This is a genomic window from Flavobacterium sp. 22659 (genome assembly GCF_052044235.1).
In the GTDB taxonomy this organism is placed as follows: Bacteria; Bacteroidota; Bacteroidia; order Flavobacteriales; family Flavobacteriaceae; genus Flavobacterium; species Flavobacterium johnsoniae.
Map to the genome: position 1 here is coordinate 57,672 of NZ_JBQEMU010000019.1, position 57,671 is coordinate 115,342.

At 33.5% G+C, this 57,671-nt stretch carries 49 protein-coding genes, 1 tRNA gene and 1 pseudogene (2 of these 51 cut by a window edge); 28 read left to right on the forward strand and 23 right to left on the reverse strand.

Annotated features, from left to right (window positions below):
• From ACTJIW_RS17700 to ACTJIW_RS17720, 5 genes are all read left to right on the forward strand, one after another.
• A protein-coding gene (locus tag ACTJIW_RS17700) for a DUF3883 domain-containing protein (RefSeq protein WP_440715745.1) crosses the window boundary here: on the forward strand, nucleotides 1-3,477 show its 3' portion. It extends 1,338 nt beyond the left edge of the window; 3,477 of the gene's 4,815 nt are visible here — the last part of the coding sequence; the start codon falls outside the window, past its left edge; the stop codon is at nucleotides 3,475-3,477.
• A gap of 570 nt (nucleotides 3,478-4,047) precedes the next feature.
• Complete coding sequence (locus ACTJIW_RS17705) at nucleotides 4,048-5,424, forward strand: N-6 DNA methylase (protein WP_440715744.1); 1,377 nt, start codon at nucleotides 4,048-4,050, stop codon at nucleotides 5,422-5,424.
• A complete protein-coding gene (locus tag ACTJIW_RS17710; RefSeq protein WP_440715743.1) occupies nucleotides 5,425-7,107 on the forward strand; it encodes a restriction endonuclease subunit S in 1,683 nt (560 codons plus the stop codon).
• Nucleotide 7,108: 1 nt separating this feature from the next.
• Nucleotides 7,109-8,767 carry a restriction system-associated AAA family ATPase gene (locus ACTJIW_RS17715; RefSeq protein WP_440715742.1) on the forward strand — a complete coding sequence of 553 codons (1,659 nt, stop codon included), beginning with the start codon at nucleotides 7,109-7,111 and terminating at the stop codon, nucleotides 8,765-8,767.
• 20 nt (nucleotides 8,768-8,787) lie between these two features.
• Nucleotides 8,788-9,945 carry a hypothetical protein gene (locus tag ACTJIW_RS17720; protein WP_440715741.1) on the forward strand — a complete coding sequence of 386 codons (1,158 nt, stop codon included), beginning with the start codon at nucleotides 8,788-8,790 and terminating at the stop codon, nucleotides 9,943-9,945.
• A 323-nt stretch (nucleotides 9,946-10,268) separates the two neighbouring features.
• Here the strand turns inward: ACTJIW_RS17720 and ACTJIW_RS17725 are convergent, their stop codons facing one another.
• A complete protein-coding gene (locus ACTJIW_RS17725; RefSeq protein WP_440715740.1) occupies nucleotides 10,269-11,159 on the reverse strand; it encodes a type IV secretory system conjugative DNA transfer family protein in 891 nt (296 codons plus the stop codon).
• Here ACTJIW_RS17725 and ACTJIW_RS17730 point away from each other — a divergent pair.
• From ACTJIW_RS17730 to ACTJIW_RS17745, 4 genes are all read left to right on the forward strand, one after another.
• On the forward strand, nucleotides 11,149-11,556 hold the full coding sequence (locus ACTJIW_RS17730; RefSeq protein ID WP_440715739.1) for a hypothetical protein: 408 nt from the start codon (nucleotides 11,149-11,151) through the stop codon (nucleotides 11,554-11,556). The genes ACTJIW_RS17725 and ACTJIW_RS17730 overlap by 11 nt on opposite strands.
• Before the next feature lie 27 nt (nucleotides 11,557-11,583).
• Entirely contained in the window at nucleotides 11,584-12,615 is a 1,032-nt protein-coding gene (locus tag ACTJIW_RS17735) for a hypothetical protein (protein ID WP_440715738.1), read from the forward strand.
• Between the two features lie 22 nt (nucleotides 12,616-12,637).
• Nucleotides 12,638-12,922: a hypothetical protein gene (locus ACTJIW_RS17740; protein ID WP_440715737.1), complete on the forward strand. Its 285-nt coding sequence runs from the start codon at nucleotides 12,638-12,640 to the stop codon at nucleotides 12,920-12,922.
• A gap of 93 nt (nucleotides 12,923-13,015) precedes the next feature.
• Nucleotides 13,016-13,291, forward strand: a complete 276-nt coding sequence (locus ACTJIW_RS17745; protein WP_440715736.1) for a helix-turn-helix domain-containing protein — start codon at nucleotides 13,016-13,018, stop codon at nucleotides 13,289-13,291.
• Between the two features lie 348 nt (nucleotides 13,292-13,639).
• Here ACTJIW_RS17745 and ACTJIW_RS17750 read toward each other — a convergent pair whose 3' ends face one another.
• From ACTJIW_RS17750 to ACTJIW_RS17775, 6 genes and pseudogenes are all read right to left on the reverse strand, one after another.
• The gene (locus ACTJIW_RS17750) at nucleotides 13,640-14,947 is read right to left on the reverse strand and encodes a site-specific integrase (RefSeq protein WP_440715735.1); all 1,308 of its coding nucleotides are present in this window, start codon (nucleotides 14,945-14,947) and stop codon (nucleotides 13,640-13,642) included.
• A 292-nt stretch (nucleotides 14,948-15,239) separates the two neighbouring features.
• Nucleotides 15,240-15,320, reverse strand: a tRNA-Tyr gene (locus tag ACTJIW_RS17755).
• Nucleotides 15,321-15,805: 485 nt separating this feature from the next.
• Nucleotides 15,806-16,192, reverse strand: a pseudogene (locus ACTJIW_RS17760) (peroxiredoxin family protein); the annotation flags it as partial.
• Nucleotides 16,193-16,210: 18 nt separating this feature from the next.
• On the reverse strand, nucleotides 16,211-16,972 hold the full coding sequence (locus tag ACTJIW_RS17765; RefSeq protein WP_012026317.1) for a DUF4369 domain-containing protein: 762 nt from the start codon (nucleotides 16,970-16,972) through the stop codon (nucleotides 16,211-16,213).
• 259 nt (nucleotides 16,973-17,231) lie between these two features.
• A complete protein-coding gene (locus tag ACTJIW_RS17770; protein ID WP_012026316.1) occupies nucleotides 17,232-17,672 on the reverse strand; it encodes a KTSC domain-containing protein in 441 nt (146 codons plus the stop codon).
• 210 nt (nucleotides 17,673-17,882) lie between these two features.
• On the reverse strand, nucleotides 17,883-18,131 hold the full coding sequence (locus ACTJIW_RS17775; RefSeq protein ID WP_012026315.1) for a hypothetical protein: 249 nt from the start codon (nucleotides 18,129-18,131) through the stop codon (nucleotides 17,883-17,885).
• Between the two features lie 84 nt (nucleotides 18,132-18,215).
• On the opposite strand from ACTJIW_RS17775, the gene ACTJIW_RS17780 reads away from it, so the two are divergent.
• The 9 genes from ACTJIW_RS17780 to ACTJIW_RS17820 all read left to right on the forward strand — a co-directional run bounded on the left by ACTJIW_RS17780 (nucleotide 18,216) and on the right by ACTJIW_RS17820 (nucleotide 26,476).
• Nucleotides 18,216-18,770: a hypothetical protein gene (locus ACTJIW_RS17780; RefSeq protein ID WP_440715734.1), complete on the forward strand. Its 555-nt coding sequence runs from the start codon at nucleotides 18,216-18,218 to the stop codon at nucleotides 18,768-18,770.
• The gene (locus ACTJIW_RS17785) at nucleotides 18,757-18,897 is read left to right on the forward strand and encodes a hypothetical protein (protein WP_085950295.1); all 141 of its coding nucleotides are present in this window, start codon (nucleotides 18,757-18,759) and stop codon (nucleotides 18,895-18,897) included. Before ACTJIW_RS17780 ends, ACTJIW_RS17785 begins: the two co-directional genes overlap by 14 nt.
• Nucleotides 18,898-18,985: 88 nt before the next feature.
• On the forward strand, nucleotides 18,986-19,219 hold the full coding sequence (locus tag ACTJIW_RS17790) for a hypothetical protein (protein WP_044048528.1): 234 nt from the start codon (nucleotides 18,986-18,988) through the stop codon (nucleotides 19,217-19,219).
• Nucleotides 19,191-19,589, forward strand: coding sequence for a YchJ family protein (locus tag ACTJIW_RS17795; protein ID WP_235023052.1), 399 nt, complete (start codon nucleotides 19,191-19,193; stop codon nucleotides 19,587-19,589). Before ACTJIW_RS17790 ends, ACTJIW_RS17795 begins: the two co-directional genes overlap by 29 nt.
• A 106-nt stretch (nucleotides 19,590-19,695) precedes the next feature.
• Nucleotides 19,696-20,814 (forward strand): vWA domain-containing protein, encoded by a 1,119-nt coding sequence (locus ACTJIW_RS17800; protein WP_012026311.1) that lies wholly within the window; start codon nucleotides 19,696-19,698, stop codon nucleotides 20,812-20,814.
• Nucleotides 20,815-20,963: 149 nt separating this feature from the next.
• On the forward strand, nucleotides 20,964-22,427 hold the full coding sequence (locus tag ACTJIW_RS17805; protein ID WP_012026310.1) for an AAA family ATPase: 1,464 nt from the start codon (nucleotides 20,964-20,966) through the stop codon (nucleotides 22,425-22,427).
• Between the two features lie 105 nt (nucleotides 22,428-22,532).
• The gene (locus ACTJIW_RS17810) at nucleotides 22,533-23,387 is read left to right on the forward strand and encodes an EamA family transporter (RefSeq protein WP_440715733.1); all 855 of its coding nucleotides are present in this window, start codon (nucleotides 22,533-22,535) and stop codon (nucleotides 23,385-23,387) included.
• A gap of 437 nt (nucleotides 23,388-23,824) precedes the next feature.
• Nucleotides 23,825-25,111 (forward strand): Glu/Leu/Phe/Val family dehydrogenase, encoded by a 1,287-nt coding sequence (locus tag ACTJIW_RS17815; protein WP_183044566.1) that lies wholly within the window; start codon nucleotides 23,825-23,827, stop codon nucleotides 25,109-25,111.
• A 141-nt stretch (nucleotides 25,112-25,252) separates the two neighbouring features.
• Nucleotides 25,253-26,476 carry a sterol desaturase family protein gene (locus ACTJIW_RS17820; RefSeq protein ID WP_440715732.1) on the forward strand — a complete coding sequence of 408 codons (1,224 nt, stop codon included), beginning with the start codon at nucleotides 25,253-25,255 and terminating at the stop codon, nucleotides 26,474-26,476.
• Nucleotides 26,477-26,713: 237 nt separating this feature from the next.
• On the opposite strand, the gene ACTJIW_RS17825 is transcribed toward ACTJIW_RS17820, so the two are convergent.
• Nucleotides 26,714-28,279 (reverse strand): DUF6377 domain-containing protein, encoded by a 1,566-nt coding sequence (locus tag ACTJIW_RS17825; protein ID WP_262410785.1) that lies wholly within the window; start codon nucleotides 28,277-28,279, stop codon nucleotides 26,714-26,716.
• A gap of 507 nt (nucleotides 28,280-28,786) precedes the next feature.
• Between ACTJIW_RS17825 and ACTJIW_RS17830 the strand changes: the two genes are divergently transcribed.
• The 6 genes from ACTJIW_RS17830 (at nucleotide 28,787) to ACTJIW_RS17855 (ending at nucleotide 38,491) form a co-directional block, all read left to right on the forward strand.
• Nucleotides 28,787-29,308, forward strand: coding sequence for a DUF5004 domain-containing protein (locus ACTJIW_RS17830; RefSeq protein ID WP_073410042.1), 522 nt, complete (start codon nucleotides 28,787-28,789; stop codon nucleotides 29,306-29,308).
• 8 nt (nucleotides 29,309-29,316) lie between these two features.
• Entirely contained in the window at nucleotides 29,317-30,399 is a 1,083-nt protein-coding gene (locus ACTJIW_RS17835) for a hypothetical protein (protein ID WP_121360674.1), read from the forward strand.
• A 28-nt stretch (nucleotides 30,400-30,427) separates the two neighbouring features.
• On the forward strand, nucleotides 30,428-33,445 hold the full coding sequence (locus ACTJIW_RS17840) for a SusC/RagA family TonB-linked outer membrane protein (protein ID WP_440715731.1): 3,018 nt from the start codon (nucleotides 30,428-30,430) through the stop codon (nucleotides 33,443-33,445).
• A gap of 24 nt (nucleotides 33,446-33,469) precedes the next feature.
• The gene (locus tag ACTJIW_RS17845; protein WP_440715730.1) at nucleotides 33,470-34,984 is read left to right on the forward strand and encodes a RagB/SusD family nutrient uptake outer membrane protein; all 1,515 of its coding nucleotides are present in this window, start codon (nucleotides 33,470-33,472) and stop codon (nucleotides 34,982-34,984) included.
• Nucleotides 34,985-35,202: 218 nt separating this feature from the next.
• Complete coding sequence (locus tag ACTJIW_RS17850) at nucleotides 35,203-36,447, forward strand: glycoside hydrolase family 71/99-like protein (RefSeq protein WP_440715729.1); 1,245 nt, start codon at nucleotides 35,203-35,205, stop codon at nucleotides 36,445-36,447.
• 25 nt (nucleotides 36,448-36,472) lie between these two features.
• Nucleotides 36,473-38,491 carry a glycoside hydrolase family 97 protein gene (locus tag ACTJIW_RS17855; protein ID WP_440715728.1) on the forward strand — a complete coding sequence of 673 codons (2,019 nt, stop codon included), beginning with the start codon at nucleotides 36,473-36,475 and terminating at the stop codon, nucleotides 38,489-38,491.
• A 385-nt stretch (nucleotides 38,492-38,876) separates the two neighbouring features.
• On the opposite strand, the gene ACTJIW_RS17860 is transcribed toward ACTJIW_RS17855, so the two are convergent.
• Nucleotides 38,877-39,791 (reverse strand): hypothetical protein, encoded by a 915-nt coding sequence (locus tag ACTJIW_RS17860; RefSeq protein ID WP_440715727.1) that lies wholly within the window; start codon nucleotides 39,789-39,791, stop codon nucleotides 38,877-38,879.
• Nucleotides 39,792-40,003: 212 nt separating this feature from the next.
• On the opposite strand from ACTJIW_RS17860, the gene ACTJIW_RS17865 reads away from it, so the two are divergent.
• Nucleotides 40,004-41,188: a hypothetical protein gene (locus tag ACTJIW_RS17865; RefSeq protein WP_440715726.1), complete on the forward strand. Its 1,185-nt coding sequence runs from the start codon at nucleotides 40,004-40,006 to the stop codon at nucleotides 41,186-41,188.
• A 49-nt stretch (nucleotides 41,189-41,237) separates the two neighbouring features.
• On the opposite strand, the gene ACTJIW_RS17870 is transcribed toward ACTJIW_RS17865, so the two are convergent.
• Complete coding sequence (locus ACTJIW_RS17870) at nucleotides 41,238-41,672, reverse strand: DUF6526 family protein (RefSeq protein ID WP_012026297.1); 435 nt, start codon at nucleotides 41,670-41,672, stop codon at nucleotides 41,238-41,240.
• A gap of 324 nt (nucleotides 41,673-41,996) precedes the next feature.
• Nucleotides 41,997-42,479 (reverse strand): DNA-deoxyinosine glycosylase, encoded by a 483-nt coding sequence (locus tag ACTJIW_RS17875; RefSeq protein WP_012026296.1) that lies wholly within the window; start codon nucleotides 42,477-42,479, stop codon nucleotides 41,997-41,999.
• Between the two features lie 184 nt (nucleotides 42,480-42,663).
• Here ACTJIW_RS17875 and ACTJIW_RS17880 point away from each other — a divergent pair, with 184 nt between their 5' ends.
• Nucleotides 42,664-43,686 (forward strand): helix-turn-helix domain-containing protein, encoded by a 1,023-nt coding sequence (locus ACTJIW_RS17880; RefSeq protein ID WP_440715725.1) that lies wholly within the window; start codon nucleotides 42,664-42,666, stop codon nucleotides 43,684-43,686.
• Between the two features lie 463 nt (nucleotides 43,687-44,149).
• Nucleotides 44,150-45,097: a bifunctional helix-turn-helix transcriptional regulator/GNAT family N-acetyltransferase gene (locus tag ACTJIW_RS17885; protein ID WP_440715724.1), complete on the forward strand. Its 948-nt coding sequence runs from the start codon at nucleotides 44,150-44,152 to the stop codon at nucleotides 45,095-45,097.
• 96 nt (nucleotides 45,098-45,193) lie between these two features.
• Here the strand turns inward: ACTJIW_RS17885 and ACTJIW_RS17890 are convergent, their stop codons facing one another.
• From ACTJIW_RS17890 to ACTJIW_RS17925, 8 genes are all read right to left on the reverse strand, one after another.
• Entirely contained in the window at nucleotides 45,194-46,393 is a 1,200-nt protein-coding gene (locus tag ACTJIW_RS17890; RefSeq protein ID WP_121360684.1) for an FAD-dependent oxidoreductase, read from the reverse strand.
• On the reverse strand, nucleotides 46,390-46,881 hold the full coding sequence (locus ACTJIW_RS17895; RefSeq protein WP_012026292.1) for a low affinity iron permease family protein: 492 nt from the start codon (nucleotides 46,879-46,881) through the stop codon (nucleotides 46,390-46,392). Before ACTJIW_RS17895 ends, ACTJIW_RS17890 begins: the two co-directional genes overlap by 4 nt.
• A 10-nt stretch (nucleotides 46,882-46,891) precedes the next feature.
• Entirely contained in the window at nucleotides 46,892-49,711 is a 2,820-nt protein-coding gene (locus ACTJIW_RS17900; RefSeq protein WP_440715723.1) for an AsmA family protein, read from the reverse strand.
• A gap of 15 nt (nucleotides 49,712-49,726) precedes the next feature.
• Nucleotides 49,727-50,566, reverse strand: a complete 840-nt coding sequence (locus ACTJIW_RS17905) for an MlaD family protein (RefSeq protein ID WP_012026290.1) — start codon at nucleotides 50,564-50,566, stop codon at nucleotides 49,727-49,729.
• 27 nt (nucleotides 50,567-50,593) lie between these two features.
• Nucleotides 50,594-51,373: an ABC transporter ATP-binding protein gene (locus ACTJIW_RS17910; RefSeq protein ID WP_440715722.1), complete on the reverse strand. Its 780-nt coding sequence runs from the start codon at nucleotides 51,371-51,373 to the stop codon at nucleotides 50,594-50,596.
• 1 nt (nucleotide 51,374) lies between these two features.
• Nucleotides 51,375-52,133: an MlaE family ABC transporter permease gene (locus tag ACTJIW_RS17915; RefSeq protein ID WP_012026288.1), complete on the reverse strand. Its 759-nt coding sequence runs from the start codon at nucleotides 52,131-52,133 to the stop codon at nucleotides 51,375-51,377.
• A gap of 311 nt (nucleotides 52,134-52,444) precedes the next feature.
• The gene (locus ACTJIW_RS17920) at nucleotides 52,445-54,715 is read right to left on the reverse strand and encodes a glycosyltransferase (RefSeq protein WP_440715721.1); all 2,271 of its coding nucleotides are present in this window, start codon (nucleotides 54,713-54,715) and stop codon (nucleotides 52,445-52,447) included.
• Nucleotides 54,696-55,775, reverse strand: a complete 1,080-nt coding sequence (locus ACTJIW_RS17925; RefSeq protein ID WP_440715720.1) for a pesticidal protein Cry7Aa — start codon at nucleotides 55,773-55,775, stop codon at nucleotides 54,696-54,698. The genes ACTJIW_RS17920 and ACTJIW_RS17925 overlap by 20 nt, the downstream gene beginning before the upstream one ends.
• A gap of 269 nt (nucleotides 55,776-56,044) precedes the next feature.
• Between ACTJIW_RS17925 and ACTJIW_RS17930 the strand changes: the two genes are divergently transcribed.
• Nucleotides 56,045-56,206 carry a DUF1328 domain-containing protein gene (locus ACTJIW_RS17930; protein ID WP_012026284.1) on the forward strand — a complete coding sequence of 54 codons (162 nt, stop codon included), beginning with the start codon at nucleotides 56,045-56,047 and terminating at the stop codon, nucleotides 56,204-56,206.
• A gap of 144 nt (nucleotides 56,207-56,350) precedes the next feature.
• On the opposite strand, the gene ACTJIW_RS17935 is transcribed toward ACTJIW_RS17930, so the two are convergent.
• From ACTJIW_RS17935 to ACTJIW_RS17950, 4 genes are all read right to left on the reverse strand, one after another.
• Entirely contained in the window at nucleotides 56,351-56,770 is a 420-nt protein-coding gene (locus ACTJIW_RS17935; protein ID WP_440715888.1) for a DinB family protein, read from the reverse strand.
• 108 nt (nucleotides 56,771-56,878) lie between these two features.
• A complete protein-coding gene (locus ACTJIW_RS17940) occupies nucleotides 56,879-57,253 on the reverse strand; it encodes a VOC family protein (RefSeq protein WP_121360691.1) in 375 nt (124 codons plus the stop codon).
• A 77-nt stretch (nucleotides 57,254-57,330) separates the two neighbouring features.
• The gene (locus tag ACTJIW_RS17945; RefSeq protein ID WP_440715719.1) at nucleotides 57,331-57,540 is read right to left on the reverse strand and encodes a hypothetical protein; all 210 of its coding nucleotides are present in this window, start codon (nucleotides 57,538-57,540) and stop codon (nucleotides 57,331-57,333) included.
• 12 nt (nucleotides 57,541-57,552) lie between these two features.
• A protein-coding gene (locus tag ACTJIW_RS17950) for a DoxX family protein (RefSeq protein ID WP_440715718.1) crosses the window boundary here: on the reverse strand, nucleotides 57,553-57,671 show its 3' portion. It continues 262 nt past the right edge of the window; the window shows 119 of its 381 coding nt (coding positions 263-381); the start codon falls outside the window, past its right edge; its stop codon occupies nucleotides 57,553-57,555.

The following is a 57,671-nucleotide window of genomic DNA, read 5'->3' on the forward strand; positions in this document are numbered from 1 at the left end:
TTGGATTTTTTGAGCAAATTGGGATACGAATACTATAATGCGGAAGGGGTGATTTCCAGTATTTCCTCCCAAAAAAACAGTATAGGACTTCGCGATTATTCCTGCTTGATAAAATCCATAAGCAATTATATTTACCAAGATACTGATCTGCTCAAAACTGATGGTTTGTTCTTTGATAATGAAAAAAAATTGCTGTCTTTTGGCGAACCGCTATTTCTGCCCAACCAAGGAATAAAATACACTCTTCCGCCGGATCTGGGAATTCAGATAATCAGTAATGATCTTGCAGAAGAACTGATGAAAGTCTGCGAATGCCAAGATTTCGAGAATCTTGCGGCAGCTCTCTCGAAATACAAGCTTAAGGAATTTAGTTTTAACGAAGTTGTCGAAGCAGTAATATTACATTACTCACAGGGTGAGAACACCTCGGCGCAAGATATAAAAAGTCTGCATAAAACACTTTTCAGCATGTACAAACTCGAACCAAGGAGAGACTCGAACTGGGAAGGCACCGCTGTGAATCTTATCAATAAAAAAAATAAAATAAGAGTGGCTGACGAGCTATATTTCGGAAGGGAATACGGTAATCCGCTGGCCGAGGAGATCTACAGTTATGATAAAACAAAATTAATAGCCTCCCAACAGAAATTTGACATAAGCAGCAATGATGCCGCCCTATGGAAAAACTATTTGGAATGGCTGGGTGCGGCACACTGGCCCAGAAAAATTAAAGTCAGGGCTAACGTGGAATACGCAGACTATGTAATGAAAAATTTCAATTACAGAAACCTTGCCGGCGGCTACAATTTTAAAAATGGCTATGAAGGTTTTAAGAACGAACTGACAGGAGGCTACGGAGCAATAAGCGTTTTGTCTATTGATGATTTTGATAATATCCTGAAGCATAACAGTTCTGAATCCATCATAAATCTACTTGACAAAGATGATGAAATTTATAATTCCATCGAAAAAAATAGAGAACCTGATTCCAGTTCTATCAGCCTTAAGTTTTATAAGCAAGTCAAATTGCGATATATAAAATCAAATTTAATGCCCTCATATATCAAGTGGAAACTGGAAAATTCCAGCTGGCTGCAGACAGAAAGCAATATTAAATGCGAGCCTTCAAAATGTTCTTCAGCCGCTTACATCAATGAAGATTTCAGTGGTTTGATTGAAAGGCCTAAAGTAGATTATGACGTCCTTAAGTCAAAGCAGGTTCAAAGGGAAAAGGTGGATTATATATTAAGTTTAGCAGGAGTGCACAAAGTCATAAGCTCGCTTTCTGCTGAGATGATTTATACGATACTGCAAAAACTGCCAGAAATCGACCCGTCAGGGAAAAAGGCAAAAACGATCTATAATCAGATTGCCATTAACTATGATGAAAAATCTCTTTTAAAAGTAAGCCGTTATGATGAAGCGCATAGAACATATATGTCTTCGGGAAGGGTTTTCTGCAAAGACGGTAAGCATTATCCGTTAAATGAGGTTTACTATGTCAATGACAAAAGATATGGCGAGTCTGTAATAAGACAATTCAATACCATTGAAATCGAGAGACGAAGAAGCAAGGATAAAATAAGGAAAATATTTGGTGTCAAACCATTAGATGATTTTGAACTTAACGTCGACGGGATACCGCAGGTACATGACTTAAATCCAAAATTTGAGCAGGAGATTGAAAACTTCAAACCTTACGTTTATGTACTTAGGAAAGAGCAGGACAGCGGGAATGAAAAGAATATAATCAAAAACACGAAGTTCCAATTAGTAACTGATCTAAAAGCGGAATTAACTGTCTCAGGCCAGCAGAAATTATTTGAGCTTGATGATTTTGAGTATTTATACATCAAGAAAAGAAATGTAATTTTCATTAAAGCACCAGTGTTTTTTAGCGAAATCATTGATCTGAAAGAGAGCATTTTTTTCTGTTCAACAGTTGCTGAAGTCTTCTCGGCGATATTGGATGTTGATGCCCAAAGGCTTCAGATCAGAGAATTATTCTCCAAAAGCGCTTCGGTAAGGGATGAATTATTGCGATCAGAAACCGATGATATCAATTTGGAAAAACTCAGCGATGCAAGAAAAAAATTAGGGATAATCAGCAATCCAAAAATTGACTTTTGGAAAGCTTTTGTGAAGTGTTTTAAAAGCAAGACATTGAAGTTGAAGACCGATACAGATCAGGGGATATTGGAAGCATTACTAATGCTTTTTCCAAAAAAAACAGAACTAATAGTAAACAGCATAGATTCTATCAATTATCAGGACCTTAACGAAGAAGTAAGTTCTGATCTTATTATTAATTTATTTAAAAGCACCGGCATTACAATTTCCCAGTTCAATATGTTCCATTATCCATCCATCAATATTTCACAACTTTATGAAATCAGCTTTAAAGATGCGGTCAATGCTAATTTAGAAAATTTTAAAAGCATCTTATATGCCCAATGTCTGGCCGGCAGGTTTCCCAGGGAAAAGTTTTTGGAAATCAGCAGCGCATACTTAAGACTGGTTCCCGAGCCATATAATGAAGTCGATTTTGATGTAATTACAGATTTGCATAAGGCTGTCATTACATTATTTGAAATTGATTTAAGCGCTGAGAGCAAGGAAATTGACTGGAGCGCTTTATATGCTGAAAATATCGAAAAGTTATGGGAGGCAGTAAAGACATCTGAACTTGACAAAAAGCTTTTCAATCAATTCATACAAGAGAGCAACCTCATGCAGTCTCTGCTGTTTTTTGAAAATGAATTTGATCACATTGAAGAATCTTTTGCGGCGTGGCTTGGAAAAAATATTGCTGCAGGTCAAGATTCAAATCCAAGCACATCAAAATCCAAAAGAATTATTTTTGGAAGCGAACCTATTTTTTATGACGACCTGTCAGATTTAAAGAGCCAGATAGACAGTTTGTTATCGGATGAAGAAATAAAAAAAATAGGCTTTGCTAATGTAAAAATTGCTAGAAAAGACTTCACCGATGGAAAAAGCAGTTCCTCATCAAAGACAGGGACGAGGGGAATGAGTCCTAAAAAGCCTAAAGAAGAGATTGGTTTTCTGGGAGAATATCTTGTTTACAAGCACCTTTTAGAGATCAGCGAAAAGAAATCCGATGTGAAATGGGTTTCGGGCTATGCCAAGGACTGCGGTGTAAATCTGGATGGTGTGGACGGTTTGGGATATGATATGATATATCTGCCGAAAGGCGCAAAACATTCAAGAAACGTGGAAGTAAAAGTGGTCGGATGGGAAGATGCATTTCATATAACATCCAATGAAGTTAAGACCGGAGAAAGGTTAAAAAAGAGCTATGAGGTATTTCTGGTCAGAAATATTGAAAACATATCAGAAATGAAAATCGAGAGAATACAGGGCTTGTTTGATTATAAAGGAAAATCGTTTAACGATAATGAGCTCTTTACAGTGGTAAATGACAATTTTATTCTCAAATTTAAAAAGCTGAAGTAATAAATAAGGGGTAAAAATACAAGTTTATTGAAAGAATGCGATCAGTTTTAATTGTAGAGAAAAAAAAAGAAAAAACAAATTGAGTCTCACGATAAATAAGCCTGAGTACTATGTATCTCGAAGGATAACATACGATGTAATAACGCTAGAAGAAGGAGGTGTGATCGAAGTCTATTTTGACTGAAAATATTCAATATTTGTTCTTAAAACAGTCCTTAAAAAAAATCGCAAAGACACTATACAACTATTAATAAGAGTATTGCTTGAGAAATGTTTTGAAAACCTAAATCTTTACTCTATATTAAATGTGTCTGCTAATAAAAATCAGAGAAGAAGTCAAGCAAGAAAAAATGTAACCCTATTTTTTAATCTTTTTTTTTAGAAGGTGAATGATTTAAAAATTTTTAGATGCTTTTTTTTTGCAGAAAAAAGGTTAACGAATTACTTTACCATGACTACGAGTTTTTTGAATAATGTGATGTATTAATAAAATTGCGTTATCTTCGCCTATAGTAACGATTTTTACTTTACTTTGGACTTTATTATAATATTTTTATTATCACTATTTTAATGGATATAACAGCGAAACTTTGGTCTTTTTGTCACATACTTAGGCATGATGGGGTTGATAATGCTGACTATATAGAACAACTTACATACTTGCTGTTTTTAAAAATGGCAGATGAAAGCGGAGTCTCTGTACCTGATGACTGTCAATGGAGAAATTTACTTGCAAGAGAGGGGGAAGAATTAAAAGATTTTTATGAACAAGTTCTACTTAGACTAAAAAATGAAGAAGGTATTTTAGGGTTAATTTTTCAAGAACCAATAGCCAAAATTAAGAACCCATCGAGCTTAAAAAAAATTATTGAAGGCATTGAATCAATAGGTTGGACTGAATTAGGAAAAGATGTCCAAGGAGAGGCATTTGAAGGATTACTTGAAAAAATTGCAAATGAAGGCAAAAAGGGAGCAGGACAATTTTTTACTCCTAGACCGTTAATTGAAGCTATTGTTAATGTAGTAAAACCAAATCCGCTAGAGAAAAGAGATTATAAGATTTCAGATGTAGCATGTGGAACTGCAGGTTTTTTAACAATGGCAATAGATTGGGCAAAAAAAAATATTGATAAAGAAAAATGGGAAAGAATTAAAGATAAGTCTTATTACGGACAAGAACTAGTTGTAAGACCTTATCGATTGGCTTTGATGAATCTATTTTTACATGGTGTCAGTCCAAAATTAGATTTGGGAGATTCTATTTATGAAACGGTTAAACATGATTATAAATTTGACTGTATAATTACGAATCCTCCATTCGGAACAAGGGGGGTAAGCGGTGCTCCAAAAAACAGAAAGTTTAAAGTACATACTAGCAATATCCAAATTAATTTTATTCAACACATTTATGAGGTCTTATCGAAAGATGGGAGAGCTGCAATTGTTTTACCCGACAGTAGTTTAACCGATAGTAAAGCAAAGGAGGTGTGGAAAAATATTATTGAAAGCGGATCATGTAATTTACACACTATATTGAAGTTGCCGAAAGGTACCTTTAATCCTTATGCTGCAGGTGTTAAAGCTTGTGTTGTGTTTTTAAATAAAGGTACATCTATGAGGGATTTATGGATTTACGATGCGAGAACAAATGTTGATGATGTAAATAAGTCTTCACGCCAATTGGATTATACTAAACATTTTGGTGATTTTGTAAATTCGTATGGTGCTAACCATGATGGTAGTAGTAAAAGGATTGAAACAGAAAGATTTAAAAAGTATACTCTTGAGCAAATAATAAATAGAGGATTTGATTTGTCCTTTAATAATATTTATAAACCGGAGGAATTAGAGAATCCCATGTTTTATGTAGATAGATTAATATTAAGTTATGAAGATCAATTACAATCTCTAAATGCGTTAAAAGAGCTTTTAAAATCTCCAAAATAAATGATAAAACAATTAGGAAGAGTTAGTCTGAAGCAAATTATAATAACCCAAAAAGGTATTAAACCTTCTGTATTAAGTAAAGACATATTTGAGGGAAGTGTCCCATATTTAGATATTAATGCTTTAGAAACAGGTATGATTAGGGAATATACCTATAAAGAATTAGGTAATATTGGTGATGAACAAGACATATTTGTTGTATGGGACGGATCTCGTTCCGGACTTTGTTTTAATGGTGTATTTGGTGCTATAGGATCTACTATAATGCGTATTACTCCGATTGGATTTTTACAAAAATATTTGTACTATTTTATTAAAAGTAATTTCGTATACATAAATGGAAATACAAAAGGAAATAGCATTCCACATGTTGATCCAGAAATTTTCTTTGAATTAAAAGTACCTTATTTAAAAATAAGTGATCAAGAAAAAATCGTTTTAGATATAGAGAATAAAATTGAAAAAGGTCTGTCGATTTTAAATTTGCATCAATCGAATATATTGAATTCACTAAGTGAAACAGATATTAGCTTTCAAAAAGATATTGATGTGCGTAAATCTTTTGAAAATTTTAAGCTATCGACTTTACAGAAAGCTTTTTCAGGTGAATTATCTACTCAGTTCAGGAAAATTTCGTCCAAGAATAAAAAAATAGATCAAGAGGATTATATTGATTACTTAACCGAATTTAAAATTCCGAGTGATTGGATTTGGACTAATCTTAAATATATTTCTAAAATTGGCGTAGGAGCAACTCCTAAAAGAGGAGTTAAGGCGTATTGGGGAGGAAAAATTCCTTGGGTAAGTAGTGGAGAATTAAATGATACTGTAATAACCAAAACGAAAGAAAGAATAACAGAACTAGGACTACGAGATACTAATTTAAAAATTTTGCCTAAAGGTACTATCTTGATGGCAATGATTGGTGAGGGAAAAACAAGAGGTAAAGTTGCAATATTAGATTTGGATGCGTGCACAAATCAAAATATATGTTCTATAGCTCTTAATGATAATATCGATCCTAAATTTGTTTTTTATTATTTGCAATTTCGATACAAGGAGATTAGAAATGGATCAGTTAATAGTCGTTCTAGTAGTAGTCAGTCAGCATTAAATAGTTTAATTGTAAGCAAATTTAATATTTGCCTTCCTAGCTATGAGGAACAATGCTTTATATCTAGTAAAATTGATCAAATATTCGATCTTGTTAATAATCTTTCAGAAGAATTTATGAATGGCTTGGAAGAACTTGAAAAATTGGAAAGATCAATTTTAACTGACGCATATAATATTCATGATCTAAATTTAGATGATGAAAGTGAACAATTAAATAATTTATTGGATTATGTGAATTCGGAAAGAAAAAATATTGAGGAAATTCGGAAAGAAGCGAAGAAAGCCCAAGTCCAATTTAAAAAAAAGCATTTTATGAAGAACACAAAAGAAAATATTATATCAGAATTAAAAAAATATGCAATTGAAAAATTTAGCGATAAGAATATTTCGAATGATGATAAAATAGCTTTATTTGAGGAAATTCAATCTATTATTCCAGGTATGGATTTTGATGATTTTTCAGGTGCTTTTCAACAATTAGCTCAAAAAAAGCTTCATGAAGATGAACCAGAACCTTTTTTTGTTTCAAAAAGTGTTGCTGGAAAACTATATCATAAAATTAATTGATATGAAAATTCAATATTTAAAATTATTCAATAAGTATAGAAGCTTAGAAACCTTTGAATATAAGTTTTTAAAACATCCTCTACTTAAAGATAAAATTGATCCAATCTGTTTAGTTGGATTAAATGGAAGCGGAAAGTCAAATTTTTTAGAGCTAATTTCTGATATTTTTCATGAAGTTGAAGTATTTTTTCTATTTGACAATAAATTGTATGAAAAGGATAGTCCAAAATATTTTGCATATTCAAACAATAAAAATAAAGAAAGAATAATTTTCCATATCGAATATGAGATAATTGTAAAGAAACAGGCATTTATAATTAAAATAGTTCGTCTTTCCGCTAATGAAAATATTAAGTTTTATATAAAAGATTCAAATAAAAAAAGCGAATTTTCGGTACTAAAGAATTCAGAGGCTAGAAATTATATCCCACTTCTAATTGCCTATACTTCTGGATTAAATGATCTTTTAACACTTCCTTACATTGATTTGCAAGATTATTATGCGGAGCAAGTTGCTTTTGAAGCTCTTTCTAATTCTACTTCTCAAAAATCAATATTATCACCAAATTTACTCCTTTTAAATTATGATTCCAATGCCGCAATTGTAGTTTCGAATTTTCTTCTTGCAGACTCAAATAAAAAGGACATTTTTAAAAAAAACTTACGTGTTGAATCAATGAACAGTTTTAGAATTGTGATTAGATTAAACAAATTGTATGGAAATAAAAAAGTTGAGGTTACTGAAGAATTAAAAATATTTATTTCGCAATTAGAAGATTGTGCTTCACTGGCCAACGTAATAGTAGATAATAAGAAAGGCAACGATTACATTTTTGATTTTATAGTGGATGAGAATACAGTTGAGCTATTTCGAGATAAATTTGGAAGCGTTCAAAAATTGTTTGAAGCCCTAACAAAATTAAATTTATTAAATACCTTATGTGTACAATCAAAGTATAAAGATTTGCTGAGAAAAAAGCGAGAAAAAGGTCAGCTTATTAAATTTCCACAAATTGCTTCTCTAGATAAAATCTTTAGTATTGAAAATATTGAATTGGTTCTAAATCATCCAACACTGAGGACCGAATATGAAAAAATAAGTGATGGAGAGCATCAATTTATACATATTTTAGGTGGGATTTTGTTATTTGACAGTGACAATTCAGAACGAGATATCTTGTATCTTTTAGATGAGCCAGATACTCACTTTAATCCTTTATGGAGAAGTGATTTTTTTTATCAAATGCAGAAAGTTTTAATAAATAAAAATGTAGAATTTATAGTTACAACACATTCTCCATTTATATTATCGGACTGTCATGGTTATAATGTATTCAAGTTTAAAAGGAATGAAGATAAAGTTACTTTTGACAGGGTTGACAAAGAAACCTATGGAGCTACGTACGATAATGTCACCGAAAGTCTATTTGATCCTAATAATGATGAATATATTCACTTTGACAGTAGAATTGCAAAGTTAGCTTTTATAGACATTCAAAAATTACATAGCGAAATTAGTAGTATCAATACGAAAAAGGATTGGAATGAAAAAAGTGAAAATTTTATGAGTCGAATTAGAATGCTTGGAGAATCCGTTGATAGACTTTATTTACTTAAACAATATTCAGATTGTGAAGCAAAGTTTAACAAAATAGATTGATTTTAACTATGTTATTTTATTTGAAATTCATAAAGCATGATATTGAAAAATTACACGAGCTATTGGTGTTTTTTTTTAATAAAATTGATACCCTAGATCCAAAGGATTTTGATAGTAATACTCTTTTTCCAGATTGGTATAGCAATTTACCAATTTCAAAAATGGATAAATTAGAAAAATTGTTAACTGAATTTATACACTTTGAAAAATCTTTAAAGCAAAAAATTATTAAGAGTTTTACCAATAGCAACAACATTCAGGAGTTATTTCAAAATGATAAATTAGAAATTAATACAGCTAGGGATTTTAGTACTGATTTTTGGAAAAAGAAAATAGGTAAAAAAAATAAAGAAATTGATTTAAAAATATCAGACTTTTTATCGGATTTATTTACTTATTTATATAGCACACAATTAGGAAATAAAAACAGTACTTTTTGTAAAAAAACTGGAGTTGATTTGAAGAGTTTTTATAATTCCTTTGTTGAAGCAAACTCGGTTAATTACATAGAAAATTTAGTATGTCCATATTGTGGTCTAGAAAAGATGAGAGATGTCCGCAAGCCCGATCATGACCATCTATTACCAAAAGGAAATGATTTATTTGTTTTTTCATCTGTTAATTCAAAAAATCTTTTTCCTTCAGGTGCAGATTGCAACATAGAAAAGGATACAAAATTACTATTATACTCAGATTATTTAGTAACCAGAACTACAGCATTCTATCCTTACTCACCTGTTCCGCATCCTTTTCAGTTAATGTCATTTAATTTATTATGTAATGAGATTCCTAATTATAGCAATTCTTTTAAAGGACAATGGGAAGTTGAAATTACACCTATGGATACGACTGATTTAAAGACAAGACAAAATATAAATTCATGGAATAGGGTTTTTAATATTAAGGAAAGATATGAAAGAGTTATTAGTAATTCGAATAAATCTTACATAGACAAAGAATTACAGTTTACCAAAATAAAAAATATAAATGAATTAACAGAAAAGCTTAACGATCAGAGAGATCGATTACCGTTAAATTACTTTATGCTAAGCACAGAAATTGATGTTATACCAAAAAAAATTTTTTTTAATTGGGCTATCTCTGAAATTGCTTATCTTCAAACATTGATAGATTTAAATACAAGTACTACAGGTGTGAATGTAGACATTAATTTTTAAAAATAAAATGTTCTATATAATAAAAAAAATTAAAAGTTTCCTTTCTTAAGGCATATAAAAAGCATCCAAAGCGGTGCTGGTGACTTTATTAAATTTACTGAAGTGTCAGAATTATTCTGGGACTGGTTCTCCGCTGGTCTGCTGTTTTCTTCTTAAGCTTGTAAAAATCTTTCAGATGCCGTCATTCTGGACATATTGCGATATTTGAATAATATTACAATGGAGAGCAGGATGAAAACACAGAGTAGCTTATAGAAGAATCCGGTAGCAAAAAAAATATTTTTCTTCTCTCTGCTTGATTAGTAATTGGAAGTATGCAATTATTATTTTTTCTTTTTGATAACTAAATGTGACAAAGCAGGGTCATGTATAAGACGCTCCATTTTTGAATTTACAATTTCTGATATGTCTTCTTTTATCTGAAAATAATTGCGTTCAATCATTGTATTGTTTACAATGCGCACGGGGCTGATTCCCTGGTATGAGTTTTCTTCTTTTTTAAGTTGCTCATGATCATTGATTATTTCCGAATGGAATGTTTTCAGCTCAATTTTGCAATCCGGATTATCGGCTGTAATGCCGACAAATTCACCCGAACTCAAACATGAAATCTTCGAGGCAGGAACGGCAGCTTCCAACTGTTTTGATCTGCTGATGGAGGTGTCCGAGCTGTTTATGGAAATACTCTCGCGGTCCTGCATTATTTTTCCAAAACGTTCGGAAAGCTGTTTTGCAGTGTCGCCGTTTACCTGGCCGCTGATTATATTTCCGGTGATATTGAGTATGACATCCGCCTGCTCGCGGCCATAATCCTTTCGCAGCTGGCTGAAGTCCTGAATCCCCAGACAGGTGCTCACCTTATTGCTTCTGGCCGTAGCTATGAGACTGTCCATATTATTGAGATAAATAGTAGGGAATTCGTCAAATATGAGACTGCTTTTAAGTCTGCTTTTCTGGTTCACCTGCTTGATGAGCCTGCTGACATAAAGGGAAAGAACGGCGCCATAGGTCTGTATTTTGAGAGGGTTGTTGCCCATGCACACAATCTTTGGATCTTCGGGATTATTAATATCAAGCGTGAAGTCATTTCCAGACAGCACATAGTAAAGCTGAGCACTGGAAAGCCGTGCCATTGATATCTTGGCAGAGGCTATCTGCCCCTCCAGCTGCTCTACAACATTCTGGAGGTAGGCACGGATTCGTATGGACTTCAAAGAAAGTGACGACCGTGGAAATTTCAAACTTCAGCATTATCATCAGAACTATGGATATGATCTGGAAGCTTCGCTGGAAAAGCATTCGATAAAAGAACTTCTGACACCTCAGTACAAGGAAGATCTGATGAACTCTCTGAAAAAAGGCAATCTGCAGTCCGTAACTTTTGTGGTGGGAGGAGAGGAGAGAAAACAGTTTGTGGAAGCTAATCCCCAGTTTAAGACTATTAAGGTTTATGATTCTTCTCTACAGAGAATAAATGACCGTGAAAGCAAGAACGAGAAGCAGTCGCAGTCCAAAGGAAAGAGCGCAGACCTGGCTGACAATTCCGATGAGACCTCTCAGAAAGAAAAAAAAAGTAATTCCCGTTCAAAAAATGCGGGCAGATCGGTTTAAGGTGCTTAAACAAATTAAAACTGAGTTATGTCTTCTGAAAACAATCGAGTAGAAAATGAGATAAAAGTCTGGCAGTCCAAGGAAGAAAAATTAAAATTTTTATTTCAGAACAGCCCGCAGATAGAACGCTCTTTTGGCATAGAGAAACTGAAATTTTTTAAGATGCTCCTTTTTAAATATAAAAAGACGAAAGCCGTAGATGAAAAAATAACTCTAAGGTTTCTTAAGCATGAATTTAATAAATTGAAGCATCAAGTCTATCCTAATATCATTGTCCGGCTTTTAAATGAAGTGCTTAGTTCTGTTGTTTTTGAAAGGATAGATAAACAGGATTATCTTAAAGATCTGGAATTAAACAAGAAAACTTTAGAGGAACAGCTTATAAAAAGCGGTTTTCATGTGGCTTATGGCAAAGTATTGGAGCATATGCAGGAGCAGCAGTTAAATTTTTCTATTCCTGTTTCTTATCACATCTCAGAGAATGAAAGACTTGAACATTCACTTCAATTTGTAAAAGATGCGCAGGGGGATTACCAATTTGATGGATTCAGATCAATTCTTTATACAGATTCGTCGCCATCCAGACGCAGTACACATTACTTTAAGAATGAGAAAACTGAGGGCTTCAGCGCTGCAGAGGCATATGAAATGCTGGCAGGAAGAGCAGTGCTTAAAAGCGGGACTTGGAAACAATTTAACTTTAATGATAAAGACCTTAATGAAAATTATCGGATGCATGAATTTCCGCAGGCATATGGCTACAATGTCAGCAATGCTTTAAGAACAGTTCCTCTTAAAAATGATGATTACGAAACATTCGAATCCCTGGCCGATTCTTTGAAAAAGGGGAGGAGGGAAGAAGTTCTTCTTATGATACAACGGAGAGAAATGAAGGTTTTTTTGGAAGCAAATCCACGCTTTAAAACCTTGAATTTTTATAACGACAGGATGCAGAAACTTAGTCTGGCGGAAATTAAAAACGGTTGTAAAATTAGTCCGCTGCTAAAGCCGCAGCAAAATATTGAGTTGCAGACCGCAAAAAAATCTCATCATATGTGATGTTTATTTATCTTATACAGTTATGGAAAATCTTAATCTTTTATCGGGATTTTTTCAGGCAATCGAAAATGACTTCAGAATCAGCACAACTCACATTGCTATTTTTGCCGCCCTGCTTCAATTTCGCGCAAACAGGGATTTTATAAACCCAATACAGGCTTACAGTATCGAAATTCAGAATATTGCAAAAGTAGTATCTCCAAAGACTTATCATAAATGTATGCGAGAATTAGATGATTACGGTTATCTTATTTATGTTCCGACAAAGAATAAGAACAAAAGAAGTAGTGTTTATTTTCATATCTAATAGGCTCTGCACCGGTTATTTATGAAATGAGGGTATTTTTTTGCTATTAAAGCAGATTATGCAGCCTTTTATAACGAATTAAAATTATGTTTTATGGAAGAGTTCATAACAAAAGACGATTTAAGGCAGTTTGGACTATTGATGGCTGATACGGTCCGTAATGCAGTAGCTGAGGCATTCAATACAAAAAATATTGAAATGGAATCTGAGTGGCTGAAAAGCAAGGCCGTGAGAAAACTTCTTGATATCTCAGCAGGCTCAATACAAAATTTAAGGACAACGCAAAAAATCCGTTTTAAAAAAGTACTTGGTTCTTATTATTATAATCGAGAAGACATTCAAAAACTTTTTAGTGATGAAAAAGACTAGGAGATTAAAAGAAAGCAATATCATGGAGTATCTATCAATGTATTTTGCAGATCCCAAACTTAATGCCTGGCATTTATCAATTTTGACTGCGATAATAGGACTGGGTTATAAGCAAGGACAGAGGAGAAGGATAACGGTGAGCCGCAGCAAAATTATGAAGCTGTCTCATGTGAACACGCTGCCTACCTATCATAAGTATTTTAAACAGCTTCAGGATTTAGGGTATATTAAGTACACGCCATCTTATCATCCGGGCTATAAAAGCGAAGTTGAACTATGTAAAAAGCGGTTATCTCAAAATACTTGAGATAACCGCTTTTAAGTTTGAATACTTTTCGAAATTATTTATCAGGAAGAAATGTTGTACTTCTTTTTAATAGCCTGTATTTCTTTTTCCAGTCTGCTGAGAACAGCTAAGTCTGGTTTAGATATTTTCTTCTCAGTTTTGTTGAGTTTTCTATTCAGAAGTGACATTTCGCGTCCAATTGTAGCTTGTTCGGTTATAGCATACGCTTCGGTCTGCTTTACTGAGGCGTGGCCAAGCAGTTCTTTTACAACATTTATAGGGACATTATTATTTAATGTTACAGTGCTTCCAAAAGTACGGCGTGCTATGTGCGTATTTAATGTAAATGGAAACCCGCAAAGAATTGCAATCTCTTTAAGGTATTCATTCATCTTCTGGTTGGATGAAACTGGAAGCACCGTTCCGCGTTGAATGCACAGTTTATGATCTTTATATTTCTCAATGATTTTTAGCGCCTGAGGGAGCAGCGGAACATTGGTCGTAGAATTAGTTTTCTGTCTTTCAGACATAATCCAGAGGTTTCCATCAATCCCTTTTTTGATATCAGTTTTCTTTAATTGGTAGGCATCTATGTAAGCCAGACCTGTATAGCATTGGAATACAAATACGTCCCTGACAACATTGAGCCTGTCAGTTGTAAAATAATGTCTTTCAAGTTCGTACAATTCCTGCGTGGTAAGCGGTTTCTTTACTATTCTTGTTTTTCGACCCTTAAAGTTTTTAAAAGGGTCTTTATTGATAATTTCTTTATCAATTGCACGTATTACAATCTTTTTAAAATTTGCAATGTATTTAAGCGTGGTGTTGTTGCTGCAGTCGCGGACTGTTCTCAAATAAAATTCAAAGTCTTTCACAAACTCAAGAGATAAATCTGCAAATTCGATGTCATCTTTATTAAACTTAAATTTAATAAATGCAGTCAAATGATTTTTAGTGATTGTAAATCGCTGAAGAGTGCCTCTTGCGTAGCCTTTTCCCAGCAGAGATTTCATTTCGTCATTGTGTTTTTGAAATTCTTCCAGTACTTTAACTCTTTGTGATACTCTTCCCAATATGTGATCCATAACTTTTTCGGTAGTTAGTGGTTTACCGCTGTAAATTATCTCCGTTTTGATTTCATGGATTTTTAAAGTTAATGAATCCAAAAAGAAGTTTAAAGATTTTGCATCTTCTCTAGTGCCGATTGCTCTTTCTGTCTTTTGGTCCCATCGGCTAAAGTCCCATTTTCTCTTGGTTGATGTTTCCTTAGTAATTCCGTCTACGGTTATTCTAAGATGAACTGCTCTAATTTTACTTCCTTTGTGGGCGGTTTTTAAAAAAAATGCCATCCCAAAACTGTTCTCTAACATAATTCAGTTTTTTAGATTAATAAATGTAGAATTATAGCGTCAAAAAAACAAGTCGTTAACCTCGTTAACCCCTTTGTTTACAAGGGATTTAATCAATTTCTGTGGCAAAATTTTCATCGTGTATTTTTTGCCACGATTTTGCCACAGAGATTTTGTTAGGTTTTAAAAAATTTGAAAAGCAGCATAAATGAAAAAAGCCTGCGAATCTTACGATTTGCAGGCTTTACCACGTTTTTTGCGGGTTTTTGAAAAGATTGAAAAACTTTCGTTTCGGCTTCTTTTACCCTTTTTGTGGGGAGAGCAGGATTCGAACCTGCGAAGTTTTCACAGCAGATTTACAGTCTGCCCTCGTTGGCCGCTTGAGTATCTCCCCGAATCTCTAGCGTTGTGCTTTGTTGTTCTAAGCGGTTGCAAAGATAGGAACTCTTTCTACATTTCCAAACAAAAAAGCGACTTAATTTTAAGTTATTTTAAAGTTATTTTTTAATTCATTGGAAGTGAATAAAATAAAAAATCTCTAATTTGTATTTTTTTTAATTTATTTTTAAAAGTAGGAATATTTTTATAGTAAATTTTTGGTTTTACATTTAGATTTTTTCTTAAATCAAGTCGCCAGCCATTACTTTTGCTGGTATATTTAAATAAAGATTTATGAAAAAAAAAATATTGATGTTGTTTTATAATTGGCTTCTGCTGAATTTAAAAATAGCACTACAGTTTTAAATTACTCTTCAAATGAGCTTTTTTAAGCCAGGTTTTTGTTTTTTGTTGATAGACTCCATTTCTGAATTTATGATACAGTATAAAACAAAAAATCTCCCTAAGGAGATTTTTTTTTGACTTATTTTAAAAGGAGAATTATTTTGCTAATAATTCTAATATTTTAGCTTTCAATTCTGGACCTCTTAAATCCTGAGCAACCACTTTTCCTGATGCGTCAAGAATAAAAGTTGCCGGAATTGATTCAACATTATATTGTTTTGCAATTGGTTCATCCCAGAATTTTAAGTTTGAAACATGAGTCCATGTTAAACCGTCAGCTGCAATAGCTTCTTTCCAGTGTTCAGCATCTTTATCTAAAGACACACCAATAATATTTAATCCTTTTGAATGCAGCTCTTTGTAAATAGCCACAACATTTGGGTTTTCTTTTCTGCATGGTCCGCACCATGAAGCCCAGAAATCAACAATAGTTACTTTGCCTAAGCTTTCTTTAAGCGAAACTACTTTTCCTTGTGGGTTAGGAGCCGAAAAATCTGCTCTTCATTTAGCGCTGCCAACTGGAGGAGCTGTTGCACCAACCGCAGGCATTTTTGCTTGACCTAGTCTAGATTTAATTTCTTTACCAGGAGTTGTATTTTTTACAGACTCGTCTAAAGCGTTGTATAAACTTTCAGCTTTTTTCATATCTGTACTTGGATCATTGATCATTCCTTGTAAAATCAATACAGAAATAAAAGATTTTGGGTGGCCTTCAGCATAAGCTAAGTATTTCTTTTTGCTGTTAGCTTGTACTTCTGTTTGAATTTCCATGTATTGTTTCATCAAGCTGTTGATAGTTGCTGTATCTTGAGCTTGTTGAGCTTGCTGCATTTTCTGAGTATTCTTTTTCTGAAAATCAATTAAGCTTTTTTGAGTTTTGTTTAATTCTTCGTTGAATTTTACGTACTCATCATTATTGTAAGTTCCAGAAACTTTAGATTTATGGATACTGTCTTTATCAATTTCAATATTAATTTCTCCAGTCTCTAATATAAATGGATATGGCTGGTTAGCACCTTGAATGATTAGAGTATGGAAAGCAGGCTCAGTAACTTTTCCTTTAATTTCAAATTTTCCATTTTCAACTTTTACTGTATCCAGCGCAACTGACATTCTTGTAGCAGGATCTAAACCTTGAAGAATGATTGTTTTTCCGTTTTCAATTCCTTTTGCAGTACCTGTAATAAGGTATTCTCCATCTTTAACTTTACTGCATGAAATTATAGCTGCAGAAGCTGTAAGTAAAAAAAGTATTTTTTTCATTATAAAAAATTAATTAGTTAATTGATTTGTGCAACAAAAGTATCTAAAATTATAAAACATATAGAATTTTGTAACCTAAAATTTTGTTATAGTTTTTTTTGCTCTAATTGTCCTAAAATCAGGGGTTTTGTTGCTTTTATTTGATTTAAAACTCCTATTTGATTTTTGTTTCTAACGTGAAGATAGGATTTTTATAATAATAAAGTATAAAAAAAGCACTCTGTAAAAAGAGTGCTTTCTGAAATATTTTTGAATAAAATTATTCTTGATTTGTTTTCTTTCTCCAGGTAAAAGCATTTAAGATATGTCTTTTTGCAAACCTTGCAGGAGAATCAGCATTTACCATTTTCACGTAAGTTGCTTTAGGAACACTAATGTATTCGTAAACACTTCCATTAGAAAAATCAATAATCAAACGTCCTTCTACAAATTTAAAATCAGTAATAGAACAAGTTGAAATTGTTTCTGTGTACTCAGGTAAATTAAGTTTGATAGTATCAGGGTGAATACTTACTAAAAAGTGGTAAGCTTCAATAATCGTTTTACTTTTTTCTTCTGCAGCTTTAAGACCAGCTTCATCTCCAACAAATTTATCAGGATGAGATTCTTTCATCGCATTACGATAAATTGTTTTTAAATCTTTTAATTCTGCAGTTTTCTCTACGTTTAGTAACTTGCGGTATTCAACTATTTTTTTCATAAATAAAAGGTAACTACTTGTCTATTAGTTTGAAATTGATCTTTTTTAGTTCAAATCGACAAATTTTTTGCAAAGGTACACTTTTTTTTAACTTTTCAGTTTTCATGTAAAAAATATTCTTTTCGAATTATGAATTGTGAATTATGAATTATGAATTATGAATTGTGAATTAGTAGATTAAAACTCATAATTCATAACTTATAACTAACTTTAGTTTCCCGGTTTATGATTTGCTTTATCGAAGTTTCTTGACTTTTTAGGATACTTATCGTAGCTTATATCGCTTGGGTTCTCAATAACAGATTTTATGGTAACCCAGTCGCCAACTTTAAAATTAGACTCAACCGTTTTATAATCTAAAAGATATTCTCCACAGAAATAATTGTTGTTTTCATCTTTTTCGATTACGCCGGTGTAAACTCCTTTTTGCGGCAATTTTTCATGTGAATCTTTAGACATGTTTTTATATTTTAAATTGAAGAAGCAAAGTTAATCAATTTAGTTTGTTTTGGGGAGTTCGCTGTAATCTGAGTATATTTGCACATGCAGAAAAATTTTAAACCCCATCCTAATTCATTCAAAAATACGTTTTGTGTTTTTAATGAAGTACTTCCAAATGAAATTGAAGGTTTAAAGAAACAATTCGAAAGCAAAGCAGGAAGCTCTTATTATTATACCCAAGCAGGTATGTATCGAGTATCAAACCATTGGGGAAGATTAGCCAATAGTAAATGGCGTTTACTGGCTCGTGAGCCCGAAACGGAATCAAAAACAAAAATAGGATTTGCTCTTTGGGAAGAGTTTTATCCGGATAATGCCGATGAAAAACTATATTATATAGAAGCCGATTTTGAAAAAAATCTAGCAAATTATCAGCATAAAAAAAATCCAAAATACGACGGAAAAGCAATTTTAAGAACAAGTTTTGAAACAACAAAACGTTTAAAACAAGTTAGAAATCTGCAGCAATTAACTTCATGGGCAAAACATTTTGAATATGAAGATATAAACGATTTGAGAAAAGAGATAATTACCGAACTGATTTTTACCGAAAAAAGTTTAGAAGAAATTAAAAGAGCAATATATGGGACGCAATAATGAACGAAATATCAAAATTCACAATGACAAATTGCACAAAGCCCAGGCTAAGAAAAAACAAGCCGAAGTTTCCCGCAAAGAAAAACTGAAAGAAATTGTGAAAAAATTCAACGAAAGTAAAGAGTAATAAATTATAGTTTCAAGTTTGAGGTTTCAAGTTTCACATTATGCGGCAACTTGAAACCTGCAGCTTGAAGCCTCAAACAAAAATAACCATGAGTAATAAATTCGAAACCTTAAAAGCCAGCGTTCAGGAAATCATTGATTTAATTGCTGCAGGAGATTCCAGAGAAGCCAATAATAAACTTCTTGAAGTAAGTGATACACTAGATGAAATGATTGATTTTGCAGAAGAAGATGAAGAAGTGCGAGAAATCAGCCGTTATCAGGTTTTATTAAATCAGCTTCACGTTAAAATTAATGGAGAAGAACCAGTCGATGGAGAATAAAATCTGCTTTTGTGACACAGGATTACTTTTTGAAAATTGTTGCGGATTATATCTCCAAAAGAATCAAAAAGCACCAGCAGCTTTGGCTTTAATGCGTTCCAGATATTCTGCTTATGCTAGCCATAATGCTGATTATCTTATAGAAACGACCTATATTTCTGAAAGAAAATATTATTCTAAAACAGAAATTTTAAGATGGGCACAAGAAAATAAATGGCAGAAACTGGAAATTTTGAGTTTTACCGAAAATACAGTTGAGTTTAAAGCTTATTTTTTAGATTCTGATCAAAAACCTCAAATACATTACGAATTTTCTACTTTTAAATTCGAAAATGGCGCTTGGTTTTATGTTGATGGAAAGTTTGAATAATTATTATATCTAACACTGTTAGCAGTAGATTTTGGTTAAATATTTTAACTAAAAATTAATAAACGTTTCGTTTTTCATAATTCTAAAAAAACGTAATTTTAAAATTATGAAAAACGAATTTAAAAAAGGTTTTTATTTTAAGTCGTACGAAGCCCCTTTTCAGTCTCCGTTTGAAAAACTTTTTGGCATTTTCAAAGAGCTGATCACCCATACTTCGGGTGATTTTGATGAAGCAATCAGCTGGCTTCGTGAGTTAGATATAGAATATAAACTGACCGACGAGAACTACACAATCGATGATTTTATCGAAGATTTAAAAAAGAAAGGTTATATAAAAGACGAAGTCAAAGAAGATGGAACGAACGGTTTTGGAATTACGGCTAAAACAGAACGTGCGATTCGACAGCAGGCTTTAGATCAGATTTTTGGAAATCTGAAACGTTCCGGAAACGGAAATCATAAAACAAAACATGCCGGAAATGGTGATGAACATACCGGAGAATTTCGTGAATTTAATTTTGGCGACGGTTTAGAACGTATTTCGTTAACCGAAAGTCTGCGAAATGCCCAAATCAATAACGGTGTCGAAAGTTTCATGCTGACCGAAAATGACTTGGTTGTAGAAGAAACACAGCACAAAGCACAAATGAGCACCGTTTTAATGATCGACATAAGCCACAGTATGATTTTGTATGGCGAAGATAGAATCACGCCTGCTAAAAAAGTAGCAATGGCTTTGGCAGAATTAATCACAACACGTTATCCAAAAGATACACTTGATATTTTGGTTTTTGGAAATGATGCCTGGACAATCCCAATTAAAGATTTACCTTATTTACAAGTTGGACCTTATCATACTAATACAGTTGCAGGACTTCAGTTGGCAATGGATATTTTACGCCGAAAACGAAATACCAACAAACAGATTTTCATGATTACCGATGGAAAGCCAAGCTGCGTGCGTGAACGTGACGGTTCATATTATATGAACAGTAACGGCCTCGACGAATATATCGTAGACAAATGCTATACGCAGGCACAGCAGGCCAGAAAATTACATATTCCAATTACGACTTTCATGATTGCTAATGATCCGTATCTACAGCGTTTTGTAAATCATTTTACAGAAGCCAACCAAGGAAAAGCATTTTATACAGGATTAAAAGGTCTGGGCGAAATGATTTTTGAAGATTATGAAACGAATAGGAAAAAGAGAGTTAGGTAAAGTGTTCAGTCACAGTAATCAGTCTCTGCCGCAGTTGTCACACTGAGCGAAGTCGAAGCGCTGCTTTTGCCGGCTGGTGTTTAAATTAAATTCAAGGCTTATAATCTGTTGAAGATAAAAACAATAACAAAATCGATATTTCAATAAAAATGGAAATAAACAATATAAAAACATTAGGGCAGTTAAAAGCTGCAGGATATAAAAGCACAGGTATAAAGGACGAATTACGAAATAATCTTCGTGAGAAAATCAAAACCGGAAAACCAGTTTTTGAAGGTGTTCACGGATTTGAAAATACGGTAATCCCAGAATTAGAACGTGCAATTCTTTCTCGCCATAATATCAATTTACTTGGACTTCGCGGACAGGCAAAAACACGTTTGGCACGTAAAATGGTCGAATTGTTAGATGAATACATTCCGTTTGTAACAGGTTCAGAAATCAATGATGATCCGCTGAATCCAATTTCGCGTTTTGCAAAAGATCTAATTGAAGAAAAAGGAGACGAAACTCCAATTTCGTGGCTGCACAGAAGCGAACGTTTCTTCGAAAAATTAGCAACTCCAGACGTTACTGTTGCCGATTTAATTGGTGATGTTGATCCAATTAAAGCAGCAAATTTAAAATTATCATACGCAGATGACCGCGTAATTCATTTCGGAATGATTCCGAGAGCAAACCGCTGTATTTTTGTAATCAACGAATTACCTGATTTACAAGCCAGAATTCAGGTGGCACTATTCAATATTCTGCAGGAAGGAGATATTCAAATTCGTGGTTTTAAATTGAGAATGCCTCTTGATATGCAGTTTATTTTTACCGCAAATCCGGAAGATTATACCAATAGAGGAAGTATTGTAACACCTTTAAAAGACAGAATAGGTTCGCAGATTTTAACGCATTATCCTGAAACCGTAGAAATTGCAAGAACCATTACACAGCAGGAAGCAAAACTGGACCAAAACCAAAGCGATATAGTGTATGTGCCTAGTTTAGCCAGAGACATTTTAGAACAAATTAGTTTTGAAGCACGCGAAAGCGAATACATCGACAATAAAAGCGGTGTAAGTGCCAGAATGAGTATTACGGCTTTTGAAAACCTGATCAGCAGTGCAGAACGCCGAGCTTTAAAATCCGGAGTAGATAAAACTAATCTGCGTTTATCAGATTTTATGGGAATTATTCCAGCCATTACTGGAAAAGTAGAATTGGTTTATGAAGGAGAGCAGGAGGGAGCAGCTGTTGTAGCACAGCATTTAATTGGTTCAGCAATTCGAACTTTATTTCCATCATTATTTCCGAAAATTGAGAAACTGGAAAAACCGGGAGAAAAAACACCATATTCTGATTTGATCGAATGGTTTTTTGCAGAAAGTGGTTTCGAATTATTAGACGATGCTTCTGATGCGGAATACCAAAGTATTTTAGATGAAGTAACACCTTTAGACCTTTTACTGAAAAAATACCATCCTGAATTAGACAAAAAGGACCAGTATTTCATGAAAGAATTTGTTTTATGGGCATTGGTAGAATATAAAAAACTGAGTAAAGATCGTTTTGCACAAGGACATCAGTTTAAAGATATGTACGGTAGTTATATCAGCAAACTTTAAAGAGCTTTCTTTTTAAAATTTTAATCTGGTCTAGCCGGTTTTTTAAAACCGGCTGGGCCTTTTAAATTTAGAATACTTTACTTTTACCCCTCAAAATATAAATTTATGTTGTTTCTTATTTTAAGTGTATTGTGCAGTGTTACGGTGGGTGTGATCTTCAAAATAACCCGAAAATACAATGCAGATCCTATTCAGATTATTACGTTCAATTATGTAACAGCCTTAATACTCTGCTATTTTACCTTTAGTCCGGATTTAACTGTTGTTCATGCAGATGCACCTTGGAATATTTATGCAGCAGTGGGCGTTTTACTGCCAATTGTTTTCTTGTTTTTGTTTACTTCCATCAAATATATGGGAATCGTAAAGACTGATGCCGCACAGCGTTTGTCTTTGTTTATTCCGATAATTGCCGCCTGGTTAATTTTTAAGGAAGATTTTAATACCTATAAAGTTATTGGACTTGTAATTGGTTTTATAGCGCTTCTTTTCATCTTAAGAAAACAATCAACAAACGATCAGAACAAATGGATATTTCCGGCCGCTGTATTTTTAGGTTTCGGGATTATCGATATTCTTTTTAAACAGATTGCACTTTTTACCGCTTTGCCTTATACAACATCTTTGTTTATTGTATTTGATATTTCTCTTGCCGTTTCTTTATTGGTAGTAGTGTATGATGTAGTTTTGAAAAAAGTACAATTAAGTTCTAAAAACATTCTTTTTGGAGCTTTAGTCGGGATCTTCAATTTCGGAAATATTCTATTTTATTTAAAGGCACATAAAGCTTTTGCTGAAAATCCTTCAACAGTTTTTGCCGGAATGAATATGGGAGTTATTGTTTTAGGAAGTCTTGTCGGCCTGCTTTTCTTTAAAGAAAAACTATCAAAAATTAACTTCATAGGCATCTTTTTAGCCTTAATTGCGATCATTTTTATCGTTTTTTCACAATTTATGTAATTTTTTTTACTGTTTTAAGGTCTTAATTTACAGTTGTTTTGCTGTTAATTTGCATTTTTTTTAAAATTAACTCTACTAATTCGATAGAATTTATAAAATATATTTATAAATTTGTCATAACAATGAAAAACTATATTCTAAATATCATCCCGTTTATGTGCTGCTTGACGATGTGCTGCATGTCAAACTATGGGATGAAATGGCGTTAATAGAGAAAGTACTTGTTAGTTATTTTTTTTTTTTGAGCCTTTCATGCACCATGAAAGGCTTTTTTTAGAAATAGTAAAAACCAATACAATGAGATCAAATAGAAATTTAAATAGTACGATGCACAGTTTTCAGACAAAAATTCCATGTTGTATGTGCTGTTGATTTTATTCACGATAAACTTTATTAAACCCAAATTCTATAAACCCCAAAAATTTAAAGTAAATACTATGAGTACAGAAATTATAAAACAGAATCCCTTTCAATCGATGATTGACAGGTTTAATATAGCAGCCGATATTCTTAATTTAGACGAATCGATCAGACAAAAGCTGCAACGTCCTGAGAAACAAATTGTAGTAAATTTTTCGATTACATTAGATAACGGAACCGAACAAAATTTTGAAGGATACCGTGTAATTCACAATACAGCTTTAGGCCCTTCAAAAGGGGGTATTCGCTATGATACTGCCGTAAATCTTGATGAAGTAAAAGCACTAGCCGCCTGGATGACCTGGAAATCTGCTGTAACCGGAATTCCCTTTGGAGGAGCAAAAGGCGGCATTATCTGCGATCCAAAAACACTTTCTAAAACAGAATTAGAAAGAATTACAAGAGCTTATACAAAAGCATTATCAGATATTTTTGGTCCGGAAAAAGATGTTCCTGCGCCGGACATGGGAACAGGTCCGGACGAAATGGGCTGGTTAATGGACGAATTTTCACTGGTTCACGGAAAAACGATTCATGCCGTTGTAACCGGAAAACACCTGCATTCCGGAGGTTCATTAGGCAGAGTAGAAGCAACGGGAAGAGGAGTAAGCATTATTACGCTGCTTGCACTTGAAAAATTAAAATTAAGACCGGCAAGATCTACGGCCGCAATTCAGGGATTTGGAAATGTTGGTCTGCATTCGGCTTTGTTTTTATATGAAAAAGGAGTGAAGATTGTAGCCGTAAGTGATGTTTCAGAAGCTTTTTACAACCCGGACGGGATTAATATTCCAGAGCTGATTTTGTATTACAATCTAAATAATAAAACCATTAAAGGGTATCCAAATTCAGTTGCCATTAAACATGAAGACTTACTGCTTTTAGATGTTGATGTTTTGATTCCGGCAGCAAAAGAAGATGTAATTACACAGAAAAACGCCAAAGACATTCGCGCTAAAATAATTATCGAAGCAGCAAACGGTCCTGTTTCATCTGATGCCGATAAAATCCTGCATGAAAACAACGTTTTGGTCGTTCCGGATATTCTAGCAAATGCCGGCGGTGTTACGGTTTCTTATTTTGAGTGGCTTCAAAACTCATTATTAGAGTCATGGAGAATTCACCAGATTAACAAACGTCTGGAAGATATTTTAGAAAAAGGTTTTGAAACCGTATTTAGAGTTGCGGTGAAACATGACGTTACGCCAAGAATTGCAGCTTATGTCATCGCCCTTAAAAAAGTAGCCGAGACGCAATCTGTAAAAGAAGTCGCTGTCGAAGCACCAAAATTTAAACAGAATTAAGTTTTTATAACCATAATCTAAGATGGGTTTCATCAGTCAATATCATGTAAAAAAAGCAAGAGATATTGATTGATGAAATTGTCTTTTAAATTTAATTAGTTGTTTTTAGTTCTTTAAAAATCAATAAAGTAATCTTTAAAAATGAAAAATATTAATTTTCTAGCTTTTGCAATGCCCGCTTTCTTTCTTTTTTTATTTCTGGAATATAAGCTGGCACAACGAAAAAAAAGACCTGAAATTTTTAATTATGAAAGTTCTGTTTCTAATATAAGTATTGGTATTGCAGAACGATTGATTAATTTATTTGTTGCCGCAAGTTTCTATCAATTGTATTATTTGATTTATGACGATTACCGAATTTTTGAAATCCCAAGCGGATTTCTGGTCTGGACAGCCTTAATTCTGGCGACAGATTTTGTTTGGTACTGGTATCACAGACTAGGGCACGAAGTCAATTTTTTCTGGGCTGCGCACATTGTTCATCATCACAGCGAAGAATTTAATTTTACCGCTGCAGCCAGAATTACCACTTTTCAGGCTGTTATTCGAACGGGATTTTGGTGCATTCTGCCATTAATTGGTTTTCACCCCACAATGGTAATTACCATGCTTATTGTGCATGGCGCTTATTCTTTTTTTACCCATACACAGCTTATTGGTAAAATAAAATGGCTGGAGTATATTTTTGTAACGCCTTCAATTCATGGTGTTCATCATGCATCTGATGAAAAATATCTCGATAAAAATTACGGAGATATGTTTACTTTTTGGGACCGTCTTTTTGGTACTTTTCAGGAAGAAGAAGAAAAACCCAAATACGGATTAACGCATCCGCTGAAAAGTTACAGTTTCCTTTGGCAGCATTTTCATTATTATTTTGAAATATACGAGTTATGGAAACGCTCAAAAGGTTTTAAAGCAAGATGGCAGGCCGTTTTTGGAAGTCCGGCAAATATGGATCAGGATATTCGTCCGATATTAGAAAAACGATTTTTGCAGGATAAAAGCAATCCGCATCAAAGGCTTCGTTTTAGAAATTATCTTTATATCCAATTGGCTCTTTGCACTTTGCTTCTTACGGTTTTTACCTATTATTTTGATAATTTAGAAATCTATGATAAAGTTTTTGTCCTATCAATCACCATCATTACTTTAATTAACTGCGGTGCGATATTAGAACAGCGAAAATGGATTTATTATCTTGAATATACTCGTATTTTTATGATAACAACTTATTTTTTATATGAAGAAAATCTAATTATGTTTTTCTTTGTTCCGCTCGCCATTATGATTTTCGCTGAGCAATTGTTTTCGCTTAGTAAATATTATCAAAATATGATTCTGCAGTTGGAAAATGTTGAATAAGAGTTTTCACCGCGAATTCACGAATTATTTTAATTCATGATATCCCAGCGGGATGAAATATTTGTAGAAAATATTCATGTTTATACAGCAAAGCTCCAGCGGAGCGGCATAGAAAAATGTGTCGCTCCGCTGGAGCTTCTTTTTATGAGATGAATGTTTTTCTATAGGTATATCGCTTCTCCGAAACTTTTAATGAGAAAAAAACTTAGCCCCTCAGCATCTTAGTATCTTAGAAACTTATATAGTCTTAATCGCCATAATTTTCTCCTCAAAAGTATCTTTAAAATCAGATTTGCTTTTAATTCTGGTTTTGTACGTATAGATTGTAGCCACAGAAAGTTCCAGAAATTCCGCCATTTGACTGCTGTCCTGAATACCTAATCTGTACAAAGCAAAAATGCGAAGTTCAGTATTTAAAAGTTCGCCTTTTTTTACAATGCATTTATGATCGTTTGGAAACAAATTATTAAAATCAGTTACAAAAGTTGGGAACAGTTTCAAGAAGATTTCATCAAACTGATGGAATAAATTTTCTCTTTCTTCCTTTACATTATAACGCTTTAAACTCGCAATAACTTCATCTGTTTTCTTTGTAATGATTTTGTGAAGCGTGCTTTTTTGAATATGATCTATCTTATTAATAAACGCCGATGTTGCTTTAATAAAATACGTAATATATTCTTCTTTAATGGCGTTTGCTTCACTTAAACTTACATTCATTTCCTGCAATTGCGCATACGACGAAGCCATTATTTTTCGGGCTTTGTTTTTCTCTTTTAATTGTTTGAAAATAATAATAGAGAACAAAATGATTATAAGCGTAAGGATTGTCAATAATATGATAATCTTCTCCAGTTTATCATTTTTGTCTTTTACATTATTCAGCTGTGCTTTTTCGATAATCGGCAGTATCGACGAAATCTCAATTTTGCGATGTCTGGCGTTGTAAAAAGTAGCATCGTCCATTGCGATATTGATATATTCGTTTGCTTTGTCTAAATACCCCATTTTAAAAAGCTCGTTTGCCAGATTTCTAAGGGCTACGGTTTCTTTGGTTGCATTTTTAACATCGGCAATAGCGGCAAGTGCCAAGTAATGAATGGCTTTTTTTGTATAACCTCTTTCAGAATAAATATAACCAAGACTAGAAGTCGCAATTCCGTAATAATCCGGCGGAAGATGATAGTTATTAATCCAGTAGCTGAAAGCAAATTCTGCACCGCGCCAGTCCTGTTGTTTTAGGCGTTTTAAACTCTCGGCAGCCCAATATTCATTTGTATTGGTTCCAATTAATTCTAAGGCTTTTTTAAGGAAATGATTTCCCTGCTGTACATAATGAATATTAAAACGCTGATCACGGTTATAATCGGCTAAATCATAATATGCGCGGGCTTTAATGTTATAATATTCAAATTTATTTTTTTGATCCAGTTTTTTGTCATCAATAACATTCAGCGTATCGATTGCTTCTTTAAATAATCCAGAGGAAAGAAGTACAAAACCTTCTTTGATTCGGCTTTTAGCCAAATACTTCGGATCTTTTAAGATTTTGGCCTTGATTTTTGACTGTTCTAAATAATAATATGCCGAATCGTATTTGAATGATTTGTATTCATCAAACAATGACATATAAGTATTGTAAAGTTCTTCATTGTTCTGGCTTACGGTATACTTTGATACATTCTTTTTTAAAGTTTCTATTTTGCGGTATTTCTGTTTAAGGTAGACTTCTTTTTTAAGAAGCACTTTATCTAATTCTTCAAGAATTGGATTTGTCTCTTTCGCAGTTAGAGAAAAACCCATTATGAAAAAATATAAAATGAATATTTTTTGCATGGTTTGGTTGTGGTTTTAGGGTAAGATAAATTATAGGTTGAGTTAATTCGTTTTAAATACAAAATTAATTAAAACTGATGATTTTCAGTTTTTAGAGTCAAGAGCAGCTTGTTGAGATTTTCTTTAAAAAAGCATCTCAGAGGCCTAGAAAGGGCTTTGAAATGTTAAAAGTACTCTAATAATTTGCAATTATACAATAAAATGTGATTATATATATGTATAGTTGAAAAATTATCATATAAAATTTCCATATTGTCATATTTACCATTATTCCACACGCACTTTTCATCTAAACAAGACCTTGATTTTTATGTTTTTACTAAAATTTTAAAATATTGATATTCAGAATTTTAATTACGAAAACGTTTGAAATATATCTTGATTTTTCGCAGATATTTTTTTTTAGATTTATTTAAGATCTAGTTTCGTACTGTCCTTTTAAGAGGATGAAAAACTAACAAAAACCAAAAATTTATGAGAAGTAAAAGTTATTACTGGTTAGCTCTTTTTATGTGTTTTTTCGCCATTAGCTGCGATAATACAGAAGACGGCAGCTATGTTGATCCAATTACGATTTATGAGAAAGTAAATGGCAATTGGGGATTAACAAATTTAAAGATGGTTGATGAATTTGCTAAGACAAATAAGATCGAACCAAACGAAGAAAACTTGAGTACTTTTTTTAACTACGAAGATTTTAAAATTAATTTCAGCGTAGACGAAAAAAACAGACCTACAAGTTATGAAGTAACTGGGAATGTTCCTCCTTTATTTGCTCCAAAAGGATACTGGGAACTAAGTTCAGATTTTCAGCAGACTAATGCCAGTGCGGTTAAAATTTACTTATACAGCGACGCACAAAAAACTCAAAAAACAGACGAACTTAGATTATCATCTGTCCCTGGAAAGAGCGGCGAAATGGAATTTCAGCTGGTACGTTCTTCAGAAGGAACTGCGTTTTTGACTTATGTATTCAAATTAAATGCTATTAACTAAAAAGTAATATGAAAAAATTTCTATATACAATTTTACTTGCCCTTTTGATGGCTCCTAATTTTACTAAGGCACAAGAAGCCGCAGGAGCTGTTGGTGCAATGTCATCATTTCCGGTAGTTTACAAATATGATGAAAAAGTGACGTGGTATTTCGATCTTGCAAGTACTACATTTGCTGAAAATGAAGATCTATACATCTGGATCTGGTCTCCATCTGAACCGGATGCAAACAATTGGGAAAACTCATCTGATTTTGCCAAATTGAAATATGAAGGAAACAAAGTATGGAGTTTTACTTTAACTCCAACATTATACTTTTCTAAAACTCCGGAAGAGATTGCTGCAAGTGCAGGCTTTTGGTTTCGTTTAAAAAATAAAAACGGATCTAAACAATCTGAAGTTGCGAATATGCCTTACACAGATTTTACAACATTTTATACTGCAAATGAGTTAATCAGAGCATATCCAACAAAACCAACTTTAGACAAAGGTGTGAGTATCTTGTTTAATGCCAATTTAGCTCCTGGGTTTGCAGGCGCATCAAGTGTTCACATACACAGCGGACTGAATGATTGGGATCTTAAACAAGAATATCAGTCATGGTTACCGGACATTGTTGAAAAAACAAAACTTAAAGATTTAGGAAACGGTTTCTACAAAATGGATTTAGTTCCTAAAGATTATTACAATGCGCCAGATGGTTATGAGATGAAAAACTTAGTTTTCCTGATGGTAAAAGACGACTGGGCAGGAACTACTCCGGATCAGGTATTATATGCAGGAGCTTACGTGCCGCCGCCGGCACCGATTTTTGGATTTTTTCCATTGCAGATCAGTCAAAAAGATTTCTTAGGAATCTATAGAAAAAATAATGAGCCGGGTGTAAACAAATTAATCTACACGATTACTGCCGGAACAAAAGTGATTTCTGGTGAGTTTACCGGAGGAGTTGCAGAGATAAAAGGATTTGTCAATTTAGTTTCAGAACTAAAAGATTCTCCAGCTTTAAGCGAAATACATGTTTTGGTAAAAGACAACAAAGACAAAACAATTTCTGACACAACGATTCCGCTTAAAACTTTAGACAAATAATTCACTATCAAATTAAAACATCATTCTAATGAATAGTAAAAATAAAAGAATAGTCCTGCATCAAATGTGGACTACTAAATCGCTGGTATTCATGATTTTCATGCTTTTTCTTTCGGCAGGAATGTTTGCTCAGGGAAAAAAGCTTGTAACGGGTACCGTTTATGACAATACGGGTACTGTGCTTCCGGGTGCTTCGGTATTAGAAACAGGAACCAGAAACGCAACAACAACAGATTTTGACGGTAAATTTACCATTGAGGTAGCCGTAGGAGGTTCAATTGAAGTTTCATTCATCGGATCATCAACACAAAAAGTTCAAATTACCGCATCGACTTCAAAATTAGAAGTTCGTCTGCAAAATGATGGTTATCAGTTAAACGAAGTTCAGGTAGTTTCTGTAGGTTATGGAACGCAGAAGAAATCGGATTTAACGGGTGCAATCTCAACTGTTACGGCAGATAATTTAGTAAAAGGAACAATTTCTTCTACAGAGCAGGTTTTGCAGGGAAAAGTAGCCGGATTAAACATCATCCGTCCTTCTGGAGATCCTGCAGCGGGTTCAACAATTCGTTTACGTGGAGGAACTTCGTTAACAGCAAGCAACAGTCCGCTTATTGTAGTTGACGGTATTGCAGGTGTTGATATAAATGTAGTGCAGCCTGCAGATATTAAATCAGTAGACGTACTTAAAGATGCTTCGGCAACCGCTATTTATGGTTCAAGAGGAGCAAACGGAGTTATTATTATTACAACAAAATCAGGAACAAAAGGAGTTTCTGTGGTGTACAACGGACAATCCAGCATTGGTTATGTTACAGATAATTTAGATCTTTTATCTGCAAACCAATGGAGAGGTTATATGCGTGAAACTGGAAATAAAGATGCTATTGATTTTGGAGGAAATACAAACTGGCAGAAAGCGATTGAGCAGACAGCAATTTCACAATCTCATACTTTAAGCATCAATTCAGGAAAAGCCGACAGCGGTTTTAGAGCTTCTATTGCTTACCTGAATAATGAAGGTGTTATTAAAAAATCTGGTTTAGAAAGATTAAGCGGAAACGTAAATGCTTACCAATATCTTGGAGACAATAAAGATGTAAAATTCGACATGGGGTTATTTGCTAATATAGACAAATGGCATCCTATTGATTACAGAATTTTTGAGCGTGCTTATAACTTAAACCCAACTATTCCGGTTTATGATAAGAATGGAAATTTCACGAATGTGAATTACACGTTATACGAAAACCCGGTTGAGATTTTAACTAACAGAACAGTTGATAATGAGAGACACAGACTTTTAGGATATTTTAAAACAGAGGTTAAATTCTTAAATGATTTTCAGGCTGTTGCTAATATTTCATTAGAACATAATGCAGCTAAAGGCGGTACTTACAAACCAACTTATGCTATTATGGAAGGACGTTCTGAATCTGGTTACGCACAAAGAACTTACGAAGAATATACAAATGCTCAGGGAGAACTTTATGTAAATTATTCTAAAGTAATCGACAAACATAACATTAGTGCTCTTGCAGGTTATTCTTATCTTGAAAATATTTACGAAGGATTTGGCGCACAGCGTTCTGGTTTCGTAACAGATGCTTTTAGTTATAACAATTTAGGTGCAGGTTCTAATTATCGTTTAGGCGATGTGTATTCATACAAAGGAAAATCAAATCTGGTTTCTTTTTATGCTCGTGCTAACTATGGTTACGATGGGAAATACTTACTTACTGCAACTGTAAGACGAGATGGTTCAAGCCGTTTTGGAGAAAATAACAAATGGGGAACTTTCCCATCTGCATCTGCAGCGTGGAGAATCTCTAACGAAAATTTCATGAGCGGTACAAAAGACTGGTTAAATTCTTTAAAATTAAGAGTAGGTTACGGAGTTACAGGTAATCAGGATGGAATTGGCGAATACAAATCGTTATCAATTTTAGGAGTTGGAAACGACAGCTACTACGATCCTGCTACAGGAAGATGGAGTTTAGCATATTCTCCAACACAAAACCCTAATCCTGATTTGAAATGGGAGTCAACAAGACAATTAAATATTGGAGTTGATTTTACTTTATTCGACAGAATTACAGGATCATTAGAATGGTACCAAAAAAATACTGACGATTTATTATATACTTATGAAGTGCCTCAACCTCCTTACTTAGTAGGGACAATGCTGGCAAACGTAGGTGAAATGTCAAACAAAGGGGTTGAGTTAACTTTAAATGCTGATATCGTAAGAGGTGATAAATTTACATGGAATGCAAATTTAACTTTAGGACACAACGTTCAGAAAATTGAAAAACTTTCAAATCCTACTTATAAAACTGATGTTATTTACAGCGGTTCATTACACGGTTTATCTGGTATGTCTGGTCAGTATTCTCAAATTATTGCCGAAGGATATCCTGTTGGAACTTTCTGGGGATTCAGAAATGCAGGTCTTGATGCAAATGGTAAAATACAATACTACAATGCAGCTGGTGATATAGTAGCAGAAAATGCTTTGGTTGATGCTGATAAAACAGATTTAGGAAACATTCAGCCAGATTTAACTTTAGGTATTGGTATGAACTTTACATACAAAAACTTTGATCTTGGAATTTCTGGATATGGAATGTTCGGGCAAAAAGCACTTAATGCTACAAACATGATGCTTAATGATCCTAACAGGTTACCTACTTACAATGTACCAGATGATTTCTTAGGAAGCGGTATTACTTCTGCTCCAAAATATTCAGATTACTGGATTGAAGATGCTTCTTTCTTTAGACTTCAGACACTTTCAATAGGATACACTTTACCATTGAATTTCAAGAATTCAAAATTAAGAATGTACATCATGGGGGAAAACCTTGCTGTATTTACAAAATATAAAGGAGTAGACCCTGAGATTGGATTAAATGCGCAGGATGGTGTTAATCAAAACGGAGTGATGGATAAAACCGGATTAGCAGGACCTGGTATAGACAAGTACAACAATTATCCTAGACCAACTACAATTTCTGTTGGATTAAACTTTACGCTTAATAACTAGGCGACTAACTCAAAAATAGAAAAAATGAAAATCAAAATAACAGCAGCATTATTAGTAAGCATGCTTTTTACGATATCATGTACCAACTTAAATGAGGATTTATACGACAAGGTACAGGATGGAAATTTTGGAAATACTCCAAAAGAAGTTGATGCATTGGTAGGAGGAGCATATTCTTCGTTAAGAGGATTTGCTGATAATATATCGAACAATTACCCAACCTGTGAGTTTGTATTCTTTTTGAATGAAACAGTTTCTGATGAAGCTACTATTCCAACAAGGGGAACAAACTGGTACGACGGCGGACAATATCAGGACGCACAAAAACACACCTGGAAAGCAGATAACCGTTTGATTCTTGCAGCATGGCGTTACAACTACACCGGAATTGCAAAAATTAATGCGATCATTTATCAAATCGATAAATCATCTTTAAGCGATGCGTCAAAAGCACCAATTTATGCAGAATTAAAAGCATTAAGAGCATATTACTATTACAATCTTTTAGATGCATTTGGAAACGTGCCTATCGTTACCAATTTTGAAGACACTTCATTACCGTCAAATTCTACAAGAAAACAAGTATATGATTTTGTCGAAAAAGAATTCTTAGATGCTATTCCATATTTATCATCAAATGTGGTGTATTCTAAAATGACAAAAAATGTGGCATATTCTATCTTAGCAAGATTATATCTTAACTCTGAAGCTTTCATAGGAACACCACGCTGGCAGGATTGTATCAATATGTGCCAAAAAGTTTCAGGTTACACATTAACACCAGATTTCTTTACCAATTTCTCAACAGAAAATGAGAAATCGCCTGAAATTATTTTTGCTATTCCTTACGATTCAAAAGCGGGAACAGTTGGAAATTACATGAACTCAATGTCATGCCACTACCTGCACAGATTAACAATGTCTGTTTCTGGAAACGATTATCCATGGAGCGCAAACGGAATGTGCGCACAGCCGGGAGTGTATTCTTCTTTTGCTGATACAGATAAAAGAAAGAAATGTATGGTTGCCGGAGACCAGATCAACATGGCAACAGGAACTGTAATTATGATGGATAACGGAGAACCTCTAACTTATACTGAAGAAGTTACAAGTGTAGCTAACGCTAAAGACAATCAAGGAGTTCGTTTAGGAAAATACGAAATGAAAGCCGGAGAAACTTGGGAACGCGATCATGATTTAGTTTTAATTCGTTATGCCGAAATTTTAATGATGCAGGCAGAATGTTACGTTCGTTTAGGTTCACCAGATTTGGCAAAACCATTTGTACAGCAGATAACATCTCGCGCTGGAGCAGAAATGCCGGCAGTAATTGATCTTAACTTTATTGATAAGGAATTACTAAGAGAATTTACTTTTGAAGGAAGAAGAAGAACTGATAATATTCGTTTTGGAACATTCTTCAATCCATGGTGGGAAAAAGGAACAACTGAAAAATACAGAGCAATTTTCCCAATTCCTAGTACAGTTTTAACGACTAATAAAAATCTGGTACAAAATCCTGGGTACCCGGTAAATTAGGTTACTGAATGTCAGTCTTCCATGTTGGTTAGTCGTGGAAGGCTGACATATTTTAAAATGAGGATATCTGAATGGCTTCAATTTTAATGAAAATATTTTTGCCGCAGATTAAATGATTTTCACTGATTAGAGAATTAAGTTTTTAATAAAAATCCTTTTTAATTTTTTATCCCGATAACTATCGGGAGTGGCAAAAAATAATAAAAACAAAAATCAATATGAAAAGATATATCACATTATTGTTTTTCGGGATAATGAACATTTTAATCGTTTCTGGCTGCAGCAGTGATGATAAAGGTTCAGATGAGCCTGTAAAACCTGAAACGCTTAAACCGGTTGCGATTGAAAAAACAAACAGCACCAAAATTTATGTTCATTACATGCCATGGTTTGAAACCAATGAAAGCAGCGCCGATAAAAAATGGGGCTACCATTGGACAATGGCAAACAAAAACCCGAATACGGTAGGAGCAAATAACCGCAGAGAAATTGCGTCGTACTATTATCCTCTTATCGGACCGTATCATTCCGGCGATAAAAATGTGATTGAAAATCATTTATTATTGATGAAATATTCAGGAATCGATGGAATTTTAATCGATTGGTACGGAACTTACGACGTAAACGATTACCGAATGGTAAAAGAAAACACAGAACAGCTTATTGCAGTTCTGGACAAAGTTGGTTTAGAATATGCCATAGTTTATGAAGACAGAACTACAACAAATGTGGTAAATGCTGGAAAAGCAATTTCTGTAACCAGCGCTGCAAAAACAGATTTGGCTTACATGGAAAAAAACTATTTTAATAATGCCAATTACATTAAAGTAGACGGAAAACCATTACTGCTTAATTTTGGACCAATTGTATTGCAGACACCTGCTGAATGGACGAATGTTTTTAATACATTAACTACAAAACCTACATTTTTAACCCTTTGGGATCAGTCTGTAGAAGCTGGTGCAAATGCATCTGGAGAATATGCCTGGGTTTATAAAGACAATAGTTTCTTAACGAATTATTACACCAATACAAAACCAAAACTTTCTGTTGCTATGGGAAGTGCTTATCCTGGTTTTAAAGATTTTTATGCCGAAGGCGGCGGCGGAGCAGCAATTGGATGGACAATTGAACACAACAATGGCGCAACGCTGGATGCAACACTCGAATTAGCTAAAAATGCCAATTTAAATTATCTGCAGCTAATTACATGGAATGACTTTGGAGAAGGAACAATGTTCGAACCTACAATTGAATTTGGATACACGTATATCGAAAAAGTAAAAGCATTTGCCGGAGTTAAAAATACCGAATCTGTTTTTCCGGAAATAAGCAAAATGTACAATCTGCGTGTAGAAAAGAAAGGGAATGCCGATGTTCAGAACAAGCTGGATCAGGCCTTTAATTATTTTGTTTCAATGCAGCCTGCAAAAGCAAAACAGTTAATAAACGAAATAAAATAAGAGCCGTAATTAATACCAATACATAATGAGAAACATAAGATATAGATACTGTATAATCGCCTTAGCTTCAATGCTTCTTTTTGCCTGCAGTACTAAAAAAACATATAAAATCAACTCGCCGGGAAAAGTCACCGAATTAATTTTTGAATTAACACCTTCAGGACAGCCTCAATACAGCTTTTCTAAAAACGGAAAATCGGTTATAGAACCCTCTTTGTTAGGATTTGAATTTCAGGGAATTCAAAAAATGACCGACGGTTTTGAAGTCGTTTCTACCGAAGAAAAATCTGCAGATGAAACCTGGGAACAGCCTTGGGGAGAATTCAAAAAAGTCCGCGATCACCACAACGAATTGATTGTTCATTTAAAAGAATCAAAAGGAGAAGAGCGTTTAGTAGATATTATTTTCAGAGTTTTTGATGATGGTTTAGGATTTCGATATGAATTTCCAAAACAGCCTAATTTAGGTAAAGTGAAAATATCGAATGAAATCACGCAATTTACTTTTAAAGACAACAACGACGTTTGGTGGATTCCGGTACACCGCGAAAATAGTTATTACGAAAGCGAATACCGTAAAACTCCTATAAGTAAAACCGATACAATTAATACGCCGGCTACTTTTGAAACAAAAAATAAATTGTATGTAGCAATTCATGAGGCTAATTTGACTGATTTTGCTTCGATGACACTTTTAAAAACAAGCGACAAACAATACAAAAGTGATTTAGTGCCGTGGGCAGACGGAGTAAAAGTATATGCTGAAACTCCATTTAAAACACCTTGGAGAACAGTTGTTGTGGGTGAGAATCCGGGAGAGGTTGCAACTTCCACGATCATGCTGAATTTAAATGAACCTTCAAAAATTGAAGATCTTTCCTGGATTACACCTTCTAAATATATTGGAATCTGGTGGGGAATGCACTTAGAAAAATTCACTTGGGGACAAGGGCCAAAACATGGTGCTACAACAAAAAATACAAAAGAATATATTGATTTTGCTGCGAAAAACAATTTTGACGGCGTTCTGGTTGAAGGCTGGAACGAGGGCTGGGACGGCGACTGGACTGCCGACGGAAGTGCATTTAGTTTTGTAAAAGCATATCCTGATTTTAATCTGGAAGAAATTACAAAATATGCTGCCATGAAAAATGTTCGTTTAATAGGACATCACGAAACAGCAGGTGCTTCTAAACATTATGAAAGCCAATTAGAAGATGCTTTTAAATTGTATCAGAAAATGGGTGTGAATTCAGTTAAAACAGGTTATGTAAACAAATATTTGGATAAAAAAGAATGGCACGACAGCCAGTATGCATCTCGTCATTACAGAAAAGTAATCGAAACTGCGGCCAAATATCACATCATGATCGATAATCACGAACCAATAAAAGGAACAGGATTACAGCGTACCTATCCAAACTTTATGTCTCAGGAAGGCGGAAGAGGGCAGGAATACAACGCATGGTCTGTAGACGGCGGAAACACGCCGCAGCATTTAACAACTTTACCGTTTACAAGAATGCTTTCAGGTCCGTTTGATTACACTCCGGGGAATTTCAATTTTGATTACAAAACACCTTCTGGAGCAAGAGTGCAGACAACTCTGGCAAACCAATTGGCATTGTATGTTATCATTTTCAGCCCATTGCAAATGGCATCAGATTTACCTGAAAATTATGTTGGCAAACCTGAATTTCAGTTCATAAAAGATGTGCCTTGCACTTGGTCTGATACAAAAGTTTTAGATTCTAAAATTGGAGAATACACTACAATTGCCCGTAAAGACTGGGATGAGAAAAACTGGTATTTAGGATCAATTACCAACCAAAATGCAAGAGATCTAAATGTTACTTTATCATTCTTAGATGCCGGAAAAGAATACGCAGCCGAAATCTATGCTGACGGCAGCGGAGCGAATTACAAAACAAATCCATATCCGGTTGCAATCTCTAAACAAAAAGTAAATAACAAAAGCGTTTTAAACATCAAATTGGCAGCTGGGGGAGGAACAGCTATAAAATTTACTCCAATCGAGAAATAAGTAGTTGAGTTTATTTTGAGTTAAGTTTAAGTTTAAGTGAATGAACCCGATATCTTGCAAAAGATGTCGGGTTTGTTTTTTTTATTTTTTTGTTTCAGATTTAAAGTTTCAGGTTTGCCATTTTATTTAACCGCAAAGCACGCCAAGAATGATATATATTGTGTTTATAAAGCGCAAAGTTCGCAAAGCTTTGTGTTGATAAAGCTTTGCGAACTTTGATTGTAGGTTTTTATAAAAAATGGCGCTTCTATGGAGTTTTGTATTTCATATAGATTATTTTCTACAAATTAAGTCCTTACATCGCTCCGGCAGGAGCTTATCATATAATTCACAATTCACAATTTATAATTTATAATTAACCATTAACCATTACCCATTATTTTTTTTAATGTTTATAAAACTTCACGTGATTACCAAAACTATACGTTGCAGCAATAGTTGGTCCGTTATAACCCCATTTAAAAAAACCGTCAATTTTTGGTCTGGCAACATCAACTCTAAAATTTAATCCGGTGTATCCGGCAGTTAAACTAAAATTTTGATATACATTATACAAAACCGATAAATTATAACTCACAATTCTGCCGTCTATATCATCTATTTTTAAGGCAAAATAATTTAGGTTGGCATATAAACCCACTTTTCTTCCGAGTACAAATTCACCCCAGATTCCAATATCAGGCAGCGGAGCAGTAAAATTAACATTGTCTCTATATTGTGCCTGTACAGTGTTTCCAACCAGTCCAACTCCAACATCGGCAAGCATTATATGAGCACCAATTAATAAACCCAGTTCATATTTCGGTTTAGAGACAATTGCATATCCATAAGCAAACCGAATCATCTGATTATCCATAAAAGCCGCAACCTCGGCGTTAACAGGATACACATGATCTTTAAATTCAATTTCTTTTTGAAGCGTTTTTGTTGAATTTCTTTTTAAATAAAAATATTCCAGATTAAAACGGGATCTGCGTGAAGCACGCCATTCAAAAGTTCCAAAAAAGGAAACCGTATTGTTTTGAAAACCTAAATCACGTTCAAAATCAATATCAGTTCCAATTCTGCCGTTTGTTCCATTCACTTCAACTTCGGTATTGTTTACAGGAAAAAAAGCACCTGCTGTAGCTTTAAACCTTCTTCCGTGCCACGGCAGATCATCGGGCTGATAATCCTGAATTTTTCTGTCGTCGTTTTGAGTTTCAGTTAAAGTATTTTCTTTAGTTATTTCGGCAGTAGTTTGCGCTTGAGCCGAAAAAAAGGAAAGGGGAATTATCAAAAAATAAACTAATTTTTTCATGAGATTGATGTTTAGGTTTATTAATGAAATTTTAACAATTAAAGTTAACAAAAAAAATCATTCAAATTAATTTTGTACTGGTTTATTATTTTGATATTCAGATGTATATGTTTTTTACGTCTTGAAAATATGGCTTTATAGCAGAGTATATAAAATATTGAGTTTTGCCATTGTCATTGTCATTCACTATATTTGGGTATAAACCCTTTGTTATGAACAAAACCTTAAAACAATACTTCGTTAAGTCTTTTATTATTTTGGCAATTGTACATTTAGCTTATTTTTTATACGGCTACTTTACATTTGAAGGAATCAAGAACATCGATATTTACTCAGAGTTTTACAGGTTTAAGTTTTATGATGATGTTTCGATTTCGCATTTTTTTGTGAGTGGTTTGTTTCTTCTTTTCTTTTTAATTTTCTTATTGAAGAATCATGCAAGACAGCAGTATTCATCTGCTAAAATATTCCAGATTGGGTTTCTCTTACTTCTGGTTTCCTTTTTTACTTTTACGTTTTTTGTTAGTTTCAGCTTTGGTCAAAATGCAAAGTTGAGAGGAGAATTGTCTCAGAAAAATTACAATGAAGATAAAAAGCTATTGAATGTTTTAAATCCGTTTTTGTACGGTTCAAGTTCGTATCATTCAGAAAAATTGTTCAATTACGAGAATATTCTATATCCAAAACCGTATCCGGTTGTTAAAGAAGAAAAACAAGTTTTAATTTATCACGATCAGTTTAATACTGAAACAACATATTATAGTATCGATACGCTGAAAGTTTTGACAGAAACCTACAATAAAGTTTCAGGAAAAACCGATTCTCTTCTGGATTTTGCAGGTCTCGATAAAAATATTGTTAAAGATAGAATTATCAAGAAAACCAGTATTGGCGACAGTACACAGGTTATTTTTAAAGGTCAGGAAGTAAGCCCAGAATACGATAAAGATATTTGCATTTTTCTCCAGAATAAATCACTGTTCAAATCAATTCATAATGATTCAGTACAAAAACAACAATACCAAGCTGCAGTAAAACGATATAAATTATTGTATAAATACAAACAGGATTCGCTTGAATATGAATTTGCGAAATTGGATACTTTATTTAAAAAATACAATATTGAAAGCCACGTAAAACCAAACATCCTTGTACCTGAAATTTTTTATTATGTAGAAAATCCAGACAGGTTATTTGGCGGACTGGATAATAATTTTGATCACAAAGCGCTTCAAGAAAAATTCAAGACTTTAGACCGTTATTTTTACGAGCCTAATTATCTGCATCCTTCAATAATGCCTATGTTTTTTACAGTAGTGTTTTCGGTATGGATAGTGCTGCTTTTGTTTTATATTTTGTTTAATAAAAGGAAACAAAAAGATATTTTAGATTTTTAGATTTTAGTTTGAGTCTAAAATCTAAAATCTAAAATCTAAAATGTTCATCTTAAACTCTATTATAATCGGCTCTCCAATGCACGATTGCTTTTTTGATGGCGTCTCCCGTGAGGTTATTTTTTAAAGCATCTTCAAGCAAAGGCAGAAATTCATCGTCTGGAGCAAATCGAAGCGCAAATATTTGATCGTCGGTTAATTTGTGTTCAAATTCTTCAAGACGTTTTCCTGTAAGCGTAAAATAGCGGTAACGCATTTCTAAACGCACAATTCGGTTTTGTAAAATAAGTGCATAATGCTGGCGAAGCATGAAAGCAAGGCAAAACAAAAACACAAATACAACGCTTATAAAAGTCCAGATAAGATAATCTTTTGTTGTAAAAGCAAAATAAACGCTGGATGCCAAAAAAAGCGTTAAAACTGGATAATACACAAAATGGTGCGGTGTGTAAAATCGTATATGATTGTAATAAGTTTGAATTTTCATAATTAGGTGATTTCAAAATACATAAAAAAAGAAAGCTACCCTAGAAATCTAGAATAGCTTTTTTCTCAAAAATAAACTAACATAACCAATGTTCTCTTTATAATCTAAACTTGTTACAGTTTGTCTTAGTAATATCTATAATTTTTAAAAAGCCTTCCTTCATCATCAATCCGTATAAATCCTGGCTTTGATTTCTTAATTGTAAAATTATATTAGATTGAGAAATTTCGTGTTATATTTTAAAGTTCAAAAGTTACATTATTTCAACATTTTGTTTTTTTTGCCGCGAAATCATAAATTATTTTTTAGTCGATATTAAAATAGTTAGAGCGAAGCTATAACTTTCCATTCATCCAATTTTGATTGAAAAGCTTTACTGGCATTTGCCGGACTTGTTGATGGAAGTGTAATAAGAGTATAGTCTTTTTTTAAATGAACATACTTTTTAAAGAACGCTGCAGCTTTTTGTCCGTTAAATGCTATTGTATGAATGTTTGGATGCTGTTTTAAAAAAGTTTCAAAATCATTCGCGATTTCATTTTTTATGGCACTGTCTAAACTTCCTACGCGGTCGCAGTATTGTAAAACATCCCACAGTGCAATTTTGTTTTTTAGCAAAAGGGCTTTTTTAGTCTCATAATCAGTTGAGAACTCTTCTTTAAAAATTGTAAACATAAACTTCCAGAAATTATTCTGGCTGTGTCCGTAATATTGATTTAACTCTAAAGATTTTGTTCCGGGCATTGTGCCTAAAATCAATACTTTAGAATCTGGTGAACTTATAGGAGAAAAAGAATAGCTTTTCATTTATTGAATTAAGAAATAGTTTGTTTGAGTTAAAATTATACTTGATAAGTAATTATAAAACAATTGCAGAAAATTATATAACAATTTTGGTTTACGATTGAGCGAACTTTGAATCTGCTTTTAAAACGTAATAATGCGGGTTTTAAAATCTCATTTAAAATTACAGAATTTAAATCGAAATAAAATGAAAATAGTTACTATACATACAGAGAAAATTCAAAACATATTTGAAGAATTGAATACAAACTTCGGCGGAAAAGTAACTTTTGACGTTGATGAATATACAATGGAAGTCAATAATAACTTTGCAAAAGGTTCTATTATGGGTGCTTCCTTTAACGATAATATTTCATATGTTCAGTTTGATATGACTTTTTCGACTGATTTAAAGCTGAATGTCATTAACGGATCATCTTCTCCTATATATTTTGCTTATTGTTCAAAAGGCAATCTTTCGCATAGTTTTGGACTTTCAGGCGAAGAAAGAAAATTAAAAACATTTCAGACTGCCATTGTAACTTCAAAACTAAATCAGGATAATGTTTTATATTTTGAAAAAGATAAAAAAACAAAATTTACTTTAATTATTGTAGGAACGCAGACTGAACCAAGCCATGCCAATTCTTTAAACCAAATGGTGAGAGAAACGTTTTTTGAAGAAAACTTAAATGAAGAATTCTTTTATGCCGGTTCTTATAATTTAAAAATTGGCGAAAAAATCGAACAGTTAAATGCTGTAACACAAACCGGAATTGTTAGAAATTTATTGAAAGAAGGAATTTTGAGAATTATTCTGGCAATGGAAATTCAGCAGCATACAGATGATGTAAATTCATTCTCGAAAGAAACAAATTGTTTGAATTTGAGAGAAATGGAAGAAATAAAAGAACTTTCAGAAGTAATAAAAGCAAATCCCGAAGAACCTTTTACTATTAAATCATTAAGTAAAAAATCAGGTCTTTCTCCAAACAAACTTCAGGAAGGTTTTAAAATGATTCACAATAGAACTGTAAACGATTATATCACACATATGCGTGTTCTAAAAGCCGAAATCCTTATTAGAACATCAGATTTAAATATCTCTGAAATCGTATACTGCATAGGATTTACAAGCAGAAGTTATTTCTCTAAAATCTTCAAACAAAAATTCAACTGCAGCCCAAAAGAATACAAGTTTAATTTGAATCCGATGGGGATTACAGCTTAAATGAGTGCAAAGAGACAAAGGTTCAAATGGACAAAGTTTTTTACTGCTGTCTTACACAAAAGTAATGTCGTTAGCTATTAAGCAAGATATATTCCAAAAATACTAAGGTTCTGAGTCGCTGAGGTTTTTAGTAAAAACGAAAGGCTCCACACTTAGAATCTTAGTTTTTTTTAAGTAACAAAGGTTCAAAGGAACATAGAGACAAGGGTTTACTTTCTAAAAAATAATGCCGTTAGCTGTTAAGCAAGATATATTTCCTAAATAATAAGATTCTAGATCTATCAAATTTTAAGTAAAAACTTAAATGAGGGCGATTTAGAATCTTATTTTTTTATAAAAAATTCAAGTAAAAGAGTAAAAAAACTTTGTCTCTATGTTCCTTTGTAACTTTGCACCTAAAAAATCTTTGCAAAAAAGATTTTTTTTATACATTTGCATAACTAGTTATATAATTAATTATAATATGGAATTTTTTGACAAAGTAGGCAAAGCGGCACTAGGAAGCCGCTTGCGATTAATGACAGCTGTTATTACAGATGATGCTTCTAAAATTTATGAATTATACGGTGTAGATTTTGTGCCGAAGTGGTTTCCGGTTTTTTATATTTTAACTGAAGAAAGAGAACTTACCATTACCGAAATTGCAAATGAAATTGGACATTCTCAGCCTTCTGTAAGTAAAATTATTCAGGAAATGAGTAACGCAGGAATTGTAAAAGAAAGTAAAACGGATGATAAGCGAAAAAACAATGTTGTTTTGACTGAAAAAGGAGTTTTGCTTTCGAAGAAAATACAGCAGCAATTAAAAGATATTGATGTAGCAATCGACGGCATAATATCTGAATCGAAACACAATCTTTGGGCAGCGCTCGAGGAATGGGAATTTTTATTGGAACAGAAATCAATGTTCAAACGTGTAAGCGATCAAAAAAAACTTCGCGAAAGCAAAGACGTTGAAATTGTAGAATATAAACCAGAATATCAGGAAGCGTTTCGGGCTTTGAATGTAGAATGGATTTCGAATTATTTTGAAATGGAAGAAGCAGATTATAAAGCACTCGATAATCCTGAAGAATATATCTTAAATAAAGGCGGAAAAATTCTGGTGGCATTATATCAAAACGAACCCGTAGGTGTCTGCGCTCTTATCAAAATGAACAATCCCGATTATGATTTTGAAATGGCAAAAATGGCAGTTTCTCCCAAAGCGCAGGGTAAAAATATCGGCTGGCTTTTAGGTCAGGGAATCGTTAAAACCGCCAGAGAATTAGGCGCAAAAAAGATTTATCTGGAAAGCAACACAATTTTAAAACCAGCTATAAACTTATATTACAAACTAGGTTTTGAAAAAGTCTTTGGTCTTGAAACGCCTTATAAAAGATGTAATATACAGATGGAGTTAGTTCTTTAAAAGTGGCAAAGTTACAGAGAGACAAAGGTTCAAAGTTTTAAATCTTTGTTTCTTTGTCTCTCTGTGACTTTGATCCTAAAAACTGTCAAACAGTTTTCAACGCCCAAATCGATAATACTCTAAATCCTGATTTTTTTTATTGTTTATAGAATCTACAATCGAGTTCATGCCTATTACGCTGAAGGTGATTCCGTTGCCGCCGAAGCCCAGAACATAATGCTCGTTTTTCTTTGGGTCAGGTTTTCCAAAATAAGGAAGTCCGTCTTTGGTTTCGCCAAAAGTTCCGGCCCAGGAATAATCCAATTTGAAGTTTATATCAGGAAATCTTCGTTTAAATTGTCTAAGTAATGATGCCTCTTTTTTGGGTATTAACTTATCACGTTTTTTAGGATCTTTAAATTCCTCATCACCGCCGCCCATAATAATTCGGTTGTCAGAAGTAGCGCGATAATAATAATATGGCGAAGATGTATCCCAAATAACAGCGTTTTTTAAAATTGAAGGTAATTCAGGTACACTTTCTGATGCGAGTGCATAAGTGCTTTTTAAATCGACTATTTTTTCCTGCACAGTTTCGGTGCTTTCATAACCGCTGCAATGAACAACATGATCGGCTGTTATGGTGCATCGGTTTTCGGTATGAGCCACACATTTTCCTTTTTGAGTATGGATAGAAGTAATGTTGGTTCGGTCAAAAATCTGCATTCCGTTTTCATAGCAGTAATTCAATAAATCACAAGCCAGTTTAAACGGATCCATAACGGCCGCTGTTTTTGATTCGATTGCGGCTATAGCATTTAATCCCATTTTTTCGAGTTCGTATTTATTAAGCCATGTAACATCAAAATCATGTTGTTTACGGGCTTTAAATTCATTTTTTAAAAATGGAATATCTTTTTTGTAAGACGTAAAATAAATACTTTTTTTAAATTCAAATCCGCAGTCACTTTCTACCGTATCAATTATATTTCGCAGGTCAAAAATGGCTTTTTTACCATTTCTATAACTCTCTACCGCACATTGTTCGCCCCGAAGTTTTATTAATTCATGCAATGGCACATCAATTTCATATTGAAGTAAGGCTGTACTTGCCGCCGTACTTCCGTTTGCCACATCACGGCGGTCAACCAATACTATTTTTTTTCCCTGCGTAATTAATTTGTAAGCCATTAAAGCACCCGTTATTCCTCCGCCAATAATTAAAATTTCGGTTTTAATATCGGCATCAATTGAGGGATAACTGATATTCATGGCATTTTTTAAAGGCCAAAAGGTTTCTGTCGAACGTAATTTCATTTTTTATCTGTATTTCGTGCAGTACGATGTTTGGTTCTGTTTTTATCTTTGTACTCATGCTGCGAATGTGCTTCGGCAACAGAGTGTGAGGTTCTAATGCTTTCATCTTTTTTAGCCAGCTCAGCTAAACGATGATAATATTTTTGAATGATAACCATTTCTTCTTCTGTCATATTTTCAATATCAACCAGACTATTGCTTGATCGCTCACCTGAAGCTACCAATTCGTTCAGTTTTAATTGAATGGCCAGAGAATCTTTATTCTGGGCTTTCTGGATTAGAAAAACCATCAAAAAAGTAATAATCGTGGTTCCGGTATTGATAACCAATTGCCAGGTTTCAGAATAATTGAAAATAGGCCCTGAAACTGCCCAGGCAACCACAATAACAAAAGCGCCTATAAAAGCAGTAGTGCTTCCGGCCGCTTTTGAAACTTTTGAAGCAAATTTTTCAAATGCACTTCCGCCATTTTGTTTCTTCTTTTTCATTGCATTTTAATTAGGATTTCTTTTTGCTTACTTTTTCTTTTTTTACCACTTTGTTATTCTTTTCGTCGTAAACCGCTCCAATAATTTTTTGGCCTGTTTTACTGAAAATTTTAATTTTAGGATTTTCGTGCGTTCCGGTAATTACGATTGGAAAACCAATAATACCGCCCGGCGGCAATCCTAAACGCATTCTTAAATCTAAAAGACCGTCAAAACTTGTGGTTCCTTTAATTGTGGGTCTAAAACTTGCTACACTAAACGTAAAAGGCTCTATAGAAATAAGATTATTATTAATATTCGATTTGATTTCAATTCCTTCCATTTTTGGATCATCCAAACCTTTTTGTCCGGTTTGCGAACTCACGCCTTCAAATAATTTTAAACCTTTAATTTTTACATCACGAAGATTGATTGTTCCGCCTCCTTCAAGCGATTCGTAAATTGGCCCCATATTTCCGTTTAAATCACCTTTTATTTTGTAATCAACAGAAATAATTCCCTGTGCTTTTTCGGCAACAGTTACCATATCATGAAACATCGGAATTTCTTTGTAAGCACGCTGAACACTGAAATCTTTTGCAGTGAAATGTGCGTCAAAATGTGCAGAAGTCGGCGATTCGTCTTTATATGCCGCATTAACTCCAAGAATACAGTCAATAATATTTAAAGAAGTATTTTCTAAATAGAAACTACCTTTTGTAATACCCACTTTTCCTGAAAGTTTGTTTAGGTTCAATCCGTTATATTCTACTTTATCGGCATTTGCAGTAAGCGAAACATTTAAGTTTTTAGGAATCATAACAACACCGCTCATTTTTGGATGGTCTTCTTTGGCATAATCAACTTCGAGTTTTCGGTCTTTATTTTCACCTTTTTCAAGCGCCATAAATTCATCTACATTGATGAGTTTAGATTTCATATTAAAGTCACCGCTTAAAGTTCCGTGCGATTCCAAAAAATAATTTATAGTATTTAAAAGATATCCGTTAATATCAAAATCAGATTTTCCGTAAGAAGCATAGAATTTTTCAAACCACATTTTCTCGTTCTGAAAACGGAAGTTTCCTTGTTTTATAAAAAAAGCTTTTGGGAATAATTCTGAAGTAGCTTTGATATTTTTGAGCAGAATTGTGCCTCGATTATCCAGTTTGCTATATTGTCCCGTCGTAGCGTAGCTTTGTTTTCCTTTAAGAGATAAATCGGCTTTTGCGTAACCGGTTACATCAAGGCCTTTTTGTGAAAATACCTGATATATTCGGCCTACATTCAGCTCTCCTTTAATTTTGGCATTATAAGCCAGATCACTGAAATCTGATAACGCCATATTTACATACATCGGATTTCCTTCAAAAACAAAAGAAGCGGGAGAAACAGCCACAATTAAATCCTCGTAAGTTCCGGCTTTATTAAGCACGTTGGCTACAAAAGTTATATCTTTAATTGGGTTAGGGTAGTAGTCTGTTTTCAGCCATCCGTTTCGAAGCGAAATACCGCCGATTGTTTTAGGAAACAGTTTTTTTGAGGTGCTGAAAAGCCCTTTTGCCTGAATATTGGTTTTTAAAATTCCTTTTAAATCAATTTTTTCCAAACCAATTGCAGCGTCTACAACAGTAAGATCCAAAGCACCTTTTATACTGGCATCTACATTCATTTCGCTTAAACCTTTGCTATGCAGATAAGCGTTGAAATAATCTTTTTCGCCCACTTTAAATCGTAAAGTTCTAAGGTTTACCAATAACTGTTCAGTATCAAGAGAGGGCAGCATGGCATTTAAATCCATTTGGAAATCAGTAAGCGGAACGGGCGCATTTTGATAACTAACGGCTCCGTCTTTTATCTTTAGGTTGAAAGCTAAATTGGGTTTTTGTTTTTTCGAAACATTATAATCTCCTTTAAAAGAAAGCACCAAATCACTTTTTCCTGAAATTTCGGTTTTTTCCAGCCAGGTTAAATATTCCGGAGGCATAACAGAAAGTAAATCTTTTACGGTTGTGTTTTCTGATGCTGCTTTGATATTGATTTTATACCCGTCTCTTAAAATGGTAAATAGACCGGTAAACTTTAAAGGCAGTTTATTAATCTGTAGTTCATTTTTTTGAAGAATGAATGAAAGTGCGTGCGTATTGATTCTGGTAATTAAATCAGCACGAACGGCTTTTTTTCTTAGATATGCAGTTCGGTTATAGTAGAAATCCAGCGTATCGATTTTGGCATCGGTATTTAAATCGAAAATATCATCGCTCAGGTTTCCTTTTCCAATGTAATTGAAACCTTTGGCATCGACTAAAACTTTAGCAGATCGGTCGTTGTATTTTACATGGCAGTTTTCTAAATCAATTCGTTCTAATTTTATTGCTGTTCCTTCTTCGGGAGCATTTGGGTCTTCTTTTTCGTTTTTTCGGTCTTCGGGTGCTACATAAATATTATAATTGGCTTGTCCTTTTTCGTTGACCATTACATTAATTAATGCGTTTGAAACGTATAATTTATTGATTTTAACTTCGCTGTCAAATATGAGTCTTTTCAGGTTTATTCCAAAAGCCACCTGATCTGCTTTTAATAAAGTATCATTTCCAAATGGTTTAGAACCCGTCATAGAGATATCGTCAAGTGAGACAGTCAATGAAGGGAAATGGGTAAAAAACGAAAGTTTAGACTTCGAAAATTCTAATTTAGTATCTAAACGTTCGTTTGCAATTTTTTTAACTTCTGAGGCTACTTTTCCGGGAAATAACAGCGGAATCAAAAAAAGTAACAGCAGTATTCCCGCTATTACTATTCCTGTCCATTTGAGTATTTTAAGGCTTATATTTTTATATGAAGTTTTCATGGCGCAGAGTTTTAATTATTTCTTTTCAGCCTCTTTCTTAGCTTCTTCGGCTTTTTGCTTTTCTTTCTCTTCTTTGGCTTTTTCCTGTTTTTCTTTTTCTTCTTTAGCTTTGGCTTCTTTTTCTTTAGCAGCCTTTTCCTGTTGTTCTTCTTTTTTCTCTTTTATTTCTTCCTGTTTTTTCTCTTTTTCCTTTTCTTTTTTCTTGAAATAACCTCTAAATAGGAAATTACTTTTGGCTGCCTCCATATTTTCGCTGAAACCTTTTGTACCGGTTTCCAGATTCGAAAGCGTGTTTGAAACACTGTTAGCCATTTTATCGTCTCTTACTAATCTAGCCAGTGCGCCGTTTCCGTTGTTCATACTGTGGCTGAAAATGGCCAGTTCTTCAGAAATAACCCCTACATTATCAACACTTTTTTTAACGCTTTTCATGATGTCGTTCATTTCAATTCCGTTGATAGAAGCGATGGCGCCGTTGTCTTCGATTACTTTTGTAGATTTTTCGCCCGGAGTAATAGTCAATACTTTATCGCCCATTAATCCATCTGAACCAATACTGGCTCTGGCGTCTGTTTTTATAAATTTTCGGACTTCATCTTTTATAACCATTGAAACAACTACCGAAGAATCATTTATCAATCTGATTTCTTCGACTGTACCAATGTTTATACCTGAAAAACGGACATTGTTTCCAACTTCTAAACCGCTGACCGTTTTAAATTTTGATGTTATGTGGAATGTTGAACCAAATAGGTTTTTTTGTTTTCCAATAAAATAAATGGCGATTATAAAAAGCAACAGTCCAACTGTTACAAACATTCCTAATTTCCAAGTATATCCAGATTGCTTTTCCATGATTTCTACTATTTTATTTTGCTTTTTTTATTCAAAAAATGAGCGTACCCATTCGTCTTCGTCTTTTTCTAATTCTTCGTAAGTTCCTTCGGCATGAATTACACCGTCTTTTAAAACCATTATTCTGTCAGCTGTCATTTTTGCACACGCCATATCGTGCGTAATAATGATCGATGAGGTTTTTTGTTTGTGTTTGATATCAAGTATTAATTCACTGATTTCTCTGGAAGTAATAGTATCTAATCCTGTTGTGGGCTCATCATATAAAATGATTTCGGGTTTTAAAATTAATGTTCTGGCCAAGCCAATTCTTTTTCGCATCCCGCCTGATAATTCAGAAGGCATTTTGTCAATTGCATCGCCAAGGCCTACACTTTCAAGGGCTTCTATTACTTCATTTTCAACTTCATCTTCGCTTAAATCCCTTTTGTGGGCGCGTAATGTAAATGCCAGATTTTCTCGGACCGACATTGAATCGTAAAGAGCACCGCTCTGAAATAAAAATCCAATTCGGACCCGCATTTTATTTAATTCATCTTTAGAAAGGTCCAGTACATTTTCATCAAAAACAATTATTTCGCCCTGATCTGGTTGAATCAGCCCCACAATACATTTTATGGTAACTGATTTTCCTGAACCTGAACGTCCTAAAATCACTAAATCTTCGCCTTTGTTCACAGTAAGATTAACGCCTTTTAGAATTTGGTTGTCTTCGCCAAAAGTTTTATGCAGGTTCTTAATTTCAATAATTGGAGTCTGCTTTTTATCTTTTGATTTTGGTTCGGTATTTTTTTCTTCTTTAATCATCTTAATAAATTAAATCAGTTAATTGCACGGCTACCATATCAATAATAAATATGCTGAGAGAGGCTGTAACTACTGCCGAGTTTGCAGCGTGTCCTACACTTTCTGTTCCGTTTGCAGCATTAAATCCTTTATAACAGCCAATCATTCCTATGAAATAGCCAAAGAAGAATGTTTTTATCGTTGCGGGAATCAGATCTGAAAATTCTAATGATTGAATAATCTGGGTTAGATATCGGTAGAAATTAACATCACCATGAATATTTATTCCGGCATAACCGCCTATAATACCAACAGCATCTGCAAAAATTACTAATATAGGCACCATTAAGGTACAGGCTAAAATTCTTGTTACGACTAAATAATTATAAGGATTGATGGCAGAAACTTCCATGGCGTCTATTTGTTCCGTTACTTTCATAGAACCTAATTCGGCACCAATTCCTGAAGAGATTTTTCCGGCACAGATTAAGGCTGTAATAACAGGAGCAATTTCTCTAATTAAAGAAAGTGCCACCATTCCTGGAAGCCAGCTTTCGGCTCCAAATGTTACTAATGTAGGTCTTGACTGAATTGTTAATACCAATCCCATAATAAAACCTGTTATGGCTACTAATGGGAGTGATTTGTAACCAATTAAATAACATTGTTTCAAAAACTCTTTTGTCTCATAAGGGGGAATAAAAACCTCCTTAAAAAACCTATTGGCAAATAATGCAGCATTACCAATTTGTGCGAATGTATTTTTTAAGCTGAGAATCAAAATGTTTTGTTTTTAAGTTAGTTGTAGTTTCAAAATCAAATATTTAACAGTTTTTTCCACTTTTTAAATTATATATGAAAGTTACCTCTATACTTGTTAAAAAACTTTACAGAACTTTTTTTGAGCCTTATATAATTTTCATCAAATCACAATATTTAGAGAACATTTGCGTTTGCGTTTTTTTCTAACAAAAAATCCCTTTCATTAAGAAAGGGATTTTCCGGGTTTAATAGAATTTTGGTCAGTCTATTGCTTTTAAAAATTTCAAATTGCAATTTCGAATTTGAAATTTTTCTATAATTAGAATTTCTTTATAAATTTATAGCAATACCGGTTCTTGACTTTATTAAGGGAATAACTTTAGACTCTGAAAGCGCAAATTTTTCCATTAATAATCTTGCGGTCAAATAGCAGACAGTTGATTCTGCTCCCTGATTTAAGTTTACGTTTTCTTTTTCAAGACCATCGTAACCGCCTCCGCTTACCGGATTGTACATAATTTGATTTAAATGATTTTTTCCTAAGAACCAGTTAAACGCAGTTTTCATTTTCTTTTTATATTCCGGAGTTTTAAAGGCTTGGTAAAAAGCATTTAAAGTCTGAATTGTATAGGTAACATCAATTGGCTGTTCTCCATATTCTTGTGGTTCAGAACCTTTATGATACCAGCTTTGGTTTGAAATGGCTTTGAAATTACCATCGATAAAAGTTTTAGACATTAAGAAATCTAATGAATCTAGTGCAACTTTTTTGTAAACCGGTTTATTGGTTACTAAATAAGCATATAACATTGATTCTGGCAGAATACCGTTTCCGTATGTTAAATAGTTTTCAAACCATTGCCAGTCTTCAGAAGCTGTGTCTTCATAATTTGCCAGCAGTTTAGCATTCAGCTTGTTGATAATGGCCGCAACATATAAGTTTGGAATGGCATTGTGATACAGATACAAACCTTTTGTAGCGAAACCAATAGAACGAGGCGACTGAATATTTTCGGCCCATTTTAATGAGTTAAGAAAACATTTTGATGCTTTTTTAGAAATATTTTCAGGAAGAATATCAGCATTTGCTACAACAGTACCCAAAGCCCAAATTGCTCTTGCATTAGAATCTTCAAGATTTACTTCGGCATTTTGCTCAACGTGTTCACGATATTCCTGATCCACATAATTAATGAAGTTTCCTTTTGGTTTCTGGCATCTTTCAATAAAATCTAGATAAATTAAAATATAAGGAAGATCGTCTTTGTCTCTTGTTAATTTGTAATGCATACAAAACGCAATCAAAGCACGTGCATTATCATCTAAAGTATATCCTGATTCCAAATCTGGAACCGAGATTTTACTAAACTGGATAATACCAAGATCTGTAGTTAATTTTTTGATATGTCTTAATTGAATATCCGGATAGCTGTATTTAATATCAGCTGGATTTTCAATTAGTTTTTTATAAGTATTCATGTGAGTTAATGCGGCATTTTCCCAAGATGAAGCTCTCATTTTGGTAAAAGCCTGAATTCCCATTTCATGTCTTAAATTTTCGTCGGCAATTAATTTTAATGTTTCTTCTGCAAATTGATCGACATCCCCTATATCAACTAACACACCGCAGTCTTCGGTTAAAACTTCTCTTGTATGCGGAATTTTTGATGCCACCATTGGACATGCACAGCTCATAGCATAAGCAAAAGTGCCGCTTACAGCCTGGTTTGGATCTTTTGATGTAAATAAATAAATATCAGTAGCTTTTAAATATTCTAAAAGTTCCTCAGTATCTAAATATTGATTGATGAAACGGACATTTTTGCGTAAATCTAATTCATCAACAAGTGCTTCCAATTTATCGCGATAAACATCAACACCGTCTTTAATTAAATTTGGATGCGTTTTGCCAATAATCAGGTACAATACATCTGGTTCTTTTTTGACAATTTTTGCCAAAGCCTGTAAACCGGTTTCGATGTTTTTTCCTTCGCCCAAAAGTCCAAAAGTTGATAATACAATTTTGTTTTGAATATCGAATTTAGCTTTTGCCTGTTCCGGAGTTTCATAGATTACAATATGAGTTCCGTGTTGTACACAAGTAATTATTTCTTCATTAACATCGTAGTCTTTTATCAAAATTTCTTTTGACTGGTTAGTCATTACAAAAACAGAATTGCTGTAGCTTAAAAGTAATTTTACAAAGGTTTTTAATTCCTCATTTGGATTAGGAATAACGCTGTGAAAAGTATAAGTAACCGGTTTTTTTACCGTATTTAAAAAGTCTAGCAAATGATCTCCGTAATTCCCTCCAAATAAACCAAATTCATGCTGAATGTGAACTAATTTTACACTCTTATCTTTATTGATTTCTTCGGCAACTTTTGTATATTCTGCTCTGTCTTTTGTATTTAATGTAAAGGCTTGTGTTGGGTTTGCTTTTGGCTTATCGACCAATTCACAAATTTCACAAGTTATCGATTTACCAAAAACACTGGTAATTCCTTTAATGGTATCTTGAGTATAAGTTGCGATTCCGCATTGCGTTGGCGGAAATGTAGAAAGAAAAACAATTTTCGATTTATTTGATATCTTCTTCATGGGAGTTCAATTTTAATTCGGTTAATAAGTCGTTTAGGTTCAGAGAAGCCACCGCAATCTTATCATCGGCGGCACCATAATAAATATATAATTGGTCATCAAAAATGGCAGTTCCAGTTGGAAAAACCACATAATTTATATAACCATGTCTTTCGTAATATTCTGATGGCGTTATAATTGGTTTTGTTAATCTTCCAATCACTTTACTGGGATCATTTAGATCTAATAAAGCGGCACAGGCATGATAAACAAGACCTTTTTCGCGTCTTTCGGCAGCGTGATAAATCAACAGCCATCCATCTTTTGTTTCAATTGGCGGAGCGCCTGGTCCAATATGACTTGTTTCGTGTTCAAATTTGGGCTCCATTACAATATAATCAGGCAGGTTTTTAAGATAATCTTTCCAAAAATCTACCGTCAGGTCTTTTTTCTTTTCAAATGAAACGATTTGAATTGAAGGAAATAAGCGGTGTAAAGCCACAAATTTTCCGTTTATTTTTTTAGGAAATAGAACAACGTTTTTGTCCCACACTAATAAATTTTCCTTTATTGTTTCGCTCAAAGGATAATTTCGAGCAGTATTAAAAGCCAGTATACTTGCAACACTTGGATTTTGTAAATGTTTGCGGATCAAATTGGTGAACTCGTGTAAAATGAATTTTGGAGTTATAATTCCTTTCTTTTTAAACGATGTCAAATCTTTTGATACTGCTACAGCTCCGCAGGCATTTATTCCATCGTAAGTAACATAAGTCATATAATACTTATCATCAATTTTGGTAATTCGGGGATCTTCTACACCGTGAATTTCATAAATGTATTCCGGTACAAAAATGGGTTCAGTGCGACGTTCAACTAACGTTGTCGGCCCCTCGAATCTGCAATATCCAATGGTTGAAAAATTTCCTCTTTTTGCAGCTCTGTAAAACATATGAACGCTGTTTCCATCTTGATATATGGCAGGATTTAAAACACCTAATTCCTCAAAAGACCGGTCTGTTTTCTCTAAAATAACACCCAGTTTTGTCGCTAAAGTGTTTTGAGTCGTTACTGCTTCCATATCTAAATTTCTATAGGTTAAAATTACCTTGGGAACAGAGGGGCGATTAACTCAATCGATCAAAAAATTAACTCTAAAGCATTTACATGGGAATTGTATAAGGTTGAAACTGAAATTCTAAAAAGTCGTGATAAAATTATGATTTGTAGTTGATTGCGCTAAAAAATATAGCATTTGAGTTAATTGTTTTTGTAAGTAAACAGGAACTTTGAGATACAAACAAATCAGACTTGTAAAAAGTCCTATTTTTTAACTTAAAATTGAATATTATGTTACGTTGGACAGTCACATTTATAATTCTAGCTATAGTAGCGGGAATTTTTGGTTTTGGAGGAATTGCCGCCGGAGCCGCCAGTATCGCAAAAATCTTATTCTTTATATTCTTGGTTTTATTTGTTATTTCATTAATAAGCGGAAGAAGCAGAGTTTAAGATTTAGGTTTTAATCTAAAAAAATAAAAAAGCGAAATTAACTATTGAAGTTTGATTTCGCTTTTTTTAATGTCTTTTCAGAATATCTAAGGTACCGGATAGAAAACCAGAATATAAAATAGTTTTAGATTTTGATTTCATTATTTAGAGTTTGGTTATATACTGAAAAATATTGTTTAACTGATGTGTATGCCTTTGTGTATGTACTAAAGCAAAATCAATCCATTCGTACATTGTAAATTTATCAAAACCTGGAACCTGAAAATCAAGACAAGTAAGCGTTAAATCATATTTTGATGCCGAGTCTAGCAATTCTGATTCAATTTTGAGCAATTTCATATTCAAAGCATTTTTGCTGTATTCTTTTTTTTCAGGCTGAAGAAAAACAGGAGCGTCCATTTTTATATTGAAGTTTAAAAAGAGGCCGTCAATATCTTTGATTTTTTCGTCGGGTTTGCGGGTTGTTTTTTCGGTATTTCCCGCAAATAATTCCGGAAATCCTGAACAAGCCAGAATAATATGCTGTACGACCTGTCCGGCTGTCCAGCTTCCTTGATAGGGAATGAGATTTAATTCACTTTCAGAAAATTTAGAAAGCGTATCATTTAATTTTTATATGTTTCAACAATATCTTTTTGAACATTTGTATTCATATCATTGCTTTTTAAATTGTTATTGTACAGATGTTATCCACCATACATTTCCAAACGGATCTGTTACACCGCAGGTTCTGCCATACTCCTTATTGCTTAATCCCATTAAAGAACTTGCTCCGTTTTCAATTGCTTTTTTATAAGTTTCATCAGCATTGGGAACATAAACAAATAAGTGTGAAGTTTGTTTTGACCAGTCGGGTATTACATCTGTAATCATTATTGTGCTTCCGTTTAAAGTAATTTCAGCATGTATAATAGTTCCATCTTCACGTACAGATTTTGTATTGGTTTCTGAAGCTCCAAAAACTTTTTTGGTAAAGTCGATAAATTTTGATGCGCCTTGTAAAATCAAATACGGCATTATGGTTTGATGTTCTGCAGGAATATTCATGTTGAGATATTTTAAAATTTAGGATTTTAAAATTACGATTTTTTATTTTAAAATTTTGTAAATCAGTAAATTATGATTTATAAAAGTGCTTCACAATGAAAACCGTACGAATTTAGAAGTTCGATTATTTTAGGATTTGAAATAGAAGCACCATGAACACGCAGGATCTTATCGCAGTCTTCAAGGTCAAAATTTATCGCACTGTTAGGGAAATGTTCAAGAAGTTTCCCTATAATCATTATAGATTCTTCGACTTCCTGAACATTTGTTTTGAAAACTTCTATCATCGTTTGCAGTTTTTACAAAGCGATATTTTTGTATCGCTCTATTTTATGATAATAGATATAAGAAATTGCCAGAATCACTAAAAAGATTAAGGGGAAGAAACTTTGAAAATTGATTCCGTCTACCGCAAAAT

Coding starts and splice junctions, on each gene's coding strand:
- ACTJIW_RS17860 (WP_440715727.1), bottom strand. CDS start 39,791: ATGAAAAAATTAGTTTATTTTTTGATAATTCCCCTTTCCTTTTTTTCG.
- ACTJIW_RS17885 (WP_440715724.1), top strand. CDS start 44,150: ATGGAATTTTTTGACAAAGTAGGCAAAGCGGCACTAGGAAGCCGCTTG.
- ACTJIW_RS17785 (WP_085950295.1), top strand. CDS start 18,757: ATGGGACGCAATAATGAACGAAATATCAAAATTCACAATGACAAATTG.
- ACTJIW_RS17870 (WP_012026297.1), bottom strand. CDS start 41,672: ATGAAAATTCAAACTTATTACAATCATATACGATTTTACACACCGCAC.
- ACTJIW_RS17900 (WP_440715723.1), bottom strand. CDS start 49,711: ATGAAAACTTCATATAAAAATATAAGCCTTAAAATACTCAAATGGACA.
- ACTJIW_RS17835 (WP_121360674.1), top strand. CDS start 29,317: ATGAAAAAATTTCTATATACAATTTTACTTGCCCTTTTGATGGCTCCT.
- ACTJIW_RS17765 (WP_012026317.1), bottom strand. CDS start 16,972: ATGAAAAAAATACTTTTTTTACTTACAGCTTCTGCAGCTATAATTTCA.
- ACTJIW_RS17910 (WP_440715722.1), bottom strand. CDS start 51,373: ATGATTAAAGAAGAAAAAAATACCGAACCAAAATCAAAAGATAAAAAG.
- ACTJIW_RS17795 (WP_235023052.1), top strand. CDS start 19,191: ATGGAGAAGAACCAGTCGATGGAGAATAAAATCTGCTTTTGTGACACA.
- ACTJIW_RS17895 (WP_012026292.1), bottom strand. CDS start 46,881: ATGAAAAAGAAGAAACAAAATGGCGGAAGTGCATTTGAAAAATTTGCT.
- ACTJIW_RS17820 (WP_440715732.1), top strand. CDS start 25,253: ATGAAAAATATTAATTTTCTAGCTTTTGCAATGCCCGCTTTCTTTCTT.
- ACTJIW_RS17920 (WP_440715721.1), bottom strand. CDS start 54,715: ATGAAGAAGATATCAAATAAATCGAAAATTGTTTTTCTTTCTACATTT.
- ACTJIW_RS17745 (WP_440715736.1), top strand. CDS start 13,016: ATGGAAGAGTTCATAACAAAAGACGATTTAAGGCAGTTTGGACTATTG.
- ACTJIW_RS17775 (WP_012026315.1), bottom strand. CDS start 18,131: ATGTCTAAAGATTCACATGAAAAATTGCCGCAAAAAGGAGTTTACACC.
- ACTJIW_RS17715 (WP_440715742.1), top strand. CDS start 7,109: ATGAAAATTCAATATTTAAAATTATTCAATAAGTATAGAAGCTTAGAA.
- ACTJIW_RS17905 (WP_012026290.1), bottom strand. CDS start 50,566: ATGGAAAAGCAATCTGGATATACTTGGAAATTAGGAATGTTTGTAACA.
- ACTJIW_RS17800 (WP_012026311.1), top strand. CDS start 19,696: ATGAAAAACGAATTTAAAAAAGGTTTTTATTTTAAGTCGTACGAAGCC.
- ACTJIW_RS17930 (WP_012026284.1), top strand. CDS start 56,045: ATGTTACGTTGGACAGTCACATTTATAATTCTAGCTATAGTAGCGGGA.
- ACTJIW_RS17945 (WP_440715719.1), bottom strand. CDS start 57,540: ATGATAGAAGTTTTCAAAACAAATGTTCAGGAAGTCGAAGAATCTATA.
- ACTJIW_RS17845 (WP_440715730.1), top strand. CDS start 33,470: ATGAAAATCAAAATAACAGCAGCATTATTAGTAAGCATGCTTTTTACG.
- ACTJIW_RS17750 (WP_440715735.1), bottom strand. CDS start 14,947: ATGTTAGAGAACAGTTTTGGGATGGCATTTTTTTTAAAAACCGCCCAC.
- ACTJIW_RS17735 (WP_440715738.1), top strand. CDS start 11,584: ATGTCTTCTGAAAACAATCGAGTAGAAAATGAGATAAAAGTCTGGCAG.
- ACTJIW_RS17925 (WP_440715720.1), bottom strand. CDS start 55,775: ATGGAAGCAGTAACGACTCAAAACACTTTAGCGACAAAACTGGGTGTT.
- ACTJIW_RS17830 (WP_073410042.1), top strand. CDS start 28,787: ATGAGAAGTAAAAGTTATTACTGGTTAGCTCTTTTTATGTGTTTTTTC.
- ACTJIW_RS17770 (WP_012026316.1), bottom strand. CDS start 17,672: ATGAAAAAAATAGTTGAATACCGCAAGTTACTAAACGTAGAGAAAACT.
- ACTJIW_RS17740 (WP_440715737.1), top strand. CDS start 12,638: ATGGAAAATCTTAATCTTTTATCGGGATTTTTTCAGGCAATCGAAAAT.
- ACTJIW_RS17730 (WP_440715739.1), top strand. CDS start 11,149: ATGGACTTCAAAGAAAGTGACGACCGTGGAAATTTCAAACTTCAGCAT.
- ACTJIW_RS17855 (WP_440715728.1), top strand. CDS start 36,473: ATGAGAAACATAAGATATAGATACTGTATAATCGCCTTAGCTTCAATG.
- ACTJIW_RS17780 (WP_440715734.1), top strand. CDS start 18,216: ATGCAGAAAAATTTTAAACCCCATCCTAATTCATTCAAAAATACGTTT.
- ACTJIW_RS17940 (WP_121360691.1), bottom strand. CDS start 57,253: ATGAATATTCCTGCAGAACATCAAACCATAATGCCGTATTTGATTTTA.
- ACTJIW_RS17850 (WP_440715729.1), top strand. CDS start 35,203: ATGAAAAGATATATCACATTATTGTTTTTCGGGATAATGAACATTTTA.
- ACTJIW_RS17810 (WP_440715733.1), top strand. CDS start 22,533: ATGTTGTTTCTTATTTTAAGTGTATTGTGCAGTGTTACGGTGGGTGTG.
- ACTJIW_RS17790 (WP_044048528.1), top strand. CDS start 18,986: ATGAGTAATAAATTCGAAACCTTAAAAGCCAGCGTTCAGGAAATCATT.
- ACTJIW_RS17710 (WP_440715743.1), top strand. CDS start 5,425: ATGATAAAACAATTAGGAAGAGTTAGTCTGAAGCAAATTATAATAACC.
- ACTJIW_RS17825 (WP_262410785.1), bottom strand. CDS start 28,279: ATGGGTTTTTCTCTAACTGCGAAAGAGACAAATCCAATTCTTGAAGAA.
- ACTJIW_RS17805 (WP_012026310.1), top strand. CDS start 20,964: ATGGAAATAAACAATATAAAAACATTAGGGCAGTTAAAAGCTGCAGGA.
- ACTJIW_RS17865 (WP_440715726.1), top strand. CDS start 40,004: ATGAACAAAACCTTAAAACAATACTTCGTTAAGTCTTTTATTATTTTG.
- ACTJIW_RS17815 (WP_183044566.1), top strand. CDS start 23,825: ATGAGTACAGAAATTATAAAACAGAATCCCTTTCAATCGATGATTGAC.
- ACTJIW_RS17880 (WP_440715725.1), top strand. CDS start 42,664: ATGAAAATAGTTACTATACATACAGAGAAAATTCAAAACATATTTGAA.
- ACTJIW_RS17875 (WP_012026296.1), bottom strand. CDS start 42,479: ATGAAAAGCTATTCTTTTTCTCCTATAAGTTCACCAGATTCTAAAGTA.
- ACTJIW_RS17705 (WP_440715744.1), top strand. CDS start 4,048: ATGGATATAACAGCGAAACTTTGGTCTTTTTGTCACATACTTAGGCAT.
- ACTJIW_RS17890 (WP_121360684.1), bottom strand. CDS start 46,393: ATGAAATTACGTTCGACAGAAACCTTTTGGCCTTTAAAAAATGCCATG.
- ACTJIW_RS17840 (WP_440715731.1), top strand. CDS start 30,428: ATGAATAGTAAAAATAAAAGAATAGTCCTGCATCAAATGTGGACTACT.